General features: G+C 59.6%; 55 protein-coding genes and 1 pseudogene (2 of these 56 running past the window's edge). 39 read left to right on the forward strand and 17 right to left on the reverse strand.

The annotated features are described in order from the left end of the window. Positions 1 to 1,909 carry the 3' portion of an isoleucine--tRNA ligase gene (gene ileS / locus HBA49_RS03955; RefSeq protein ID WP_050773718.1) on the forward strand. Its footprint begins 1,193 nt before the window's first position, so 1,909 of the gene's 3,102 nt are visible here — the last part of the coding sequence; the start codon falls outside the window, past its left edge; it ends in the stop codon at positions 1,907 to 1,909. Positions 1,910 to 2,016: 107 nt separating this feature from the next. Here the strand turns inward: ileS and HBA49_RS03960 are convergent, their stop codons facing one another. Beyond that, positions 2,017 to 2,943 (reverse strand): SGNH/GDSL hydrolase family protein, encoded by a 927-nt coding sequence (locus tag HBA49_RS03960; protein WP_005525640.1) that lies wholly within the window; start codon positions 2,941 to 2,943, stop codon positions 2,017 to 2,019. A 55-nt stretch (positions 2,944 to 2,998) separates the two neighbouring features. Here HBA49_RS03960 and HBA49_RS03965 point away from each other — a divergent pair, with 55 nt between their 5' ends. Continuing rightward, a complete protein-coding gene (locus HBA49_RS03965; protein WP_005525891.1) occupies positions 2,999 to 4,393 on the forward strand; it encodes a DNA polymerase IV in 1,395 nt (464 codons plus the stop codon). A gap of 16 nt (positions 4,394 to 4,409) precedes the next feature. Further along, positions 4,410 to 4,934, forward strand: a complete 525-nt coding sequence (locus HBA49_RS03970; RefSeq protein ID WP_225866007.1) for a hypothetical protein — start codon at positions 4,410 to 4,412, stop codon at positions 4,932 to 4,934. Between the two features lie 18 nt (positions 4,935 to 4,952). Here HBA49_RS03970 and HBA49_RS03975 read toward each other — a convergent pair whose 3' ends face one another. Then, positions 4,953 to 5,903, reverse strand: coding sequence for an asparaginase (locus HBA49_RS03975; RefSeq protein ID WP_005526322.1), 951 nt, complete (start codon positions 5,901 to 5,903; stop codon positions 4,953 to 4,955). 140 nt (positions 5,904 to 6,043) lie between these two features. Between HBA49_RS03975 and HBA49_RS03980 the strand changes: the two are divergent. Continuing rightward, positions 6,044 to 6,634: pseudogene (locus tag HBA49_RS03980) on the forward strand (WKL family lipoprotein); the annotation flags it as partial. A gap of 258 nt (positions 6,635 to 6,892) precedes the next feature. After that, on the forward strand, positions 6,893 to 7,717 hold the full coding sequence (locus HBA49_RS03985) for a peptidylprolyl isomerase (RefSeq protein WP_225866008.1): 825 nt from the start codon (positions 6,893 to 6,895) through the stop codon (positions 7,715 to 7,717). Between the two features lie 6 nt (positions 7,718 to 7,723). Here the strand turns inward: HBA49_RS03985 and HBA49_RS03990 are convergent, their stop codons facing one another. Then, the gene (locus HBA49_RS03990; protein ID WP_040432056.1) at positions 7,724 to 8,677 is read right to left on the reverse strand and encodes a hypothetical protein; all 954 of its coding nucleotides are present in this window, start codon (positions 8,675 to 8,677) and stop codon (positions 7,724 to 7,726) included. Between the two features lie 59 nt (positions 8,678 to 8,736). Between HBA49_RS03990 and lspA the strand changes: the two genes are divergently transcribed. From lspA to HBA49_RS04010, 4 genes are read left to right on the forward strand one after another with little or no spacing between them, the layout of a single operon-like run. Next, positions 8,737 to 9,315: a signal peptidase II gene (gene lspA, locus HBA49_RS03995; protein ID WP_256588213.1), complete on the forward strand. Its 579-nt coding sequence runs from the start codon at positions 8,737 to 8,739 to the stop codon at positions 9,313 to 9,315. Continuing rightward, complete coding sequence (locus HBA49_RS04000; protein WP_005521847.1) at positions 9,312 to 10,244, forward strand: RluA family pseudouridine synthase; 933 nt, start codon at positions 9,312 to 9,314, stop codon at positions 10,242 to 10,244. Before lspA ends, HBA49_RS04000 begins: the two co-directional genes overlap by 4 nt. Positions 10,245 to 10,278: 34 nt before the next feature. Then, positions 10,279 to 10,836 (forward strand): hypothetical protein, encoded by a 558-nt coding sequence (locus tag HBA49_RS04005; protein WP_081455685.1) that lies wholly within the window; start codon positions 10,279 to 10,281, stop codon positions 10,834 to 10,836. Positions 10,837 to 10,849: 13 nt separating this feature from the next. Next, a complete protein-coding gene (locus tag HBA49_RS04010; RefSeq protein ID WP_005521849.1) occupies positions 10,850 to 11,095 on the forward strand; it encodes a YgaP family membrane protein in 246 nt (81 codons plus the stop codon). On the opposite strand, the gene rarD is transcribed toward HBA49_RS04010, so the two are convergent. Then, the gene (rarD, locus tag HBA49_RS04015) at positions 11,092 to 11,970 is read right to left on the reverse strand and encodes an EamA family transporter RarD (protein ID WP_005526103.1); all 879 of its coding nucleotides are present in this window, start codon (positions 11,968 to 11,970) and stop codon (positions 11,092 to 11,094) included. The genes HBA49_RS04010 and rarD overlap by 4 nt on opposite strands. A gap of 110 nt (positions 11,971 to 12,080) precedes the next feature. Here rarD and dnaE point away from each other — a divergent pair, with 110 nt between their 5' ends. The 4 genes from dnaE (at position 12,081) to HBA49_RS04035 (ending at position 20,021) form a co-directional block, all read left to right on the forward strand. Further along, positions 12,081 to 15,641 carry a DNA polymerase III subunit alpha gene (gene dnaE / locus HBA49_RS04020; protein ID WP_040431889.1) on the forward strand — a complete coding sequence of 1,187 codons (3,561 nt, stop codon included), beginning with the start codon at positions 12,081 to 12,083 and terminating at the stop codon, positions 15,639 to 15,641. A 141-nt stretch (positions 15,642 to 15,782) separates the two neighbouring features. Continuing rightward, the gene (locus HBA49_RS04025) at positions 15,783 to 17,597 is read left to right on the forward strand and encodes an ABC transporter ATP-binding protein (protein WP_005526031.1); all 1,815 of its coding nucleotides are present in this window, start codon (positions 15,783 to 15,785) and stop codon (positions 17,595 to 17,597) included. Between the two features lie 2 nt (positions 17,598 to 17,599). Continuing rightward, complete coding sequence (locus HBA49_RS04030) at positions 17,600 to 19,348, forward strand: ABC transporter ATP-binding protein (RefSeq protein WP_005525560.1); 1,749 nt, start codon at positions 17,600 to 17,602, stop codon at positions 19,346 to 19,348. A 7-nt stretch (positions 19,349 to 19,355) separates the two neighbouring features. Beyond that, positions 19,356 to 20,021, forward strand: coding sequence for a TetR/AcrR family transcriptional regulator (locus HBA49_RS04035; RefSeq protein ID WP_005526246.1), 666 nt, complete (start codon positions 19,356 to 19,358; stop codon positions 20,019 to 20,021). 43 nt (positions 20,022 to 20,064) lie between these two features. On the opposite strand, the gene HBA49_RS04040 is transcribed toward HBA49_RS04035, so the two are convergent. Next, complete coding sequence (locus tag HBA49_RS04040; protein WP_005526079.1) at positions 20,065 to 20,373, reverse strand: hypothetical protein; 309 nt, start codon at positions 20,371 to 20,373, stop codon at positions 20,065 to 20,067. 242 nt (positions 20,374 to 20,615) lie between these two features. Further along, positions 20,616 to 21,095 carry a hypothetical protein gene (locus HBA49_RS04045; RefSeq protein WP_005526521.1) on the reverse strand — a complete coding sequence of 160 codons (480 nt, stop codon included), beginning with the start codon at positions 21,093 to 21,095 and terminating at the stop codon, positions 20,616 to 20,618. A 203-nt stretch (positions 21,096 to 21,298) separates the two neighbouring features. Between HBA49_RS04045 and ilvA the strand changes: the two genes are divergently transcribed. The 4 genes from ilvA to HBA49_RS04065 are packed head-to-tail and all read left to right on the forward strand — an operon-like array spanning position 21,299 to position 23,924. After that, positions 21,299 to 22,579: a threonine ammonia-lyase IlvA gene (gene ilvA / locus HBA49_RS04050; protein ID WP_005521859.1), complete on the forward strand. Its 1,281-nt coding sequence runs from the start codon at positions 21,299 to 21,301 to the stop codon at positions 22,577 to 22,579. Between the two features lie 4 nt (positions 22,580 to 22,583). After that, positions 22,584 to 23,246, forward strand: a complete 663-nt coding sequence (locus tag HBA49_RS04055; protein ID WP_005525800.1) for a YigZ family protein — start codon at positions 22,584 to 22,586, stop codon at positions 23,244 to 23,246. A gap of 11 nt (positions 23,247 to 23,257) precedes the next feature. Beyond that, on the forward strand, positions 23,258 to 23,503 hold the full coding sequence (locus tag HBA49_RS04060; protein ID WP_005526478.1) for a hypothetical protein: 246 nt from the start codon (positions 23,258 to 23,260) through the stop codon (positions 23,501 to 23,503). Positions 23,504 to 23,531: 28 nt separating this feature from the next. Then, a complete protein-coding gene (locus HBA49_RS04065; protein WP_005526276.1) occupies positions 23,532 to 23,924 on the forward strand; it encodes an RNA-binding S4 domain-containing protein in 393 nt (130 codons plus the stop codon). Between the two features lie 69 nt (positions 23,925 to 23,993). Here the strand turns inward: HBA49_RS04065 and HBA49_RS04070 are convergent, their stop codons facing one another. The 5 genes from HBA49_RS04070 to HBA49_RS04090 all read right to left on the reverse strand — a co-directional run bounded on the left by HBA49_RS04070 (position 23,994) and on the right by HBA49_RS04090 (position 30,634). Next, positions 23,994 to 25,064: a GTP pyrophosphokinase gene (locus HBA49_RS04070; protein WP_005525894.1), complete on the reverse strand. Its 1,071-nt coding sequence runs from the start codon at positions 25,062 to 25,064 to the stop codon at positions 23,994 to 23,996. A gap of 32 nt (positions 25,065 to 25,096) precedes the next feature. Then, a complete protein-coding gene (locus tag HBA49_RS04075; RefSeq protein WP_146743659.1) occupies positions 25,097 to 25,942 on the reverse strand; it encodes a hypothetical protein in 846 nt (281 codons plus the stop codon). Positions 25,943 to 26,046: 104 nt separating this feature from the next. Further along, on the reverse strand, positions 26,047 to 27,381 hold the full coding sequence (locus tag HBA49_RS04080; RefSeq protein ID WP_005526200.1) for an exonuclease domain-containing protein: 1,335 nt from the start codon (positions 27,379 to 27,381) through the stop codon (positions 26,047 to 26,049). Between the two features lie 100 nt (positions 27,382 to 27,481). Continuing rightward, on the reverse strand, positions 27,482 to 30,049 hold the full coding sequence (glgX, locus tag HBA49_RS04085; RefSeq protein ID WP_005525688.1) for a glycogen debranching protein GlgX: 2,568 nt from the start codon (positions 30,047 to 30,049) through the stop codon (positions 27,482 to 27,484). Positions 30,050 to 30,058: 9 nt separating this feature from the next. Continuing rightward, on the reverse strand, positions 30,059 to 30,634 hold the full coding sequence (locus tag HBA49_RS04090; protein WP_005526380.1) for a TetR family transcriptional regulator: 576 nt from the start codon (positions 30,632 to 30,634) through the stop codon (positions 30,059 to 30,061). A gap of 210 nt (positions 30,635 to 30,844) precedes the next feature. Between HBA49_RS04090 and HBA49_RS04095 the strand changes: the two genes are divergently transcribed. Beyond that, entirely contained in the window at positions 30,845 to 31,531 is a 687-nt protein-coding gene (locus HBA49_RS04095; RefSeq protein WP_005525911.1) for a hypothetical protein, read from the forward strand. Positions 31,532 to 31,653: 122 nt separating this feature from the next. Beyond that, on the forward strand, positions 31,654 to 32,181 hold the full coding sequence (locus HBA49_RS04100) for a hypothetical protein (protein ID WP_005526017.1): 528 nt from the start codon (positions 31,654 to 31,656) through the stop codon (positions 32,179 to 32,181). Positions 32,182 to 32,197: 16 nt separating this feature from the next. On the opposite strand, the gene HBA49_RS04105 is transcribed toward HBA49_RS04100, so the two are convergent. Next, on the reverse strand, positions 32,198 to 33,160 hold the full coding sequence (locus HBA49_RS04105) for a YbjN domain-containing protein (RefSeq protein ID WP_005526301.1): 963 nt from the start codon (positions 33,158 to 33,160) through the stop codon (positions 32,198 to 32,200). 339 nt (positions 33,161 to 33,499) lie between these two features. Here HBA49_RS04105 and hisD point away from each other — a divergent pair, with 339 nt between their 5' ends. The 14 genes from hisD to pyk all read left to right on the forward strand — a co-directional run bounded on the left by hisD (position 33,500) and on the right by pyk (position 46,032). Next, entirely contained in the window at positions 33,500 to 34,807 is a 1,308-nt protein-coding gene (hisD, locus tag HBA49_RS04110) for a histidinol dehydrogenase (protein WP_005526028.1), read from the forward strand. Continuing rightward, positions 34,804 to 35,907 (forward strand): histidinol-phosphate transaminase, encoded by a 1,104-nt coding sequence (locus HBA49_RS04115; RefSeq protein ID WP_005526527.1) that lies wholly within the window; start codon positions 34,804 to 34,806, stop codon positions 35,905 to 35,907. The genes hisD and HBA49_RS04115 overlap by 4 nt, the downstream gene beginning before the upstream one ends. A gap of 4 nt (positions 35,908 to 35,911) precedes the next feature. Next, positions 35,912 to 36,547, forward strand: a complete 636-nt coding sequence (gene hisB / locus HBA49_RS04120; protein WP_005525535.1) for an imidazoleglycerol-phosphate dehydratase HisB — start codon at positions 35,912 to 35,914, stop codon at positions 36,545 to 36,547. 126 nt (positions 36,548 to 36,673) lie between these two features. After that, positions 36,674 to 36,871, forward strand: a complete 198-nt coding sequence (locus HBA49_RS04125; RefSeq protein WP_005521878.1) for a hypothetical protein — start codon at positions 36,674 to 36,676, stop codon at positions 36,869 to 36,871. Between the two features lie 80 nt (positions 36,872 to 36,951). Then, positions 36,952 to 38,196 (forward strand): MFS transporter, encoded by a 1,245-nt coding sequence (locus tag HBA49_RS04130; RefSeq protein WP_112767167.1) that lies wholly within the window; start codon positions 36,952 to 36,954, stop codon positions 38,194 to 38,196. Positions 38,197 to 38,291: 95 nt separating this feature from the next. Further along, positions 38,292 to 38,927 carry an imidazole glycerol phosphate synthase subunit HisH gene (gene hisH / locus HBA49_RS04135; RefSeq protein WP_005525705.1) on the forward strand — a complete coding sequence of 212 codons (636 nt, stop codon included), beginning with the start codon at positions 38,292 to 38,294 and terminating at the stop codon, positions 38,925 to 38,927. 33 nt (positions 38,928 to 38,960) lie between these two features. After that, the gene (priA, locus tag HBA49_RS04140) at positions 38,961 to 39,689 is read left to right on the forward strand and encodes a bifunctional 1-(5-phosphoribosyl)-5-((5-phosphoribosylamino)methylideneamino)imidazole-4-carboxamide isomerase/phosphoribosylanthranilate isomerase PriA (protein WP_005525563.1); all 729 of its coding nucleotides are present in this window, start codon (positions 38,961 to 38,963) and stop codon (positions 39,687 to 39,689) included. Further along, on the forward strand, positions 39,686 to 40,489 hold the full coding sequence (locus tag HBA49_RS04145) for an inositol monophosphatase family protein (protein ID WP_005525819.1): 804 nt from the start codon (positions 39,686 to 39,688) through the stop codon (positions 40,487 to 40,489). Before priA ends, HBA49_RS04145 begins: the two co-directional genes overlap by 4 nt. 5 nt (positions 40,490 to 40,494) lie before the next feature. Further along, on the forward strand, positions 40,495 to 41,259 hold the full coding sequence (hisF, locus tag HBA49_RS04150) for an imidazole glycerol phosphate synthase subunit HisF (protein WP_005526281.1): 765 nt from the start codon (positions 40,495 to 40,497) through the stop codon (positions 41,257 to 41,259). Beyond that, a complete protein-coding gene (hisI, locus tag HBA49_RS04155) occupies positions 41,256 to 41,627 on the forward strand; it encodes a phosphoribosyl-AMP cyclohydrolase (RefSeq protein WP_081455683.1) in 372 nt (123 codons plus the stop codon). The genes hisF and hisI overlap by 4 nt, the downstream gene beginning before the upstream one ends. Before the next feature lie 39 nt (positions 41,628 to 41,666). Next, a complete protein-coding gene (locus HBA49_RS04160; protein ID WP_005526543.1) occupies positions 41,667 to 42,380 on the forward strand; it encodes a TIGR02234 family membrane protein in 714 nt (237 codons plus the stop codon). A gap of 176 nt (positions 42,381 to 42,556) precedes the next feature. Beyond that, positions 42,557 to 43,363 carry an indole-3-glycerol phosphate synthase TrpC gene (locus HBA49_RS04165; RefSeq protein ID WP_005525784.1) on the forward strand — a complete coding sequence of 269 codons (807 nt, stop codon included), beginning with the start codon at positions 42,557 to 42,559 and terminating at the stop codon, positions 43,361 to 43,363. A gap of 68 nt (positions 43,364 to 43,431) precedes the next feature. Beyond that, entirely contained in the window at positions 43,432 to 44,331 is a 900-nt protein-coding gene (lgt, locus tag HBA49_RS04170) for a prolipoprotein diacylglyceryl transferase (RefSeq protein ID WP_225866009.1), read from the forward strand. Positions 44,332 to 44,508: 177 nt separating this feature from the next. Further along, complete coding sequence (pyk, locus tag HBA49_RS04175) at positions 44,509 to 46,032, forward strand: pyruvate kinase (RefSeq protein ID WP_005526356.1); 1,524 nt, start codon at positions 44,509 to 44,511, stop codon at positions 46,030 to 46,032. Between the two features lie 66 nt (positions 46,033 to 46,098). Here pyk and HBA49_RS04180 read toward each other — a convergent pair whose 3' ends face one another. Continuing rightward, positions 46,099 to 48,486: a glycogen/starch/alpha-glucan phosphorylase gene (locus tag HBA49_RS04180; protein WP_005526235.1), complete on the reverse strand. Its 2,388-nt coding sequence runs from the start codon at positions 48,484 to 48,486 to the stop codon at positions 46,099 to 46,101. A gap of 185 nt (positions 48,487 to 48,671) precedes the next feature. Here HBA49_RS04180 and HBA49_RS04185 point away from each other — a divergent pair, with 185 nt between their 5' ends. After that, positions 48,672 to 49,064: a hypothetical protein gene (locus HBA49_RS04185; RefSeq protein WP_005521891.1), complete on the forward strand. Its 393-nt coding sequence runs from the start codon at positions 48,672 to 48,674 to the stop codon at positions 49,062 to 49,064. A 13-nt stretch (positions 49,065 to 49,077) separates the two neighbouring features. On the opposite strand, the gene budA is transcribed toward HBA49_RS04185, so the two are convergent. From budA to HBA49_RS04200, 3 genes are read right to left on the reverse strand one after another with little or no spacing between them, the layout of a single operon-like run. Then, positions 49,078 to 49,827, reverse strand: coding sequence for an acetolactate decarboxylase (gene budA, locus HBA49_RS04190; protein WP_005526077.1), 750 nt, complete (start codon positions 49,825 to 49,827; stop codon positions 49,078 to 49,080). Next, the gene (locus tag HBA49_RS04195) at positions 49,824 to 51,077 is read right to left on the reverse strand and encodes an amidohydrolase (RefSeq protein ID WP_005525926.1); all 1,254 of its coding nucleotides are present in this window, start codon (positions 51,075 to 51,077) and stop codon (positions 49,824 to 49,826) included. The genes budA and HBA49_RS04195 overlap by 4 nt, the downstream gene beginning before the upstream one ends. A 5-nt stretch (positions 51,078 to 51,082) precedes the next feature. Then, a complete protein-coding gene (locus HBA49_RS04200; RefSeq protein ID WP_034995478.1) occupies positions 51,083 to 52,411 on the reverse strand; it encodes a DUF4921 family protein in 1,329 nt (442 codons plus the stop codon). Between the two features lie 59 nt (positions 52,412 to 52,470). Here HBA49_RS04200 and HBA49_RS04205 point away from each other — a divergent pair, with 59 nt between their 5' ends. Then, complete coding sequence (locus HBA49_RS04205; RefSeq protein WP_005526132.1) at positions 52,471 to 52,872, forward strand: hypothetical protein; 402 nt, start codon at positions 52,471 to 52,473, stop codon at positions 52,870 to 52,872. Positions 52,873 to 52,912: 40 nt separating this feature from the next. Here the strand turns inward: HBA49_RS04205 and HBA49_RS04210 are convergent, their stop codons facing one another. Next, the gene (locus tag HBA49_RS04210; protein WP_005526599.1) at positions 52,913 to 53,995 is read right to left on the reverse strand and encodes a glycerate kinase; all 1,083 of its coding nucleotides are present in this window, start codon (positions 53,993 to 53,995) and stop codon (positions 52,913 to 52,915) included. A gap of 353 nt (positions 53,996 to 54,348) precedes the next feature. On the opposite strand from HBA49_RS04210, the gene gdhA reads away from it, so the two are divergent. The 4 genes from gdhA to rnc all read left to right on the forward strand — a co-directional run. After that, positions 54,349 to 55,695, forward strand: a complete 1,347-nt coding sequence (gene gdhA, locus HBA49_RS04215; protein WP_005521898.1) for an NADP-specific glutamate dehydrogenase — start codon at positions 54,349 to 54,351, stop codon at positions 55,693 to 55,695. 146 nt (positions 55,696 to 55,841) lie between these two features. Beyond that, positions 55,842 to 56,600: an SPFH domain-containing protein gene (locus tag HBA49_RS04220; protein WP_050773700.1), complete on the forward strand. Its 759-nt coding sequence runs from the start codon at positions 55,842 to 55,844 to the stop codon at positions 56,598 to 56,600. A 125-nt stretch (positions 56,601 to 56,725) separates the two neighbouring features. Then, on the forward strand, positions 56,726 to 57,298 hold the full coding sequence (locus HBA49_RS04225) for a YceD family protein (RefSeq protein ID WP_005526098.1): 573 nt from the start codon (positions 56,726 to 56,728) through the stop codon (positions 57,296 to 57,298). Next, positions 57,295 to 57,671: the beginning of a ribonuclease III gene (rnc, locus tag HBA49_RS04230; protein ID WP_005526586.1), read on the forward strand. It continues 403 nt past the right edge of the window; 377 of the gene's 780 nt are visible here — the first part of the coding sequence; the start codon lies at positions 57,295 to 57,297; the stop codon falls past the right edge of the window. The genes HBA49_RS04225 and rnc overlap by 4 nt, the downstream gene beginning before the upstream one ends.

The raw sequence follows: 57,671 nt of genomic DNA on the forward strand, positions 1-57,671 counted from the left end.
GCACTCGTGGCGGTCCGGGCAGCCACTCATCTACATGGCGCTGCCCTCCTGGTTCGTGGCGGTCACCAAATTCCGGGACCGCATGGTCGAACTCAACCACGACCTGATCGAATGGATGCCCGAACACATCCGGGACGGCCAATTCGGCAAATGGCTCGAAGGCGCCCGCGACTGGAACATCTCCCGCAACCGCTACTGGGGCTCGCCCATCCCCGTGTGGGTGTCCGACTCCGAGGAATACCCGCGGGTCGACGTGTACGGCTCCCTGGACGAGCTCGAACGTGATTTCGGGGTGCGCCCCGCATCCCTGCACCGGCCATACATCGACGAACTCACCCGGCCCAACCCCGACGATCCCACCGGGAAATCCACCATGCGGCGGGTGCCGGAAGTCCTCGACTGCTGGTTCGAATCCGGCTCCATGCCGTTCGCCCAAAAACACTACCCGTTCGAAAACAAAGAATGGTTCGACGACCACTCCCCGGCGGATTTCATCGTGGAATACTCCGGCCAATCCCGTGGCTGGTTCTATACCCTGCACGTGCTCGCCACCGCCCTGTTCGACCGCCCGGCGTTCAAAAAGGTTGTGGCCCACGGCATCGTGCTTGGCGACGACGGGCTCAAAATGAGCAAGTCCAAGGGAAACTACCCCAACGTCAACGAGGTGTTTGACCGGGACGGATCCGACGCCATGCGCTGGTTCCTCATGTCCAGCCCCATCCTGCGCGGCGGCAACCTCATCGTCACCGAGCAGGGTATCAGGGAAGGCGTGCGGCAGGCCCTGCTGCCCATGTGGAACGCCTACAGCTTCCTCAAACTGTACTCCGCCACCCCGGCTCGCATTGCCACCGACTCCACCGACATCCTTGACCGGTACATCCTGGCTAAACTGCACAACCTGGTGGCGGGCGTCACCGACGCCCTCGACGACACCGACATCGCCAGGGCCTGCGACGAAGTGCGGTGGTTCTGCGACGTGCTCACCAACTGGTATGTGCGCCGCTCCCGCCAACGCTTCTGGGAAGGCGACGAAGCCCACCCCGAGGCCTTCAACACCCTCTACACGGTGCTAGAGGCCCTCACCCGGGTGACCGCGCCCCTGCTACCAATGCTGTCCGAAGTCATCTGGCGAGGCCTCACCGGCGAACGCTCCGTGCACCTGGCAGACTTCCCGGCGGCCGACGACTTCCCGGCCGACAACGACCTGGTGACCGCCATGGACTCCATGCGGGGCGTGTGCTCGGCCACCAATTCGATCCGGAAAGCCCACAAGCTGCGCAACCGGCTCCCGCTGCCCAAACTCACCGTCGCCATGGCCAACTCCCAACAATTGGCCACCTTTGCCGACATCATCCGCAGCGAAGTCAATGTGAAAGAACTCAGCCTCACCGACGACGTGGACAGCATCGGCACCTTCGAAGTCGTCGTCAACGCCAAGATTGCCGGCCCCCGACTGGGCAAAGACGTGCAGAAAGCCATCAAGGCGGTCAAGGCCGGCAACTATGAGCGCACCGACCACGGCACCGTCATCGCCGATGGGGTAGAGCTCCAGCCTGATGAATTCACGGAACGCCTCGTCGCCGCCGACCCGACCGCTACCGCCCAAATCGACGGCGTGGACGGCCTGGTGCTGCTCGACACCCACGTCACCGAGGAGCTAGAGGCCGAAGGGTGGGCCGCCGACGTGATCCGTGGGCTGCAAGACGCCCGTAAACTCATGGACCTGGAGGTATCCGACCGCATCACCGTCACCCTGGGTGTGCCGGCTGAAAAAGAACAGTGGGCGCTCCGCCACGCCGACACCATCGCCGGGGAAGTCCTGGCCACCAGCCTCGACATCATCGTGGGCGACATCCCCGACGGTTTGAGCATTGTATCCGACGTGACCGCGGCAATCACCAAGAACTAAGAGTGGTATAATTTAAACCGCCTTTCTACTTGAATTGCAGGCCAATGGCCTCAACCACACCCCGGTTGAGGCCATTGGTCATTTCCCCCCTTTGGGCGTCGACAAGCCTAGCGGCGATGCACCCGCTCCATAATCATGCTGGCCTGCGCCGCCACCCCGCGTTCGGTCAAATGCCACGCCATGATCTGATCCTGCGCCTGGTCATCAATGATGTTCTTCACCCACCGCTGCTCCAGTGGCTGACACGAACCATGCCCCTCAAAACCCGCGGCGATATCCACAAACTCGGTGTGCAACTCCGCACCCAACTCGCGCATCGACTCGTTTATCGTCCCCAGGTAATCAACCATCACCCGATCCGGCACCACAACCCGAACCGGAACGCCTATCCGCTCTTTCGGCATATTAATCGCACACAACCGCCGATCCGAATCCACCACATGCGGGTACCCCACCAATAGCACCCGCGCATTCGGTGCCAACTCATGAATCCGGCGCACCGACGGCCCAATCCGCCGCCCATACTCCGCCGGCGTAATCCGCCGCCACGATTGCAACACCCCATAGTCCCGAATGATCCCATCCCAGGCTTCGTTCGCACCTGCAGTGATCGTCACAATCTTCGTGCCCGGGCCCAACGCCCCGGCGCGCTCCGCATACCGCACCCGATCAATCAAATTCGACTTCTGTTCTGGGCCGGCATCCTTCTCAATCACCGAACCAGCGCAGGTGGCAATGAACGTCGACGAAAAATTCGGCTTCAACTGCACCGGATACGAATTCTTGCTCCACCGGCACAGCGCATTATCCTCCCGCGGCTCTACCTGGTCCCAATAGGTGGGATTCGCCGCAAACGAGTCCCCGAACGCCACATACTCCGACCCGCCATTTGGCACTGGATCGTACGCTCCTGGATTGCTCACGGTCTCCCGCAGTTTGCTCTGCGCCACCGCCGGTGTGGGCACCATAACAGCGGCCGTCGTCACGGTAAGCAATGCGACTATTTTTGCCGCTAAACTGCGGCTTTTCTTCAAGATTCTCCTCATGCGGTTAACAATATCTCACGACGTCTCGGTTAGGCTATGGGATATGTATCAACGTTGGGTTCTCCACATCGACATGGATGCGTTCTTCGCGTCGGTGGAACAACTCACCCGCCCCACACTCCGCGGCCGCCCCGTGCTCGTCGGCGGCACCTCCGGTCGCGGTGTGGTCGCCGGCGCCTCCTACGAGGCCCGCCGCTTTGGCGCCCATTCCGCCATGCCCATGCACCAAGCCCGGGCGCTCGTGGGGTTTTCGGCCATTACTGTCCAGCCCCGCATCGGCCTCTACCGGGTAGCTTCACGACGTGTCTTCGACCTGGTGGCCCGCAACGTTGGCACTATCGAACAAATCAGCGTCGACGAAGCTTTCCTCGAACCCATAGGCCTGCGCGGGGCTACGCCTGACGACGTAGCAACCTGGGCCAATAATCTTCGAACACAAATTCGCCAGGAGACCGGCTTGCCGTCTTCCATTGGTGCGGGCCCCGGCAAACAAAGCGCCAAAATCGCCTCCAGCATGGCCAAACCCAACGGGCTTTATATCATCCCCAAAGATCAGGAAGCCGACATCCTCGGCCCCCTGCCGGTGCGTAAACTCTGGGGAGTCGGCCCGGTCTCCGAAATCAAACTCCAGCGCATGGGCGTCAAAACCATCGCCGACCTCGCCAACCTGCCCCAAACCGAAGTCGAGGCCAGCCTCGGAAAAACCGTGGGCCTTGGCCTCTGGCACCGCGCCCGCGGCATCGACACCGCCCCCGTTGAACCCCGCGCCGAGGCGAAATCCGTTGGTGCCGAATATACCTACCCCCACGACCTCACCACCCGACCCGAAGTGGACGCCGCCATCGACCGGGCGTTCGAAGCCGCCCTCCGCCGGCTCCGCACCGATGGTCGCGGCGCCCGTACCGTGAACGTCAAACTCAAGCTCGCCGACTTTCACACCCTCACCCGCGCCCAATCCTTCCCCTACGCCATAGATGACCCTGCCATCCTCCGAAACGCCACCAACCTCCTCGTCCGCTACCCCCACGAGGTCGGACCTATCCGACTCGTCGGTGTCTCCTTCAGCAACCTTGACCACCCCAGCCAAGAAATGCTGTTCCCCGACCTGCACCCCGCCACACCCACCACCGCTCCTACCCACAGCGTTGACTGGGAGGCCGGGGTGCGGGGCAATAACCCGCCCGACGAAGACGCCACAAACCCTGCCGCCAATCTCATTACCACCGACGGCTGGTACCCCACCCAAGACGTCACCCACCCCGATCACGGCCACGGCTGGATTCAGGGCATCGGCCACGGCAAACTCACCGTCCGATTTGAAACCCGCACCACGCCCCGCGGCCACACCTGCACCTTTGCCACCACCAACCCCGACCTCCAACCGGCCGACCCCCTCACCAGCCTCGACTGGGATGATTGGCTGGCAGAACACCAATGACAAAGAAAAATACACTATGAAACCGCATTCCACCACGCGCCATATCACCACCATGCTGACCGCCCTCACAGCCCTCGCGCTGCTCACAGCATGCGGCAGCGAGACCACCGCTCCCACCGAACTCGGCTATCTTCGCCCCCGTGACTGGCACACCATCACCGACATAAAAGACACCATCCGCACCTTAACCGGTGGCTGCGCCGCCTACACCGATACCGAAGGCATTGGCAGCTGCGCCGAAGGCGACCAACAAACCTACCTCTTCACCATCGACCCGGCTGACCTGGACCCCGCAACCACCCAACCCCGGGCCGGCACCATCACCATGACCGCCCGCGCTCAAGCCGAAGAACGCAATGTTGCGGCCGCGGTCCTCATCGGCCCCCGGTGGCAAATCGCCTGCTACGGCGCCCACGCCCTGAGCAATTGCAGCGTTCTCCGCGGGGCCTTCGACATGAAAACCATAGACGTGTACAACCTGGAGCAGGCCGATAACGCCGACGATTTCCGCACCGACGTCACCGTAAGAATCCTTGACTAGCCGCCAGAACCCCCGCAGCTAGAACAGCGTGAACGGGCTTACCCCACTCGCAATCGCGGCCGCCAACAACACCCGGGCCTGACCGGCCCGAAAATACGTCGACCCCACCGCCCCCTTTGCTGCCAACGTGGCGCCCCCACCGGCGCCACCATATTTACCGGACACCTCACCCCGCGGCACCCGAGTCGTGATCACCACCGGAATCCCCCGATCCAATGCTGCCCCCAGGGTGCGACCCATCTCCACACCCACGTTTCCCGAACCCATGGCCTCCACCACCAGGCCCTGAACCCCGGCAGCTATCGCCGCCTCCACCAATGTGCCCGGCGCGCCGGGATAGGCGGAAATGATGGCGACCTGCGTGTCTTTGAGGGGCACCAGGGGGATGGGGTCGGCCCGGGTGGGTTCCTCGGGGGCGTTGGTGGCGAAGGCAAGCTCGTCGCTGGTGTGCCATTTGCACACGCCGCGGGCGGGGAGCACCGCATGCCCGAAGACGACGAGCACCCCAATGTCGCGGGCGGACGTGTCTGAGGCAATCATGACGGCTTCGAATAGATTAGCGAACCCATCGGATTCGGGATGGTCGTAGGGTTTTTGGGAGCCGGTGAGCACGATGGGGCGGGGGTCGGTGTGGAAGGTGTCGAGCGCGACGGCGGTTTCTTCCATGGAGTCGGTGCCGTGCGTGACGACGACCCCCACGACGGTGGGGTCGGTCAAGGCGTCGTGGCAGGCGGCAATGATGGTGTCCAGGTCGGCGAAGGTGAGGGAGGAGGAATCCAGGCGGGTGAGTTCCCGCACCTCGATGGTGAGGTTTCCGGCAAATCGGTCGGCGACGGGTTGCACGAGGGTGGTGCCTGCCACGGTGGGCACCAGCGCCCCGGTGGGGTCGGTGGTGCAGGAGATCGTGCCGCCAGTGGTGATGATGATTACTTTGGGCTGAGCTTTATTCGGGTGGTTTTGGTCAGTCATGGCTTAAACTGTGCCATATTTTCGGGTTTTCTGGGAGTTTCTGACTGGGGTTATGGTGGTGATGGTTTTCCCGAAACCGCGATTGGCGGGTTACCATTTTAGGTGTATTTAAGATGATGCACTTTTCGAAGGAGTTTTCTGTGAAGTTCTCTCGGCTGTCTGCGGTTTCGGTCATGGCTGTGGCGATGAGTTGCGCCCTTACCGCATGCTCCAGCGGTGATGATGCATCTACTGGCAAGTCGGCTTCCGCCACGAGCCAGGCGGGGTCTCAGGCGGCAAAAATCGCAATGCCGACCCCGGAGGACCTTAACGCAGTCTTAAATCTTGCTGCCGATCCCAATGCGCCGATCGAGCAGCGAACCCAGACGGTGCAGAATGGGGAGTCGGCGTCAGACCTGTTTCCGGTGATGACGAAGCTGCGGGATGAGTCGCACGCACAATTCCAGGTTGTGAACCCGATTTTGCCTGGCTATAGTCCTAATTCGGTTTTGGCTAAGGTGAATTTGGTGTTGCCGGATAAGGAGCCGCAGGCGGCCGACAATGTGGAGTTTGTGTATGAGAATGGAAAGTGGAAGCTGGCCCAGTCATGGGCGTGTACGTTGATTGAGTACACGGTGCCAGATCAGGCTCCGCCGATGTGTTCGAAGGATAAGGGGTCGGCAGCACCGGCCCCAGCACCGGCCGCCCCGGCACCGGCTGAGAGTAATGCTCCGGCCCCGGCAGCTCCGGCTGGTGGGAACAATAATAATGCGCCGGCTCCGGCAGCGCCCGCAGCCCCAGCGGCACCCGCCGCGAATAATAACGCCCCCGCCCCGGCAGCGCCCGCAGCTCCCGAGGCCCCGGCGAATAACGTTCAGAATCCGGCCCCGGACCAGGCGCTGGTTGGGAATAATAACAACAACAATGAGGGGCTCCTGATGCCGCAGGAGGGCCAAACTCACTAGTGATGGCTTTCGGGTGGCGAATCGTAAATGGGTACACTTGTGCCCATGAAACGTTTTGCCACTGGTTTGTTTTGTGCACTTGCGATACCACTTGTGGTGGGGGTGTCGGCGTGTAGCACCCAATCGTCCACGGAGGGTGCCGCCTCGACCGCGGCCACGACAACCATGGCGCAGGAAATCCCCGAATTTGTGGAAAAATGCCAGGTGAAGCCGATCTCGTCCGAGAAGGAGCAGGCCAAGAAGGAAGAGGGGAAGGCCGAGGGCGGCGCGAGCGAGCAGCCGAAAGCCTCCGGGAGTAAGACAGCAGCAAAGTCCTCCCAGGCCGATTCCGCGGCGAAGGATTCGGGGGAGACCGCCATGGTGCCAGAACAATTCCTCACCAAGGATGTGACGCTCACGCTCAAAACCACTGCCGGGGACATTCCCATGAAGCTCACGGCGTCAAAAACCCCCTGCGCCGCCTCCACCATCGCGTCCCTGGCCAAGCAGGGATTCTACAATAAAACCGTGTGCCACCGGATCACCACGGAAGAAATTTACGTGCTGCAATGCGGCGACCCGGATGGGACGGGAGAAGGCGGCCCAGGGTTCGTATTCAAAGACGAATACCCGGTGGGTACGGACCAGTCGAACCTGTACAAGCCCGGGGTGGTAGCGATGGCGAATGCCGGGCAGAACACGAATGGTTCCCAGTTTTTCGTCACCTATGCGGATTCGCCGCTGCCGGCCTACTACACCATTTTCGGCAGCGTTTCCGAGGCGGGGATGAAGACGGTGCAGGCGATCGCCAAGAAGGGCACGAAAGGGGGCGTGCCCGACGGCCAGCCGTCGACGGAGGTGCGCATCGATAAGGCCGTCGTGTCCGAATAACGGAAGCTATTGGGCATCGAACGCCACCTTAGTGGAGGTGTCCTGGATGACCCGGTGCTCGCTATCCTCCGTGCCGTAGACGATGCGGGTGGTGAGTGCCACCGACCCTGCCGTGGGGAGCGGCCGGGTCAGGTCCATGGTGAGGGAGCCCTCGCTGACGGTTTTGCTGCTGAGTACCGCAAGTTTCGCCCCGTCGTCCATGTCCAGGGACCCCAGCGTGGGCCGTTGTTCGACGGATGTTTTCAGGTCAACCTTGTCGCCTGCCATGCCGGTCACCGTGTAGGTGATGGTTTGCAGCAGGGGGGTTTGGCCGGTGATGCGGGACTCTACCGTCCAGGACCCGCCCACGCCCACCGGCTCGGTGGGGAACACGATCGGCAGCCCCACCATGGCGGTGAGGAATTGTTCGGTGAGGGCCCGGGTTTGGTCGTTTGCCGCTGTGGGGGCGGTGAAGTTCACGGAGGATATGGTGCCGGCATCGTTACCGAACCAGCCGAAGGCGAAACCGTGGGCGGACGCCAGGTCATCCTTGGCCCCATCACCGGTCAGTTTCGGGTGGTCCAATTCGGCGGTGACACTGCGGGAGGAGGTTTCGCTGTTTTCGGCCTTGCGGGTGCGGGTGACGAGGGCGGAGGTGAACGTGGTGGGGGATTGGGGTTCGAGTGCCGGGGTGTCATTGGTGTCGGCGGCGGTGCCGACCGTGGGGGTGAAGGCGTCGGTGATGGTGACGTTCACCTTGTGGTCGCCGGTGTCAATATCGCGGTAGCGCAGCGTGGTGTGTGGCGCGCTACCAGCGTCGACAAGCGTGACGCGGGGGGCTTCGATCTGCACCCCGACCGGCTTATCGACGGGCACAGCAGGGTCATTCGTTGTCGAACCGCAGGCGGCGAGAAGCAGCGACAGGCAGGCCACGGTGGCGAGCAAGAGACGGGTGGTGGGGGAGGCAATCACGGAGCACATTGTACTGGTAGGTATGGCCAGGTGGCGCATCGAGGCGGTTGTTTGAAAAGATAGACCATGTGATTGCAACGGATAGGGGAACCAGATTTGTCGCTTTTATGGTGACCATCATCGTCATTGTTGGCGTTATTGACCAAGTAACGAAGACGCTCATGGTGAACATGCTTGCCGATAATAAGATTATTTACATTATCGGCGACTGGTTTCGCTTCCGTCTCCTCTTCAACCCGGGTGCCGCCTTCAGCATGGGGCAGGGATCAACCTGGCTGTTTACCTGCTTCCAACTGGCGTTTCTCATTGGCGTGCTGTGGTACTCGCCGAAAGTGCGGGACCGGTGGATCGCCCTGGGGTTGGCGCTGATCGGCGGCGGGGCCCTAGGCAACCTGGGCGATCGACTGTTTCGTGCCCCCCAATTCTTCCTAGGTCATGTGGTGGATTTCATTTCCGTGGGGGATTTCGCCGTGTTCAACATCGCCGATTCCGCCATCACCTGCGGGGTTGCGGTATTCCTCATCGCCACGCTGCTGGAAGGCCGGGGACAAGGCCAAAAAACACCCCCTGAAAAATCCCTCGACGACGCCGCCAATAGCAGCCAGGGTGCGCAGCCGGCCACGCCGGTGGAGGAGCAGCAGCGATGAGTCGGGAAACTCGGTCGCTGCCGGTCCCGGAGGGACTCGCCGACATGCGCGTTGACGTGGCATTATCGAAACTGTTTGGGCTTTCGCGCACCGTTTCCGCCGACCTGGCCACCAAGGGTGACGTGCTCATTGATGGCAAACCCGCCACCAAATCCGACAAAATCACTGACGGGGCCTGGCTGGAGGTGCTGCTGCCCGAACCGCAGAAACCCCTGGTGCCCACGGAAGAACTGGTGGATGGGCTGGAAATCCTCTACGCCGACGAGGATCTCATCGCGGTGGACAAACCCGTCGGGGTTGCGGCGCACCCCACCGTGGGCTGGGACGGTCCCACCGTGGTGGGCGGGCTGGCCGCGGCCGGCTACCGCATCTCCACATCCGGCCCCCCAGAGCGCAACGGTATCGTGCAGCGGCTCGACGTGGGCACATCAGGCGTGATGGTGGTGGCCGCCTCCGAACGCGGCTATTCCGTGCTCAAGCGGGCGTTTAAGGAACGCACAGTGTCGAAAACTTACCATGCGCTGGTGCAGGGGCACATGGATCCGCTGGCCGGCACAATCGAGGCAAATATCGGCCGGCACCCGTCTTCCGGCTGGAAGTTTGCCGTGACCAGCGACGGCAAGCATGCGGTGACGCATTACGAAACCCTGGAGGCGTTTGTTGCCGCATCCCTGCTAGAGGTGCATTTAGAAACCGGCCGCACGCATCAGATTCGGGTGCACATGTCGGCGCTGCACCATCCGTGCTGCGGAGATCCCATGTATGGCGCGGACCCGCAACTATCCGCCCGGCTGGGCCTCAACCGGCAATGGCTGCACGCGGTGAAGCTGGGGTTTTACCACCCGGCGGACGGCCGGTGGCTAGAGATCGAATCACCATACCCGCCAGACCTGCGGCATGCCCTGGAAGTGCTGCGCGCCGAGCAATAAGAACCGGCAGGGAAACTGTCTTACAATTTTGTCTGTGTGGTTTTTTCGTGACTTGGATGTGATCGACCGGTGGCGGTTTATCATCGCGGCTATGAGCGTGGCGGCGCTGGTCGTGTTGATCACCGCCACTGCCGGGCAGCACCATACGCCACCGCCCAGGCTGGTGGGGGACGAGTTGGGGCGGGATAATGACGAAACCCTGACGGATTATGTGCAGCGGGCACAACACGGTTTTTCCGCCGCGGCGCCGGGCGATGAGGTGTATGCGTTGGTCACGTTTCGACAGCCATTGACGGCGCAGGCTGCGGGCGCGGTGGTGCAGAATATCGCAAGGGTCAATGCGTTCGAAGTGGGTTTCGCACCCGTGGTGGGGATTCCCGAACCGGTGAAGGGGGTAAATCGCGGTGATAGTTTGGTCCATCACATCACTTTGAAGCAGATGAATCCATTGGATGTGCGCGGGCTGGTGGTGCATGACAGCGTCGAAAAGCTGCACGTCCTAGCGAAAAATTCGAAAGTGTTAGCGATTGAGGTATTGCCGCCGGATGCCACGTGGGGCAGCTTCGCGGTGCGGCCAGTCAACGTGTCATAAAAATGATGGGGGTATGGCCGATATTTTGCGCCGGCTTTGGCTATTGTCGTTAGGTATGAAGAAAAACCTCAGTGATTCCAATCGTCTTACCCGTGTCGCCGCAGCCGTAGTGCTGTGGATTCTTTCGTTTATCGTCTCCAAGTCCCCGCTGAAGATTATCTTCCGGCTGCTGGGCACCGTTTTGGGTGTCTCCGGCGCCGTGGGTTTCTGCCCCGCCAAGTGCCTCCTTGGCGGCGACCAGTGCCCGACTAACTTCTAGCCGGTCGACGCTTTTCGACGCCCATTGGTGCTGCGAAACCGCAGGATATCGAGGAAATAGAGGGCCACTGCCACCCAAATAATCCCAAACGCAACCCAACGCAGTGGCGCGATCTCCTCCCGGGTGACAAACACCGCCCACAGCATTTGCATCGTGGGGGTTAAATATTGCAGCATGCCAATGGTGGATAATTGGATCCGCCGCGCCGCGATCCCAAACAACAACAGTGGCACGGCGGTGACCAGGCCCGCCGTCATGAGCAGCAGGCTATGCCCCACGCTGACGTGCCCGAACGTGCCGGTGCCGCGCGCCTCCAACACCAGCAGATAGCCGGCCGCAACCGGGGCCAAAATCAGGGTTTCCGCCGTCAACGATGCCATGGCCGACATGTCCACCCGCTTTTTCACCAGGCCATAAAACCCAAACGAAAACGCCAACATGAGGGCCTGCACCGGCGGCTGACCCGCAATAATCGTCAACATCACCACAGCAGTCGCTGCCACCGTGATACTAGTTTTCTGTAAAGGTCGGAGTCGCTCCGACAAAAACACCAGCCCAAGCAGCACATTCACCAGGGGATTAATGTAATAGCCCAGGGCGGCATCCGCCACATGATTCGAATTCACGGCAATCACATACACCAACCAGTTCGTGGCAACCAGCACCGACGCCAAACCCAACCACCCCCAGGTGCGCACCGACGCCCGCCGCAGCTCCAACCACCCGGTCTTGGTACAGCTCATAATGATCGACATCACCACCGCGGTCCACACGATACGATGCCCAATAATCTCCAGAGGGGCGGCCGGGGTGAGTAGTGGGAAAAACGCTGGAAATATCCCCCATAGCACGTAAGCAGCAATGGCAAAAGGCATGGGGGATATTCTATACCTTTACCGTATGCGGCCCGCTACCCGGGCGGGCGTCGAAAAGCATGCGCCGTGGGAATGGTCTTGCCCGCCCCAGCCTCGTTATGATGGCAAGCATGGCCAAAAAATCTTCGTTCGTACACCTGCATAATCACACGGAATACTCCATGCTGGACGGCATGGCGAAGATCGACATGTTGGCTGAAGAAGCAACCCGGCTAGGCATGTCCGCCGTGGGCATGACCGACCACGGCAATATGTTCGGATCCGACTCGTTCTACCGCGCCATGACCAAAGCCGGAATTAAACCCATCATCGGTATCGAAGCCTACCTGGCGCCCGGCTCCCGATTCGACATGAAGCGGCAACGCTGGGGCGACGAATCGCAAAAATCCGACGACGTGTCCGCCTCCGGCGCCTACCTGCACCAAACCATGATCGCCGAAACCGCCGAAGGCCTCCACAACCTGTTCTACCTTTCCTCCATGGCCAGCTACGAAGGCCAACTCGGCAAATGGCCCCGCATGGACGCCGAACTCATCGCCGAACACGCCACCGGCATCATCGGCACCACCGGCTGCCCCTCCGGGGACATCCAAACCCGACTCCGACTCGGCCAATTCGACAAAGCCCTCGAAACCGCCGCCATGTGGCAAGACATTTACGGCCGGGACAATTTCTTCCTCGAACTCATGGACCACGGCCTCAACATCGAAAACCGGGTCCGCAGCGAACTGCTAGAAATCGGCCGGAAACTCGACCTGCCACCCCTGGTCACCAACGACTGCCACTACGTGCTGGAATCCCAAGCCCACGCCCACGAAGTGATGCTCTGCGTCCAAACCGGCAAAACCATGAGCGACCCCGACCGGTTCAAATTCGACGGCACCGGCTACTTCGTCAAAAGCGCCGAACAAATGCGCGAACTCTGGGACGACCTGGTCCCCGACGCCTGCGACAACACCCTCTGGATTGCCGAGCGCGTCCAAGACTACTCCAGCATTTGGGAAGCCCACCCCTACGACCGCATGCCCATCGCCGACGTGCCCGAAGGCCACACCCCCACCACCTGGCTCCGCCACCAAGTCCTCGACGGGCTGCGCGACCGCTTCGACGGGGCGGAAGTGCCCGCCAACTACATCGAACGGGCCGAATACGAAATCGGCGTCATCGACATGAAAGGCTACCCCTCCTACTTCCTCATCGTGGCCGAACTCATCAAGCACGCCCGCTCCATCGGCATTCGGGTAGGCCCAGGCCGTGGCTCGGCGGCCGGCTCCCTCGTCGCCTACGCCCTCACCATCACCAACATCGACCCCATCCACCACGGGCTCCTCTTCGAACGGTTCCTCAACCCGGAACGCCCCTCCGCCCCCGACATCGATATCGACTTCGACGACCGGCGCCGCGGCGAAATGATCCGCTACGCCTCGGAACGCTGGGGCGAAGACAAAATCGCCCAGGTGATTACCTTCGGCACGGTGAAAACCAAACAAGCAATCAAAGACTCCGCCCGGGCCCTCTACGGCCAACCCGGCTACCAAATCGCCGACCGCATCACCAAAGTGCTGCCGCCCCCCATCATGGCCAAAGACATCTCCCTGGCCGGCATCATGGACCCCGAACACGACCGCTATACCGAAGCCGGCGAAGTGCGGCAACTCATCGAAACCGACCCCGATGTGCGGCAAATCTACGACACCGCCCGCGGGCTGGAAGGCGTGGTCCGCCAAGCCGGCGTGCACGCTTGCGCCGTCATCATGGCCTCCGTGCCGCTCCTCGACTGCATCCCCATGTGGAAACGCGCCGCCGACGGAGCACTCATCACCGGCTGGCCCTACCCAGCCTGCGAAGCCATCGGCCTGCTCAAAATGGACTTCCTGGGCCTGCGAAACCTCACCGTCATCGGCGACGCCCTGGAAAACATCAAAATCAACCGGGACGAAACCATCGACCTGGAAAACCTCGCCATCACCGACCCCAACGTGTACAAACTCCTGGCCCGGGGCGACACCCTCGGCGTGTTCCAGCTGGACTCCGGCGGCATGCAAGAACTCCTCAAACGCATGCAACCCACCGAATTCAACGACATCGTGGCCGCCCTCGCCCTCTACCGGCCCGGACCCATGGGCGTTAACGCCCACCTGGACTACGCGGACCGGAAAAACGGGCGCAAACCCATCACCCCCATCCACCCCGAACTGGAAGAAGCGCTCAAAGACATCCTGGACGAAACCTACGGCCTCATCGTCTACCAAGAGCAGATCATGGAAATCTCCCGGCGCGTCGCCAACTACACGGCCGGTGAAGCCGACGGGTTCCGCAAAGCCATGGGCAAGAAAAAACCCGAAGTACTGGCGGCCGAATACGAAAAATTCTCGGCCGGCATGTTCAGCAACGGGTACAGCAAAGACGCGGTGGACGCCCTGTGGGGCACGATCGAACCGTTCGCATCCTATGCGTTCAATAAGTCCCACGCGGCCGGCTACGGGCTGGTATCGTACTGGACGGCCTACCTGAAGGCCAACTACACCGCCGAATACATGGCGGCCCTGCTCACGTCGGTGTCCGACAAGAAGGACAAGTCGGCAATCTACCTGGCGAACTGCCGACACCTCGGCATCGCCGTGCTCTCCCCGGACGTGAACGAGTCGGCGTATAACTTCCTGCCGGTGGGCCAAGATATCCGATTTGGGTTGGGTGCGGTGCGCAACGTGGGCGAAGACGTCGTGGCGTCAATTGTGCGCGAGCGAAAAGCGAAGGGGTTGTATAAGGACTTCACCGACTACCTGGAAAAAATCGACCTCACGGCCTGCAATAAGCGGGTGACCGAATCCCTGATTAAGGCCGGCGCGTTCGACTCCATGGGGTATTCCCGCAAGGGGCTCATGATGGTTTTCGAAGACGCGGTGGATGCGGCGATCGGGCCGAAGAAAGCCATGGACAAGGGCCAGTTTGACCTGTTTTCGGCGCTGGGGGGCGAAAGCGAGGTGACCGAAAACGTGTTCAGCATTTCGGTGCCGGATGACACGTGGGATCGGAAACACCAGCTGGCGTTGGAGCGGGACATGCTGGGGCTATACGTGTCGGGCCACCCGCTGGACGGGTTCGAAGAGGCCCTGGATGCGCAGGTGGACACCTCCCTGTCGGTGGTGGCGTCGGAGGAGCTGAAAAACGGTGCGGAGGTGCAAATCGGCGGCATTATTTCGGCGGTGGATCGGCGCGTGTCCAAAAAGGACGGCTCGCCGTGGGCGATTGTTACCATCGAGGACCAGCATGGGGTGCAGGTGGAAATGTTGGTGTTCAATAAGGTGTATGCGCTGGTGGGTCCGCAGATTGTGGAGGACAACATTGTGGTGGCCAAGGCGCACGTGTCGATTCGGGACGACCGGTTTGGGGTGTTCTGCGACGACATGAAGGTGCCGGAGTTGGGGCCGGGCGGTGGCGCCGGGTTGCCGTTGCGGTTGACGTTGCGGACGGATCAGTGCACCATGGGCAATATTTCCCGGTTGAAGCAGGTGCTGGTGGCTAATAAGGGGGATTCGGACGTGTATCTGAACGTGGTGTGCGGCACGGAGTCGAAGATGATGATTTTGGGGGAGCATTTGCGGGTGAATCGGTCGGCGAGCCTGATGGGGGATTTAAAGGCGACCATGGGGCCGGGAATCCTCGGCTAGTTTGCTTTTCGACGCCCAAATGTGGGAATGGCCACCCCGAATAGGGGTGGCTATTGGTCGTTCTATTGTCCTTTGGGATTCGCCGCTTTAAATTATGAACGAGATTCATAATTAGGTTATCTCATCCTAAGGAGAACGTTTATGAGTGATTCGCTCACCACAGAAACCGCGGCCACCCAAGCGGCCCCCGACTACGTCAATGAGCGGGAGGAAGGCAGGAAGGCGCTCAAGGAGCTGCTGAAACCTGTCCAAGGCAGCCTCATGATCGGCCGAATATTAGCCGGCCTGTCCGGGGTGCTGGCGATCGCCCCCTACATTGCCTTGGTCCAGTTGGGTGGCCTGTTCGCCACGGCCTACGCCACCGGGCAACCCGTCGACGCCGACCGGGCCATGCTGATCGTGCAGATTCTGATTAGCACGTTCTGTCTGCGGATCCTCCTGCTTTTCATCGCACTGGGGGTAACCCACTTCGCCGATGCTCGATTCGTGTCGTATGTGCGGGCCCGCACTATCGAACGGGTGGGCAACGCGCCACTGGGGTGGTTTACCAGCACAAATTCCGGGCGGATCCGTAAGGCGCTGCATGACGACGTGGCCCAGATTCACACCATGGTGGCGCACCAGCCGGTGGAAATGACCCAGGCCATGATTATGCCGGTCACCCTCCTCATCTATGCCTTTTACGTGGATTGGCGCTTGGGACTACTGTCCATTGCCACACTCCCGCTCTATGGCCTGTTTATGGCCTGGATGATGAGCAATATGGGGCCGAAAACCGTGGAAATGGATGCCAAACTTGCCCGCGTGTCCGCCACCATGGTGGAGCTGGTCACCGGCATCACGGTGGTGAAGGCTTTCGGCAAGGTGGGGCAGGCACACGGAAACTACCAGCAGGCGGCCGACGAGTTCGCCGTCTTCTATAACGACTGGACCGGCTCGATGATTAAGGGCTCTGCCCTGGCCAATGTGTCCATTTCCGTGCCGGTGTTATTGCTGGTCAACGTGGGCGGTGGGTCGCTCATGGTGAACGCTGGTTGGGTGTCCGCCACCGACGTGCTTTCCACCACCCTGATCGCCCTAGCACTGCCCTACGGCATTGAGCTGCTCGGCAATTCCACCTGGGCCTACCAGATTGCCGGGGCGGCGGCGCTGCGGGTGACAACCACCCTGAAAACCCCCGTCCTGGAGCAGAAAACCGAGGCGGAGCAGGATATTCACGGTTCCCAGGTGGTGTTCGACAAGGTGTCCTTCGCTTACGACGACACCCAGGCGCTGCGGAACGTGTCGCTCACTCTTTCGGAAGGCACCGTGACCGCCCTGGTGGGGCCTTCCGGGTCGGGAAAGTCTACCCTCGCCACCCTGCTGGCCCGCTTCAACGACCCCGATTCCGGGTCGATCACGCTTGGGGGAGTTGATCTGCGGAACATTCCCACCGGGCAGCTGTACCGAAACATTGGGTTTGTGCTCCAGGACCCGCAGCTGCTGCGCATGTCGATCCGGGACAATATTGCCCTGGGCCGCCCCGACGCCACCAACGCGGAGGTGCGGGCCGCCGCGGTAGCCGCCTGCATCGCCGACCGAATCGACGCCCTCCCCGACGGTTTCGACACCATGTTCGGCAGCGGGATTAACCTGTCCGGCGGCGAACAGCAGCGCGTCGCTATCGCCCGCGCCCTGCTTGTGGACGCCCCCGTCCTCATCCTGGATGAGGCGACCGCTTTCACCGACCCCGAATCCGAGGCCGAAATCCAGAAAGCCCTCACCACCCTGGTTCGGGGCCGCACCGTTTTGGTGATCGCCCACCGGCCCGAATCCATCCTTGGGGTGGACCAAATCGCCGTCCTAGACCACGGCAACCTGGTTGCCTGCGGCGCCCCCAACGATGTGATCGACCACCCACTGTTTACCGGGCTCGCACGTATCAGCAGCGGGCACAACACGGAGGAACTCTCATGATAATGAACATGGCAGTAATGAACTTTATTCCCCGGTGTCGCCGGATGCTGGGGGACGGCACCATCCTCAACCGAGTGATCGTGTTCAGCACCATCTATGGATTATTCGAAGGCGTCTCCATCTTCGCCCTGCTCCCGGCCATCACCTCCCTGGTGACCGGTCAGCCGGTGCTGGGATTAGGGGTGACCGGCTGGATCGTGGTGCTGGCATGCCTAGCCGTCCTCGGCGGGGTGGCGAATTATTTCCAGCTCAGCCGGGGCTACTCCGTGGCCATGTTCTTCATTCGGGTTGCCCACGACATGATTGGCAACCGGGTGGCCACGCTTCCGCTCGGCTGGTTCAATAAGCCGTTGGCTGGGAAGCTATCCCGAATGGTGTCGACCGAACTCATGATGGCCGGAGAAATCATCGCTCACTTTGTGAGCCCCTTCATCAGTAACCTGGTGGTCAGCCTCGTCGTGCTCGTCCTCACCTACACGTGGGATGTGCGCCTCGGTATTACGCTGACCGTGGCTACCCCCTTCTTCCTGCTGTTTGTGGCGTTGTCGACGAAACTCAATAAGAAAGCGAAGGATATTTCCGAGCCCGCCGAAGTGGAATTAAGTAACCGCATTGTGGAATTCGCCCACTGCCAGGCGGCCCTGCGCTCCTGTGGCCGCAGCGCCAACTATTCGGAGCTAACTACCGCCAACCGGGAATGGTTGCGGGCAAAACGGAAAGAACTGTGGCTCAATCTTGCCGGCAATGTGGTGGGGAACTCCTTCTCCCAGGGCATCGTGGTCACTCTCATGTTCATGTCCGCCCAGTTTGCCGTGGGCGGCACCCTGCAGCCGGTGGAGGCCATTGCGTTTATCGGCCTGTGCCTCAGGTACACCCAGGTGCTGACCGGCATTACCGACACCGCCGCCGCCCTGGAGGATCGCCGCCCGGTGCTCGACGCCATCGATGAGGTTGTCACAGCCAAGCCGCTGCCGGAGCCGGACACGGCCACGCCTGAACCCACCCCGGGTACCATCAGCCTGGACCATGTGGCGTTCTCCTACGAGGACGGCACCCCGGTGCTGCGGGACATCACGTTTGCGGTGCCGGCGAAAACCATGGTGGCCCTGGTCGGTCCCTCCGGCTGCGGCAAAACCACCATCGCCCGGCTGATTAGCCGGTTCTACGATGTGACCGCCGGCTCGGTCAAGGTTGGTGGCGTGGACGTGCGGGAGCAAACCACGAAACAGCTCATGGCCAGCCTGTCCATGGTGTTCCAGGACGTGTACCTGTTCGATGACACCCTAGAAGCGAATATTCGTATCGGCCGGGAGGACGCCACCATGGCGGAATTCCACGAGGCGGCGCGGCTCGCCGGGGTGACGGAAATCGTCAATCGGCTGCCGCGCGGCTGGGACACCCCGGTGGGGGAGGGGGGTCGGGCGCTCTCCGGCGGGGAGCGGCAGCGTGTGGCCATCGCCCGCGCCCTGCTGAAGCAGGCCCCGATCGTGCTCCTGGACGAGGCCACCTCCGCCCTGGACCCAGAGAACGAGGAGAACGTGGTGGCGGCCGTCGATAAGCTGCGGGAAACCGCGACCATTCTTGTCATTGCGCACAAGCTGGACACCATTCGCAAGGCGGACGCCATCGTGCAGCTGCGGGCCGATGGCACGGTGGAGGACATCGGCACCCATGAGGAATTATTCGCCCGTGGCGGCACGTATCGGTCGTTCTGGGACCATCGGGCGGCCGCTCAGGGCTGGCAATTATAATAAGCTCATGAGCAGCACTCGAATCCGCCGCGCTGGCCGGAAAACCGGGCCGAAACCCCGATTTACCAGGGAAGATGTTATTAACGCTGCCGTGGAATTGGGGATCGACCGGTTCACTTTAGGTGCTGTTGCGGCCAAACTTGGCATCGCCACATCCGCCATGTACCGGCTCTTTGAGAGCCGCGATGCATTAGTCGATGCGTGCCTCGCCCAGGCCGCCGCGGAGATCAGCATGATCATGCTTGACGACGAGCTCCCCTGGCCGGAGCTCCTGCGCAATTGGGCGGAAACCACCTGGAATATTTGTGAAAAATACCCGGGTCTGGACATCACCATATTCCAATACACGCAATCGTTCTCCCACGTGCAGGGGTTCACTCAACATGCCATGGGCATCCTCATGGCGCAGGGTTTCGCCAGGTCAGAGGCGCTTTTTGCCCTGGATTTCATTGGTGACACCGTGCTCGCCACCCACATCGGCATGTCCGCCATGCAGCATTCCCCGGAGGGTATGGACATTGTCGCGCGAACCATCACCGAACTCAGTGCCGAAACCCTCCTGGATAATAGGGACCGTTGGAACCCCCAGCGGGGATTTTTGGATGCCAAGGTCGAATTCATTATCGCCGGACTGCGGCAACAGCTCGGGCAGCGAGCCACAGAAAAAACCTAAAAAGGCGTGGCCAAATATGCCACGCCTTTGAAACCTACAGCCCCTAAGAGCTGTGCAGATGCACCGGATCCCCGGAGTTAATGAACCGGATAAGGCCCTGCAACTCTGGCGGGAACGTGGCCGGATCCAGTCGCAGCGTCTGCAACCCCTTGACCACCAAGAGGCCCACAACCCCGCTAATCAGCAGTAAATCTATGGGGCTGCTGCCGGTCGGCGAGGAACCCTTCTTGTTCTTTGACGATGTGCCCTCGCTGGAATTCTTGCCATCCTGGCCGGCGCTGGACTTCATGCTGCCGTCCTGCTTATCCAGCAGATCCTGGGTGGATTTTTCCATCTTCTTAGAATCAATCACACCCGAAGACTTATCCTTCACATCGCCCGAAAGCTTATTGTCGGAAGGGGTCTGGGTCTCACTTGGCGAGTTTGGAACTCTTACATCCGCGTACACCGGGGATAGAGAGCCAGCCCCGACTGCTAGAGCGGTAGCAAGCGCAATAAAGGTTCGTTTCATGATTCTCCAAAGCTGAAAGTTCTTGAATAACCAACAGATTACGTCTTAAGGATAGATTCTGCTACCTAGGGGTAAAACTGGGCTTAAAGATGCCCACCCCGGGCTATGTTGTGAATCAGGTCTTTCACGGCCGGGAATGCCTTACCTAACAACACCATAAGACCGGCAACACCAGCTAAAACCTTGATGATTGCACCGATGAATTTAAGTGTATCAGTTGTGACTGAACCTACCGATTCAATGGCCCCCTTATCGTCGTAGGTGATCGACGAACCATCCTTGTCCTTATCCTTATTATTCGATAAGTCGTTAGATAGATCCTGGAGATCTTTGTTCGGATCCGACTTGCTATCTGAGTTCGGATCCTGCGCGTCGGGGGTTGAGATGGCGGTGGTGGCCTCTGTAGATTTTTCCGGGGTTTCCGTCGCGGTTTGCCCAGCGGAAGCCTCGGTAGAAGCCTCGGTGGTGGTGGTTTCCTGGGCGCCCGCGGTGGCGGGAACAAGCAGCGACGCCGATGTCATGACAATAGTCACGGCCACGCCCAAAGCTGTGCGGAAGTTCATCAAGGGAATTCTCCTTCTCCATAATCTGGTGAAAGCCCAGCGCAACAGGCTTTCAGCTCACGGATTGTAGCGTATCAGTTACAGGCTTTTATTATGTGATAATCCCCCAAGTCCACCCCTGAATGTGACCTATCTGGCGGTTCGGGCGTCGATAAGCAAGCTGGTTACCAATGCAGAAAACCAACGGGCTAAGCTGTATGCCTATGAATCAAACCGCAGTGACCACCGAAATCCACGCAGCTGACGTCCAACTAGCACAAGCGCGAATTTCCGCAACCATTGCCCCCACCCCACTGCAATACTGCCCCCGACTTTCGCACCTCACCGGCGCCGAAATCTATCTGAAACGCGAAGACCTCCAAGACGTCCGCTCCTATAAAATCCGGGGCGCCGTCAACGCTATATCGCAGCTTTCCGACGCCCAACGCGCAGCCGGTATTGTCGCCGCTTCCGCAGGCAACCACGCCCAAGGGGTGGCCTTCGCCTGCCGCAGCATGGGCATTCCCGGCCGCATCTACGTGCCCGCCGCCACCCCCAAACAGAAACGCGACCGCATCAAAGTCCACGGCGGAAACATGGTGGAACTCGTCGTGACCGGCGCCAACTTTGACGAGGCATCCGCCGCCGCCCACGACTATGCCGAGGAGACTGGCGCCACCATCATCGAGCCTTTTGCCGCCCGCGACACCATTGTCGGCCAGGGCACCGTTGCCGCAGAAATCCTCTCTCAGCTTTCCGCCATGGGCAAATCCCCCGACACCATTGTCGTGCCGGTCGGCGGGGGCGGGCTCATCTCCGGTATTCTCAGCTATCTTGCCGACATGTCCCCCCGCACCGCAGTCGTTGGAGTTGAGCCCGCCGGCGCGCCCAGTCTCAACGCCGCCCTGAAGGCGGAAAAACCCGTCACCCTCGACGCAGTAGACCCCTTCGTCGATGGTGCCGCCGTGAAACGCATCGGCGACATCAACTATCAGATCATCGAGAAAAACCTGGGCCGGCTTCACCCCCTCGTCGTATCTGAGGGGGCCGTCTGCACCGAAATGATTGAGCTATACCAAAACGAGGGCATCATCGCCGAGCCCGCCGGTGCCCTCTCCGTCACCGCCCTGTCCGAGCTGAAACTCGGCACCGATGACATTGTGGTTTGTATCATCTCCGGCGGCAATAACGATCTCCTCCGCTACGCCGAGGTGGTGGAACGCTCTCTCGTCCACCGCGGCCTGAAGCACTACTTCCTCGTCAATTTCCCCCAGGAACCCGGCCAGCTCCGGTCTTTTCTCAGCGACATTCTCGGCCCCGACGACGACATCACCCTCTTCGAATACCTCAAGCGCAACAACCGGGAAACCGGCACCGCCCTCATCGGCCTGCAGCTCGGCCGCGCCAGCGACTTCGACGGGCTCGTCGAACGCATGAACGCATCCCGCATTGACTGTCGCCACCTCAAGCCCGGCACCCCCGAATACGAATTCGTCGTGAGTTAGTCTCATGCCCACCGATGCGACCAACCCCGCGAATAGTTACCGGCGGCCGGCGGCCCGCCACGAAACCACCCACACCTTGGAAATCAAACGCTCAAAATTCATCACCTTCATCACCCGCATCGAAACCGAAGCCCAGGCCCGTGACTTCATAAGCGACCTCAAAAACCGCTACCCGGATGCCCGTCACCACTGCTCCGCCTACATTTATCACGTCGATGGCGCCAACCCGGTCGAACGCTCCAGCGACGACGGGGAACCCTCCGGTACCGCCGGCACCCCCATGCTCGATGCCCTCCGCGGATCCGGGCTGCTCGATATCGCGGCCGTTACCGTCCGCTATTTCGGCGGCATTAAACTCGGCGCTGGCGGTCTCGTCCACGCCTACTCCGATTCCGTGCTCACCTGCCTCACCCACGTGCCCACCGTCACCCGCAGTCGTAAAGAACTCTATCTTGTCGAACTCCCATTCGATATCGCTGGCCGGGTGGAGGCGACCCTCCGCACTACCACCGACATCACCGTCATTGCCGCCGACTACACCGCCGCCGGCGTCACCCTCACCCTCGCCACCGACCCCGAAACATCAGAGCAGCTCAATGGCACCATGAGCGCGCTCACCGCCGGGCAGGCCACACTCGTCGCGGCGGGCACCGATTGGGTCGAATAGAATAGGGGCTTATGACGTTACAACCACGACCAAGAAACCCTATAGAACAGCGGAAACTCGAAGTTCGCCGCCACGCCCGCCGGGGCGTCATCTCCGTCGTCGGCGGGGTTGGTGGTGGCCTGGTTCTCGGGGTGCTCGGCGGTTCCATTACCACCTTTTTGACCACCCTCATATTCTTCTCTGCCCTCGGCATCCTGCTCGGCTATTTCGAATACCGCAAGATCCAAGAAATCATCAACCACAAAGATAATTACTAATCAGCATTTACCAGCAACGAAAGGCGTCATGGCAGAGTTCGATACCTCACTGTTTACCCAACCAGTACGCATCGACTCCTGGGTGTGGGCGGTGCGACTGATAAAAACCCGGTCCCAATCCGCCGCCGAATGCAAAGCCGGGCATGTGAAACTCAACGGCACCACCGTGAAACCCTCCCAGCAGGTAGTTCCCGGCGACATCATCACCCTGTGGCACGATCACCGGAACATGAAGGTGGAAGTCGTGGCCACCATCTCCAAACGTGTTGGCGCCCCCATTGCCCGCACCTGCTACATTGACCATTCCCCGCCGCCACCGCCGAAGGAACTCCTCATGTCCATGCCGCGCCGCGACCGGGGTGCCGGCCGGCCCACAAAGAAGGAACGGCGCGAACTCGACCGGCTGCGGGGTCGCAGGTAACCGGGTAGCCGGGTAGTTGGGGGTGGCCCGACCACGCATGCCCACATGGCGGGGGGTGTATTCACAAGCTCACTTGAACCGGCCCTCGCCGGCCTGGGCAGCGTTGATGAGCGCGAGCCGATGCCGGAGCCGGGCTGGCCGCTGCGCCGGAAAATTACCGGTCGTTCCCGTCTTGGCGATATGCTCCTCCCCGAAAGCGGCAAGCAGCAGGTCGTCGATGATCCGTACCTGCCCGGGCTGGAACGTGTAGTGGAGGGCCGTTTTCACCCGCTCAAGATTGGCCGGGCTCATGAGCTCCGTCAACTGCGCCACAGTGGTGAGCCCGTGGGCGTGCAGCAGCTCCTCAAGCCAATGGTAATGCTCCAGGCGTGACTGGGGGATGGTATTGCCGTGAAGCAGCGCAATAATGCCCGGGAGGGTTTCGGCGGTGAACTTCACATCAAGATCAATGGGTGCCGTGGTGTCGGTAGCGCTTTGTTGCGCGGCAATCAGGTCAAACTGTTGATCCGCCAGCTCGATCAGGCCCGCCGCCAGCGTAAACGCCCGGTCCACCTCCGGGGCGAGCTTTCCGGTGTTGCCGTGGCGCTTATACCTGATGTCGTGTTCGAATTCGGCCCAGGCGTGTTGCAGCACGGTGCGGATCTGCACCTCGAATTCCCGCCCCGCATACGCCTGAAGCACCGGGGCAACCCGGGCAGGGGGCACCCGCAAAATGAGATGATGCGAGCCGTAACCAAACGAACCAGACACGCGGGTTTGGGCGGTCTTGTCCACGCTACGCCGTACCTCAAACACCTCGGTGAGGGCCTCAATGATTCGGGGAATCTCAGTGGAATGGTAGGTGGTCACCCGCACCCCAATGAGATCGTGAATGTCCTGCCACGGGTGCGGATACATGGGTGTGCCATCGGGCCGGCGCTTCCGGGACTTGCTGCGCAAGGATCGCCATTCCTTCACCCTGGCGGTCACATGATCGTAGGTGAGGCCAGCATCGGAAAGCACATCCTCGATGGCGCCTAAGAAATCCGCCGCGGCATTCGGATACCTGGTGCAAAACTCCTGATATCGCTGGTGTAGCTGCTGTAAATTAGTCACCGGTGACAATCCTTGGTATAAATCCGTCGATAACTCAAACACCATACAAAAACACGCTGCACCTCATGAACCCATCATCATGCCGCGTGTTGGTGATCCTGCCCATCATAATCCGCCTGGATGACATACTCCCCACAGGTGCCGTCACCAGCATAAACATCCCACCTGGTGCGGCGGTGGGCGCGCCGCCGATCACGCAGTTCCGCCAGGTAATCGGAACTGAGCAGCCCCTCGTGTGGCAGACCACCGCTGCCGCCACGGGTGGTGGGAAACCCACGTCGATAGTAGATCCGACACGCAAGCCGGGGCTGTAGCTCCTCAACCAGCCAGGATTCCACCCCGATCCGGTCGTCGCTCAGGCCTGCGGCAATGAGCAGCCCATCGCTGGGGGCATAGAAACAAGCTTCCTCCCCAAGAACCCGACTGAGGTGATGAAACAAGGTGGCGAACAGTTGGGGATGGGCCAGCCAGGCGGTGGGGGAGGAGTGGGCAAACCTGATTTGGATACCAGGCAGGTGCCTACCGGTCAGGCAGCTCAGCGGCCGGGTTTGCACGGCAACACCCTGATGGTCGGACTCTGCGTCCAGCATGTTCGCGGCGGCACGGTTCCAGGCGTCCCGAATCCCCAACTCCAGGCCGCCCAAAAACTCGTGGCTGAGCACATGATTGCCGCAGCAAAACCCGGCACGAAGATTCCCGGAAAGCGCCACCTCGGCCGGGGCGGCATAAAACCCATCGTTGGTGCGTCGAACCGGGGTGGCGGGGGAGGCGACCAGCAGCCTCAGCCGAAGTTCGGGAAGCGCGGCCGGCCCCAGCAGCGGCGACGAGGCATCCGGGAGCGTCGGACCCGTTGGGGATGTTGAGTGGGTGGGGGAATAGGTATCGTTGTGGCGGCGGGATCTGGTGCGGAAGGTGGTTGTCATGGTGAACTCCCCTAAAGACGAGGTGATATGTAGGTCGTGAAATAGGACTACAATCCCCGCGGTTTTGGCCACCAATCACCAAAAACCCCACGAACGAGCTGAGTCTAGAATGGCGGCTCGTCATCGTCGGCAGCATCATCCGCGGTGGGGTCCAACCCCAGGGCGGTGAACAGCCGCATCGACTGCCACATTTCTATATTCTGGCCTTTGCTTATAAGTTCTTCCGCACGTTTCTGTTTCGAAGTGACACTATCCCACGGCCCCATGACCAACATGGTTGTTTTCTTCGTCACATTCTTGGCGACGGTGGCGCCCACCGCCGCCATTTTTTCCCACAACTCACCCTTGTCGTAGGGTTCGAAATCGCCAGTGAGGGTAATAACATGCCCAAACAGCGGATGGTTGGGGTCCGCGTCGGGGTTAGGGTCCGGAATCGTGGTGGGGGTGGCGGCTTTGGCCCACCGGGCGGATTTCGGCGCCGACCTCGCCGGGGTCGGCGCGGCCGCACCGTCGGCATGGCCCCGGCCACCAGCAACCGTAACGGTTGGTGGGTTGCTCAAAACCGGGTAGATACGCTCGGTATTCAAATCTCCCAGGCTAAACCCCAAGGTGGTGAACACGGTTTCGATATCGCCGGTGGCGTGGGCCCGCAACGCCAACTGCACGAAAATCCCAGCGCACGCCCGCGCATCCGCCACCGCATCATGGTGGTTATCCAATTCCACGCCTAAATGCTGGGCAACTACCGGCAGCCGATGGCTGGTGATCCCTAGTTTTGCCGCCCGTGACGCCGCCAGGGAGCAGGCGAACTTCCAGTGGGGAACCGGGGTGCCCGTCGCATGGCAGGCTCGGGAAAACGCCGTCAAATCGAATTGGGCGTTATGTGCCACCAACACCTGGTCCGCAACATAGGCAACCACCTCGGGAAACACAGCCGCAAAGTCGGGGGCGTCGGTCACCATGTCCGGGGTAATCCCATGGATCCTTATGTTCCCCTCATCAAAATGGTCAATGCCGGCCGGGGGTCGGCACAGCCACTCGTGAGAGTCCACCTGCATGCCATCTGTAACCCGCACCACCCCAATCTGGCAGATCGACCCCCAATCCGCGTTGGCGGTCTCCACATCCACCCCCACGAAATGCAGGCCCGGCACCAGGGCGGGGGCATTGCCCTGCACCGCGTCGGTTACGGCGTCGATAAGCGTCGTCATGTTCGCCGCCTGCCCCGGCGCGAATCGAATAACCTCGGTTGTTCCGGTGAGCTCTACCTCGCCCAGACTGTAGGCGGTGGGTGGGGACAGTTCGGTGGCGCCCGTGATGCGGTCGATGGGAACCAGGTGGGGGACGTGCTCCAACGCTTGGGCCAACCGGGATGGAGTAATATACACGCCTGCCTGCGTTACCTCGATGGTGGCACCGTACGCGCTGATAGAAGACATGGGCTTAAAGTCCTTCCAAAATTTAGTTGGCCGCATATGAGCTTACACATAAACCCCGACACGCAATCATTTGACGTGCCGGGGCGGAAGATGTTATCTGTTAGGACTCGTCGCCGTAATTATTCTTGGCGGAATAATCGTCGGGTTTGTCGACGGTGGTGGCCGGGTCCGGGGTTTCCTGCTTGTCGACGGCTGGCTCAGTGGCAGGTTCCGTGGGCTTAGCAGGCTTCGCCGGTTTTGCCGATTTCGTCGATTTTGCTGGTTTCGCCGGTTTCGCAGGCTTGGGTTCCTCCGACTCCGGTTGTTGCGGTGCTGCCTCTGTTTCTGCTTCCGCTTTCACTTCCGGCTCCGCCTCTGCCTTGGGCTCTTGCTGCTCTTCCGTATCCACGGCCGGCTCCGGCTCTGCCACGGGCTCCTGAGTTGGCTGCATGACCGTGAGGTTGAGCGGTGCCGACACCTCGCCCACGGATTTCTGATCCACGGTGCCGTGATCTTCCGCATCCGCTTCCGCGGTGGGCAGTTCGATCTGCTGCAGAATAATGATGGACCGGGCGGGTACCGTGATCGACCCGTTAGCGGACACATGCTTCGCCTCGGCGGGATAGCCGGTGGCCTCGGTGGTGTCAACAATAAGCTTCCAACTCACCCCGAACTGTTTCCCGGGGATGGTGAAGTCAATGCTGTCGTAGTGGGCGTTGAACATCAACAGGAATGAGTCGTCTTCAACCTTTTGGCCCCGCCGGTCGGGCTCAACAATGCTGCGCCCATTCAAATACACCATGAGGGACTTGCCGAAGGCGAATTCCCAGTCGCCTTGGGTCATGAGCCTGCCGGAGGGCACCAGCCAGGCAATATCCCGGTCGGCAGCATCAAAACCAAATGGGTCGCCGGCGAGGAATCGACGCCGTCTAAACACTGGGTGGTTTTTCCGAATCCGAATGAGCCGCTTGGTGAATTCCAGCAGGTCCGCGTTGGTGTTCACGAAATCCCAGTTGATCCAGGACAGTTCATTGTCCTGACAGTAAACATTATTATTGCCCTGCTGGGTGCGGGCTATTTCGTCACCGTGGGCAATCATGGGGGTGCCCTGCGACAACAGGAGGGTGGTGAGGAAGTTGCGGCGCTGCTGGTCCCGCAGCTGGTTGATGGCCGGGTCATCAGTGGGGCCTTCCACGCCACAGTTCCACGACCGGTTATGGGATTCCCCATCCCGATCGTCTTCCCCATTGGCCAGGTTATGCTTGGAATTGTAGCTGACCAGGTCGTTGAGGGTGAACCCGTCGTGGGCGGTCACAAAGTTAATGGAGGCCGTGGGTCGGCGCCCATTATGGGCGTACAGGTCGGAGGACCCGGTGAGTCGGGAGGCGAATTCGCCCAGGGTGGAGGGTTCGCCCCGCCAAAAGTCTCGCACCGTGTCCCGGTATTTACCGTTCCATTCCGCCCACAAGGTGGGGAAGTTACCAACCTGATAACCACCTTCGCCCACATCCCACGGCTCGGCAATGAGCTTCACGCGGGACACCACTGGGTCTTGTTGCACCAGGTCGAAGAAGGTGGCCAGCCGGTCCACATCGTGCAGCTCCCGGGCCAGGGTGGAGGCCAGGTCGAAGCGGAACCCATCCACATGCATTTCCTCCACCCAGTAGCGCAGCGAATCCATAATCATCTGCAACGAGTGAGGGTCCCGCACATTGAGAGAGTTGCCGGTGCCCGTGTAGTCCATGTAGTGGGCTTTCGAATCGTCGACAAGCCGGTAGTAGGAGTCGTTGTCGATGCCGCGGAACGCAATGGTAGGGCCCAGATGGTTGCCTTCGGCAGTGTGGTTGTACACCACATCCAAAATCACCTCAAGGCCGGCCTCATGGAACGTCCGCACCATGCTCTTGAATTCGTTGACGGCGCCACCCACCTCAATGCTGGCCGCATAATCCTGGTGGGGGGCGAAGAACCCGAAGGTGTTATACCCCCAATAGTTCCGTAATCCTAATTCCCGAAGCCTATCATCTTGCAGGAATTGGTGAACCGGCATGAGCTCAATCGTGGTGACGCCTAGTTCTTTGAAATATTTTATGACCTCCGGATGGGCCATGCCGGCGTAGGTGCCGCGTAAATCCTCCGGCACCTCCGGGTGGGTCATGGTCATGCCCTTTACATGGGCCTCATAAATGATTGTTTCGTGGTAGGGGACGTTTGGGGGTTTTTCGCCACCCCAGTCAAAAAATGGGTTGACCACCACGGATAGCATGGTGTGTCCAAGGGAGTCCTCCGTGTTACGGGAGTACATGTCGTATGGTTTGGTGATGTCATAGCTGAACAGTGACGGGTGACCATCGAATTCCCCATCAAACGCACGGGCGTAGGGGTCCACTAGCAGTTTACTCGCATCGCACCTGTGCCCATTGGCGGGATCGTAGGGGCCATGTACCCGGTAACCGTATCGTTGCCCGTGGGAAACCCCAGGCAGATAGCAGTGCCAGGTGTGGTTGTCTACCTCTTCGAGGTTGATGCGTTCTTCGTTGCCATCGTCGTCAATTAAACACAGTTCGACCTTTTCCGCGATGTCGGAAAATATCGCAAAATTGGTTCCAGCACCATCATATTTCGATCCCAACGGGTAAGCATCGCCGGGCCAAATCTTACGGGGCTCAGATGTCGGTGCAGAAGTCATGCCGCCATTTTAGCGCTGATTTTCATTCAAGCCCCGAGTTATGATTCCTAAACCTTCTTGAAATTGATTATCGGCTTGAATACGTGCAGCTTGACGGGCATTTTCTAACCCCAGAATTGGGTCCGACACGCCGGAAGAATTTGACTGTGAACCGCCCGATCCCGTAGTTTCCAGTCGCAAATATTCGGATTGTTCCAACACAGTTGCGCCCATGACAAAATGCAGTGCGGTCACTGCCCCCGACTCCGGCACCGCCACAGACAGCACCTTGGTAACCTCCGCCCGCAGGGTTGGGTCTATCAATGCCGCACTGATTAACTCGGCACCATCCCGGGTGGCGAGCATGGCATTCCGCAGCGCCCGGCAGGCCGTGGGAAAATCGTCGTAGCGTGAGGTGAGAAAATCGGCTAAGAGCGTGCGCGCGGTGGCATCAATAAGTGCTTGTTTATTCTTAAAATGCCAATAGAGCGCGCCGGGTGCCACCCCAAGCGATGCGGCAACCCGCCGCATGGTCATGTCGGCCAGACCAAACGTTCCTAAAATGGTAAGACTGGCAGCAATGATGGAATCCTTGCTTAACTGCACGACCAATAGTGTAGCTTGCTTTACGACGAAAGAAACCTCACGGTTCCCTGTGAGACCTAGTTCTTTCGTTCGAGATTTCGAAAAAAACTGGGAGGTTTCTGCCAATAGGCTGTGAACTGGCAAAAATCCTAAAAGTGTTTGTTAGGGTGGGAATCGCAATCCAATGCTGTGGTTTGACTACAGCTCATTTGTTTAAGGAGAACTTTCAAAGTGCAGAATCGTATTCGAGTGAGCAACATGAAAAAGGTGGCTGTGGCCGCCATTGCTGCTAGTGCTCTAGTACTCGCATCGTGTAGTGATTCCGGCGATTCCGGCAACACCGCAAGCGGCGGTACCTCCGCGGCATCAAGCGATAAGTCCGCCTCCTCCAAGGGCAGCAGCGGCGGGGCATCGACCTCCGCTAGCGGCGCCGCAGCCTCTGGTGCTGCCACATCCTCTGGCGAAGCAAAGCCCGCCGAAGGTGCTTCTTCCGACGCCCCGCCACTACCCGAGAACGTCACTCCGCCTGCACTGCCCACCACCACTCACCAGCCGGTGGAGGGTGGCCAGCCTGCCTCGCCTGAAGACGCCAAGAGCATCGAAGGTGTGGTGCGTGGTATCACCGCCGAAACCACCCTCCGCAGCTACATGGGCTACATCCCGCAGCACACCTGCAAGAAGGTGCTGGACGAAAACGGTGGCGAGAAGTCACTCGACCTCGGCCAAATCCCGGATGTGCCGCTGGACTCCTACCCGGACTTCAAGAAGGCTAAGCCCACCATTGATTCTGTGACCGACATCAAGGTTGCTGGTGAGACCGCATCCGCACAGGTTACCGCAAGCACCGAAGCCGACGGCCAGACCGTTGCTACCCAGCGTTTCGCTAAGGAAAACGGCAAGTGGGTGTTCTGTAACTAGTCTGTCGTGACATACCGTCTCGCCTAGGCAAGAGAAGCCATAAGTGGGCTATCGCTAGATTTCTTTAGCGATAGCCCTTTCGGCGTTTCCACATAACCTATAGCAGTCATAGAAAGATAACGATGCCCACCATCGAGTCCCGGGCCCGCAATGGTGCCTATGCCGGCGTGGTCTTAGCCATCCTCGGTAGCTTCACCGCGGCCAGTATTATCTGGGGGCTTTTGCGGCCCCGCTATCAAGCAACCATCATCGACGACCAGGGTGGTCTGGAACTCAACATGGTCGACAATGTGGAATTCACCGGATTCTTCTGGTTCGTCTTCACCACGGGCATCCTTGCTATTATCCTCAGCGCCCGCATCCACCAGAAAACCCTCGCCTACCGGGGGCTCAGTATGCTCCTGTGGGTCACCCTCTGGTCGCTCGTGGGCTCGATACTCTTTGCCAAGCTTGGGGATCTCACCACCATCACCGTCTATCACATTCCTACCGCCACCAGCGATTTCAACGTCGGCGATGTGGTGCCGTTCGTGCCGCTCATGAACGCCGGCATTTCCGGGTATGCGGTCGCCCCCTGCCTGGCCGCCGCCTACTATTGGATCCTGGAATTCTTCGTCCCCTATCCACTGGCGGACCCCGACCCCGACTAGCTGGGGCTGGGTTACGCTAGTTGGTGTCCTCCGGCCACGCCACCGCGCAATGACCCTGAATTTCCGTGCTGATGCGATCAATGGCCGACAAAATGAAATGAATCGCCATCTGCACGTTCAGTATCAACTGGGACGTGTTTAAGCCGGCGCCGGAATCCGCCACGAACTCCACCCGTACTTGCAACCCGTCCTCATCGGTCACGCAAAACGCCTTCGTGGTGGGATTATCCTCATTCCACTTATTGCACACCAAGGCGGCCTTCATATACTCCCGGTCGGGATCCAAGCCCGGATCCCAATGTCCCTTTACCAGCAGACTTGGGCCGGACTCCAAGAAAAACCCCACCAAAATATCGTTGATCCACGCCAACACCATGGCGTCGTCACCATGGGTTTTCTCTATACCCAAATCCCGCAACACCGACCGAACCCTCGGTATCGACAGCTCCGTCGGCAACTGGGAATCGTCGGTAAGCGAAAAATCCAAATCCCCAAAACTATTCGACGCCTGCCCGGAGCGCTGCCCCAACTCGGGGAACTGCTCCACAAACGTTTCACACGCCACCACCGTGGATTCCGCGGCCACCCGAATAAACGCCTTTATCTGGTCCAGCGACGCGCGCCTAGCAATCGCCAACCCCGTGCGGAAAAACACATTAATACGGGCATCGTCCGCTATGGATAAATATGCCGCCGGACTCACCCGCTCCGAATTCCACGCATCGACCGCATGAGAAATCTCATTAATCCGCGACAAGCTGGAACTCCCAGTAAACGACACCTCCGCATATAACATGCGGAATTGGTCGTCGCTAAACTCCAACTGCAATGTGTGATACGGCCAATGCAGTGTGGCGATGGCCAGCTCGGAACCGGTTTCGGCAATAAAACGGTAGCCCAATTCCTCGATGGCTTCTAACACGAGCTCATCGTTAACCACAAGCGGTTGAACGTTGAAGTCTGCTTTATAATCTGTCATGGCTACCCTATATATCGTGATGTAATGTTGTGATAAGTGAGCGATACGCTTGCATTATGCGTCTCATCAGGAAGTACGTCACATAATACCCTCCGACTAAGAGCTGAACAGCTAACTTTCGCCGACAAACGGTGTGAAATTTCTTTCGTTTTTTATAACGGCGCCAACAGGGCTTTTCCCATTTTTCCACCAAACCACCAACCAGTTCATATAATTCAAACCGGTACATTATTTACAAACGGTGGATATTGTCCCTACCACCACAATATGCCTAAACTAGCTAACGAACTGCTAAATTTATGCCCCATGCGGCCCCAAACATCCACGGGAAGGTCACCAGTGCTCAACCTCATCAACCTCCAACAAAAACCCCTCACCACCAGTGAATTACGCCGTACCCTACCCCGAGGCGGGGTAGACGTGGACGCGGTCCTACCCACAGTCACCCCCGTGGTCACCGCCATTCGGGACCACGGCGTGTCGGCGGCACTCGACTACGGGGAACAATTCGACCACGTACGACCCGAGAGCCTCCAGGTTCCCAGCACCGTTATCGACCAAGCCGTCGCCGATCTCGACCCCGACCTGCGGGCCGCCTTGGAAGAATCCATCGCCCGCGTTCGCGCCGTCCACGCTGACCAAAAACCCCAACCCCACACCACCGAACTCACCGCCGGCGGCACCGTCACCGAAATCTTCCAACCCATCGCCCGCGTCGGCCTCTACGTTCCCGGCGGCAATGCCGTCTACCCATCCTCCGTCATCATGAACGTGGTGCCCGCCCAAGAAGCCGGCGTCACCTCCCTCGTCGTGGCATCCCCACCCCAGGCCGACCACAACGGTTGGCCCCACCCCACCATCCTCGCCGCCTGCGGCCTCCTCGGCGTCACCGAGGTGTGGGCCATCGGCGGCGCCCAAGCCGTCGCGCTCATGGCCTATGGTGACACCAACCTCGAACCCGTCGACATGATTACCGGCCCCGGCAATATCTACGTCACCGCCGCGAAACGCCTCGTCCGTGGCGTGGTCGGCATCGACTCCGAAGCCGGCCCCACCGAAATCGCCATCCTCGCCGACGACACCGCCGACCCAGTCTGGGTCGCCTACGACCTCATCAGCCAGGCCGAACACGATATCATGGCCGCCAGCGTGCTCATCACCCCCTCCGCCACGCTCGCCGAGGCCGTCAACCGCGAGGTCGCCGCCCGCTACCGCGTCACCCGCAACGCCGACCGGGTAGCCCAAGCCCTCACCGGACCCCAATCCGGCATTGTGCTCGTCGACGACCTCAACGCCGCCATCACCGTGGCCAACGCCTACGCCGCCGAACACCTAGAAATTCACACCATCAACGCCCGCGCCGTCGCCGCCCACATCACCAACGCTGGTGCCATCTTCGTCGGCGGCTTCAGCCCCGTGCCACTCGGCGACTACTCCGCCGGCTCCAACCATGTGCTCCCCACCAGTGGCACCGCCCGGTTCAGTGCCGGCCTGTCCACCCACACCTTCCTCCGGCCCGTCAACCTCATCGAATATGACGAACCCGCCCTCAAGGAAATCTCCACCACCGTCATCACCTTCGCCGACGCGGAAGACCTCCCCGCCCATGGCGAAGCCATCCGCGCCCGCTTCGAGGACCTCGCATGAACTATCTCAACCTCCCCATCCGACCCGAATTCCGCACCGAAACCCCCTACGGCGCGCCCCAACTAAACGTACCCGTCCGACTCAACACCAACGAAAACCCCTATTCACCCTCCCCAGCGCTCATCGCCGACCTGCTCCGCCACGTCGAAACGCACGCCGCCGACCTCAACCGCTACCCCGACCGGGACTGCACCGCGCTGCGCACCGACCTCGCTGCCTACATCACCGACCGCACCGGTGTCACCGTCACCTGCGCTAACCTGTGGGCCGCCAACGGCTCCAACGAGGTCCTCCAGCAGCTCCTGCAAATCTTCGGTGGGCCAGGTCGCACCGCCTTGGGCTTCCAACCCAGCTACTCCATGCACCCCATATTGGCGCACGGCACCGGCACCACCTTCGTCGACTGCCCCCGCGGCGCCGACTTCCGCATCGACCCCCAGGCGGCCCTGACGGCCATCGCCGACCATCAACCCGACATCGTTTTCATCGCCACCCCCAACAATCCCACCGGAGACGTTACTCCCCTCGACACCATCACCCGGATTCTCGACGCCGCGCCGGGCATTGTGATTGTAGACGAGGCGTATGCGGAGTTTTCCGACTCGCCGTCCGCGGTCACGCTCCTGGCGGATTACCCCGCTAAGCTGGTGGTATCGCGCACAATGAGTAAGGCGTTCGATTTCGCCGGCGGCCGATTGGGCTATTTCGTGGCCGACCCCGCGTTCGTGGATGCGGTCATGCTGGTGCGGTTGCCATACCACCTGTCCACGCTGTCGCAGGCGGTTGCCCGGGTGGCACTACGGCACAGCGCCGACACCCTGGCCACAGTTGCCGCGCTTATCGACGAACGCAAGCGCGTGCAGGCCGCACTGCAGGATCTAGGGTTTTTCGTGGTGCCGAGCGAATCAAACTTCCTGTTCTTTGGCACGTTCGCCGACCAACACGTCGTGTGGCAGCAGTTCCTGGATCAGGGCGTGCTCATCCGTGACGTGGGCGTGCCCGGCTACCTGCGGGTAACGATCGGCCTGCCCAACGAAAACGATGCGTTCCTCGCCGCCGCACGCAATGCCGCAACACATCTCCTACCGAAAGGACACTAACACCATGACAGACACCACGACACTCACCGGCCCCACCCCGGCCGCCCGCACGGCCACCGTGTCCCGAACCACCAGCGAATCCGACATCACCGTCACCATTAACCTGGATGGTTCCGGGAAAAGCAACATTAACACAGGTGTTCCCTTCTTCGACCACATGCTCACGGCATTCTGTGTCCACGGCGCCTTCGATCTGAAGGTGCACGCCCAGGGGGACACGCACATTGATGCGCATCACACGGTGGAGGATGTTGCCATTGTCTTAGGGCAGGCGCTCGCCGAGGCTGTTGGGGATAAACAGGGGATTCGCCGTTTCGGGTCGTTTAGCGTCCCCATGGATGAGGCCCTGTGTGAGGCCGTGGTGGATTTTTCCGGCCGCCCCTATTATGTGATGCGCGGCGAGCCGGAGCACATGCTCACCTCCGTGATCGGCGGCCACTACGCCACCGTTATCAACGAACATTTTTTCGAATCATTGGCGACGAATGCGCGCGTCACCCTGCATGTGATCTGCCATTATGGTCGTGACCCGCACCATATCACCGAGGCGGAGTTCAAGGCGGTGGCCCGGGCCATTCGGGCGGCGGTCGATATAGACCCGCAGGTGACCGGCATTCCCTCCACCAAGGGTGCCCTATAGCAATAATCGACTAGCGTAATCGGCCGGAAACCCTGGTGAAAACCGGTGGTTTCGTGGGGTTTTCCGGTTTGGGAACGCCGTTAGGTATTTCCGGGGAAATGTGTCACAGTTGAAACCGTGACGATTATGTATGTAGCGCAAGCCGCTTCGGGGAATAACTATTGGTTGGTGTACCTCATGTTCCTCATCGCCGGTGTGTTGGCGGGCGGCACTTGGTCCGTGTATAAGAACGGCTCTCGGGGGTTTGCCGTGGTGTTGGGTGTGTTGGCCGGGATCGCGGCCGCCGCCGGCATCTTGTGGATGGTGGGGGAAATGCGTGCCTGATGACGGTCGAGAATAATACCAAGAAAACCGTCGCTACCACTGATGGCCTAGCTGGTACCGCTGATCCAGTGACCTCGACGATGCAGCTGTTTACCGAGGTTCCCGGGTTCACCGCCTTGAGTTTCGCCACCGCCGCTGCGTTTGGGGCATTCTCGCTCATGCTGCCGGTGATCCCCCTGGCTGTGATCCTGACTACCGGCAGCGACACCTTGGCTGGCGCCACCACCATGGTGTTCATGGCTGTGACCGTGGCCACCCAATTGGTGACCAATCGCATCATTCGGCGCTACGGTTATCGGCGTGTCATGTTGGCGGCCGCGTTTTTGCTGGGAGTGCCGACCCTGTGGTATCTGGTCAGCATGGACACCGCGTCGTTATTGCTGGTGGCGGCGGTGCGGGGCATGGGGTTCGGTTCCCTCTGCGTGGCGCAGTTTGCCCTGGTGGCGCACATCGCCCCGCCGGGAGCCCTGGGGAAGGCGTCGGGAATCATCGGGTTGTTTACCGGTGCCGCCCAAATGGTGGGGCTGCCGGCCGGCCTGTGGCTGTCCGAACATGTGGGCAATTCGGTGGTGTTTATCGCCGGAGCCTTGGTGGCCTTGGTGGCCGCCGGGCTGGCGGTGCTCATCCATAACCCCGCCCCGGAACCCGTGATTTCCCGCCCCGAACCACCGCTAGAACATGGTCGAAAACAATTGCGGATGAGGGAGAAACTGCGGGGCGGGACAGTATGGGTGCTGGCAGCCCCCGCCGTCGCCATGACCACGGTTGCGATGGGGTATGGGGCACTGTCGTCATTTTTGCCAGCAACAGTAAAGGATGTAGATCCCGTGCAGGGAGCCTCATTTGCGGGTCTGCTGCTCGCGGTGGTTGGCGGCGCGCAAATGATTGCGCGCTATGTGTGTGGGGTGTGGGCCGATCGGGTGGGAAAACCCGGGTCGCTCATGTTCGTGGGCCAAGGGTTAGTCATAGCATCGCTCGTGGGAATGGTGGGGATTATATCGGGGGGATTACCGCTCGGCTGGCTGCTTGTTTTCGCAACTTTGTTCGGGTGTGGTTTCGGGTTTGTGTCTACCGAGGCAATGCTGGAAATGTTCATGCGAGTACCGCGGGGCCGAATCGGCCAGGCCTCCACCGTGTGGAACGCCGCCTTCGACACCGGCACGGGTAGCGGCGCGATCCTCTTGGGGCTGGTTGCCGCATGGCAGGGCTATACCGCGATTTTCCTGGTGTCCGCGCTTGTGGTCATCGTTGGGGTTATCGCCGAGATCGGTGACCGCCGGGGACGCCGGCGGGCGTTGTCACGCGGCGGGAAAAGTGTGTTTTGACCTTGGTCCTTTGGTAATGGTTATGTGGATAACGTCCCGCGCCCATGTTGCGGCGTCGACAAGCAAACCTACAAATTACCCAGGAAACTCCGTCTATGCCCACCACAGTAGCCATCCTCGATTACGGCTTCGGTAATCTCCGATCCGCCCACCGCGCCCTCGCCCGCGTCGGCGCCGATGCCACCATCACCAACGACCCCCGCGAAGTCCTCGCCGCCGACGGGCTCCTCGTCCCCGGTGTGGGCGCATTCGCTGCCTGCATGCGGGGCCTTACGGCCATCAACGGCCCCAGGCTTATTGGCGAACGCCTCGCCGGCTCCAGGCCGGTCATGGGGATTTGCGTCGGAATGCAAATACTTTTCGAACACGGGGTCGAGCATGGGGAGGACGCTGCCGGCTGCGGCGAATGGCCGGGCGTGGTCGAACGCCTCGACGCCGACATTCTGCCCCACATGGGATGGAACACCATTGACGCCGCCCCCGGCTCCGCCATGTTTGCGGGCATAGATGAAAGCACCCGCTTTTACTTCGTGCACTCCTACGGCGTTCAACGCTGGGAGTTTCCCGAGGAAGGCATCACCACGCCGCCGCTCGTCAGCTGGGCCACCCATCAAACCGCCCGGTTTGTCGCCGCGGTCGAAAACGGTCCATTGTGGGCAACCCAATTTCATCCCGAGAAATCCGGTGATGCCGGCGCCGAACTGCTCAAAAATTGGTTAGCGCAACTCTGACCCAGCGGTTCCCACCCGCTACACTTTAAAGCTATGACTTTTACTCTCCTCCCCGCTGTTGATGTAGTTGACGGTCAAGCGGTGCGACTCAACCAAGGAGCGGCGGGTACCGAAAAGTCCTACGGTTCCCCCCTCGACGCCGCAAAAACCTGGCAAAATGCCGGCGCGACCTGGCTTCATTTCGTTGACCTTGATGCCGCCTTCGGCCGCGGATCCAACCACGAACTCATGGCGGACATCATCGCCCAACTCGACATTCATGTGGAACTCACCGGCGGAATCCGCGACGACGCCACCTTGGAGCGCGCCCTCGCCACCGGCGCCCGGCGGGTCAACATTGGCACCGCCGCCCTGGAAAACCCCGAATGGATCGCCCAAGCAATAGCCACCCACGGTGACAAAATCGCGGTCGATATCGCCGCACTGCTTGTCGACGGCGAATGGCGGGCCCGCAGCCGCGGCTGGGTGGGCGACGGCGGCGACCTGTGGGAAATACTGGAACGCCTTGACTCCCAAGGATGCCAACGCTTCGTCGTCACCGACGTGTCTAAAGACGGCACCCTGGCCGGCCCCAACATCGACCTACTTCGGGAAGTGGCCCAGGCCACTGACGCGAAAATCGTCGCATCCGGGGGCATCGCCCAACTCTCGGACATCACCGAACTGGCGAAATACGAAGACGAAGGCATCGACTCCGCCATCATTGGCAAAGCCCTCTACGAAGGCCGGTTCACCCTCCCCGAGGCGTTGGCGCTACTATGACCGATGCCAGGGAGCTCTACCGCATCGCGCTCACCATCCTCACCGACATCGAACGCATGTTCATTGATGGGTTGGGGGCCGACCCCACCCACATGAAGGCCGCCGGCCAGTTCGCCACGGATGTCGACCTTGCCATCGAACAATACCTCCGCCGCCGACTCATCCACGAAACCGGCATACCAGTGCTGGGGGAGGAATACGGCGGTGACTGCGGGAAACTCACCTGGGTGGTCGACCCCATTGACGGGACCGCTAATTTCGCCGCCGGCAACCCCATGAGCTGCATCCTCATCAGCCTGCTTGCCGACGGCATGCCGGTGCTCGCCATCACCAGCGTGCCCATGATCAACCAACGATTCGGCGCCTACGCCGGATCACCACTCTTCCAGAACGGGGTGCCGCAGCCGCCCCTCACGGAGCGCCCCGAGGTCGCCGCCCACGTGGGATTCTCCTCCATCTCTGGGTCGTCAGAAAGCAACGAAGCCCAATTCCCCGACCTCATGCGCCACGGACTCCTCGTCGAATTAACCCGAACATATTTACGCCCACGCATCACCGGGTCCGTCGGCATCGACCTGGCCTACACCGCCGCCGGCATCTTCGGCGGCGCCGTGAGCTTCAGCCCCAACATTTGGGACAACGCCGCCGGCATCTTCCTCTGCCAGGCCGCCGGCGCCACCGTCACCGACCTCTACGGCAACCCCTGGGACCACACCAGCCGCGGCGCAATCGTGGGAACCGCCCGGGCGCATGAAACGATTTTGACCACACTCACCACAATCCGAACCGGAGGACACTAACCACCATGGCGGTAGCAATCAGAGTCATTCCCTGCCTCGACGTCGATAACGGGCGCGTGGTCAAGGGAGTCAATTTCACCGGCCTGAAAGACGCCGGCGACCCAGTGGAGCTCGCCGCCCGCTACGACCGGGAGGGGGCCGACGAACTCACCTTCCTCGACGTGTCCGCCTCCGTCGCCGGCCGCGGCACCATGCTTGATGTGGTGCGCCGCACCGCCGAACAGGTCTTCATCCCACTCACCGTCGGCGGGGGAGTGCGCAGCGTCGACGATGTCGACCAGCTGCTTCGCGCCGGTGCCGACAAAGTAAGCATCAATACCTCCGCCATCGCCCGCCCCGAACTTTTGCGGGAACTCGCCGCCCGATTCGGCTCCCAATGCATTGTGCTCAGCGTCGACGCCCGCCGCGCCCAAGGCCAACCATCCGGCTTCGAAGTCACCACCCACGGTGGCAGCAAATCGGCAGGCATTGACGCCATCGACTGGGCGCGCCGCGGCGCCGAATTAGGGGCGGGCGAAATCCTGTTGAACTCCATGGACGGCGACGGCACCAAAGCCGGCTTCGACCTGGAACTCATCGCAAAAGTCCGGGACGCGGTCACTATCCCCATCATCGCCTCGGGGGGCGCCGGCCGACCCGACCACTTCCCACCAGCCATCAATGCCGGGGCCGACGCTGTCCTCGCCGCATCCATTTTCCACTTCGGCGAAGTAACCATCGAGGACGTCAAAACCTCCCTCGCCCAGGCCGGATACGAGGTGCGTCGATGAACCCGTCTATGAACCAAAACAGCCCAGAAACCTACCAGCTCGATCCCGCCATCGCCGCCCGCGTGCGCTTCAACGACCAGGGACTCGTGCCGGCCATCGCTCAGGCTGCCGACACCGGCGAGGTACTCATGCTCGCCTGGATGGATGACCACGCGCTGGCCTACACCCTCGCCACCAGGCGCGGCACCTACTATTCGCGCTCCCGCCAAGAATATTGGATCAAGGGTGCCACTAGTGGCCACACCCAACAAGTAGAGTCCGTATCGCTCGACTGTGATGGCGATACCGTCCTGTTGCGGGTGTACCAACGAGGCGGCGCATGCCATACCGGGGACCGCACTTGTTTTGATGCAGACCGACTCGCATGACCCCAGTCGGAAACAGCACACAGAGACACTAAGGTAAATATGAAAAAATCAGTATTAGCAAGTCTGATGTTAGCGGGCGGTGCGGTGGTGCTCTGGGTATCGTCCCGTCTGGCATGGCTGACCGTAACCGCCGACGACGATAAAGCTGGGACGAAAACCGTCACCATCCATGGCGCATCGTGGTCCACCGAGCTCATTGCCGCCGCCATTATGCTTGCTGCCGCCGCGATTGCCGGGCTCATCCTCCGCAAGGCAGGCCGTCGCATCGTCGGCGGGCTTGCGGCGGTCGTAGCGGCTGCTGGTGGCTGGTTTATCCTCCAAGTCCTCGTGGGTGGAACCCCTGACGCGCAGCGGGCCCTGGCGATCCTCAGTACTAACAACACCACCAGCGCCACCAAGGGGGCACAACTCACCTCCTGGGCACAGATCACCGCGATCGACGTGAACACGCCCCCCGTCGTCCTGGCGCTCATTGGTGCGGCCATCGGGCTGGTCGGCGGGATAATCCTCGCAGCGTATCCCGGTGTCGACGGCCCCAAACGCACGCAATACGAGCGCAAACAGCGCCGGACCGCACATATCGCCGCGGAACTGGCGGCGGAGCCGGATTCCGGTCGGGTGCTCTGGGACGCCATCGACGCCGACATCGACCCCACCGACGATGCCGCCACAGCCGACCCTAACAACGACCCCGGCGACGATCCCACCGACGAATCTGCCAATAAGTCACAAATGCATCACAAGCCACAATAACAATCACTCACCACCTGGGTAAACACCCAAATGCACGACAAGATTACTATTTTCTTCCATCTTTCATTGGTTCTTGAGGTGCACCCACCGAATTTTAGAACTGGCACTTTGACGCGTTAGCCTAAAACTGTTGGAACACCAGACACAGCCGACAAACAAGATTGGTGGGTTCTTTCGTGACTACGGTTTTCGATGCCATCATCGCGGGCGTGCGGGAAAACGTTGCCGCACGAGAATCAGTTGTGCCTTTCCGCGCCATCAAGGCACAATCCCACGACTGTGAGCCGCCCCGCGATGCGCGTTCCGCGCTACTGCAACCCGGGTGCAAACTCATAGCCGAGGTCAAACATCCCACGCCCGAACTCCATATACACACCACCCCCCTCGATCCCGTGCGTCTCGCACAGGCCTTTGAACAAAGTGGCGCTGCACTCATCGCCTGCCACACCGAACAGTTACGGTTCCACAGTTCACTTGCCGAAATGGCCGCCGTGAGACACGCGGTAGGTGTTCCCATACTCTGTCGGGATCTCATCGTCGAACCCTACCAAATCCACGAGGCCCGCTATTTCGGCGCCGACATGATTCCCCTCCGGGTAGACACCCTAGGCCAGGCCCAATTGGAATCCCTACTCGACAGGGTGGAATCTCTAGGAATGCAGGCCCTGGTCGAGATTCGCAACCCCGAGGAGGCGGATCGGGCCATGCAGGCCGGCGCCACCATCATTGGGGTCAACTCCCGGGATTTTCAGACCGTTGCCCAGGGCAGGATCGCGTTTTCGGAAATCGCGCCGGGGCTGCCGGCCACCGTCGTCAAGATCGCACTTTCGGGGGTGCGATATGCGTCGGAGCTGTACGAGTTTGCCGCCCGTGGGGCTGATGCGGTGGTGGTTGGGCAACCATTGATGACCGGCGAATCCGTGCGATCTGTCACACGGTCGTTGGCTGCCGCAGCACAGCACCCCGCCTGTCCTCGGCGTTAGCGGCGGTTTTTCAGTTTTTGGGCACTTGTTACCATCATTGTGGTTGTTAACAAGTGAAGGAGCTGTTTGTGACTGAAACAATTCTTGCCCTCATTCCCTCGCCGCCACAAGGCGTGTGGCACCTCGGCCCGGTTCCCATTCGTGCCTATGCGCTGTGCATCATTGCGGGCATTATCGTGGCGTTGTGGATCGGCCAGAAACGATATGCGGCCCGCGGTGGGGAGCGGGAAATCGTGTTGGATGCGGCCATTGTGGCGGTACCCACGGGCATTATTGGTGGCCGACTCTACCATGTGATGACCGATTACGATAAATATTTTTGCAGCACCTGTGATCCGGTAGATGCGTTGAAGATCACCAACGGCGGTTTGGGTATTTGGGGTGCGGTGGTGTTGGGTACCGTGAGCGTGTATGCCTACCTGCGGTTTAAGAAGATTCCCTTTGCCCCGTTTGCAGACGCGCTGGCGCCGGCCGTGGTGTTGGCGCAGGCGATCGGCCGGTTGGGTAACTGGTTTAACCAAGAGTTATTCGGTGCGGAAACCACGGTTCCGTGGGGGCTGAAGATTTTCAATCGGGTGGATGAGCTGGGGAATTACGCCCCGGTGACTGGGCACTCGACCGGCGAGGTATTGCAGGTGGTGCACCCCACATTCTTATATGAGTTGCTGTGGAATGTGCTGGTTTTTGGGTTCCTGATTCTTGTAGATCGCAAGTTTACTTTGGGTCACGGTCGGGTATTTGCCCTGTATGTGGCCGGTTACACGCTGGGGCGTACGGTCATCGAGTCGATGCGGACCGACCCGGCGACCATGGTGTTTGGGCTGCGCATTAACTTCATTGTGTCGATTGTGGTGTTTATCATTGCGGTTGTGGTGTTTTTCCTGCTGAAGCGCGGCCGAGAAACGCAAGATGAGGTGCGTGGCGTGAGCTTGTCGACGAGCTCAGAGCCGGAATCGGCCGAAAAATAGCGAGAGTGTGACACAAATCGCGTTCAACTGATTATGTTGGGATATGCCTGGTCATGTCTGTTTGGTTGGCCTGTTTCGTGCAGCTCGATTGTTTAACAGTGTGAAACACAACAAAAAACCCGGGTTTTTCCCTAGTTGTACTCGCAGAACTGCGAGTAGAAGATTACTGTTTAAGGCATGGAACGTCGCACAAAAATTGTTTGTACATTGGGGCCGGCCGTCGCCAGCCAGGAAGGCATTCTGCGCCTGGTGCAAGATGGCATGGATGTTGCCCGAATGAATTTCTCCCACGGGGATCACGCCGATCACGAGCAGAACTATCGATGGGTGCGGGAAGCAACCGATGCCACTGGCCGCGCCGTGGGTGTGTTGGGCGACCTACAAGGCCCCAAGATTCGCCTCGGCCGGTTCGTCGAGGGCGCTACCTTCTGGGCCGATGGAGAAGAGGTCCGTATCACCGTCGATGATGTTGAAGGCACCCATGATCGTGTGTCTACCACCTACAAGCATCTTGCCAAGGATGCCAAGCCCGGCGACCGGTTGCTGGTTGACGATGGCAAGGTGGCGCTCGTCTGCAAAGAAGTCGACGGCAACGATGTGGTGTGTGAAGTTGTGGAGGGCGGCCCGGTTTCTAACAACAAGGGTGTGTCCCTGCCCGGCATGGATATTTCCGTGCCAGCCCTGAGCGAAAAAGACATCGAAGACCTACGCTTCGGTCTGAAACTAGGTGTGGACTTCATCGCCCTGTCTTTCGTCCGCTCCCCGCAGGACGTGGAGCTGGTGCACCAGATCATGGATGAGGAGGGTCGCCGGGTTCCGGTGATCGCCAAGCTGGAAAAGCCGGAGGCTGTCGAGGCCCTGGAATCCATCATTCTTGCCTTCGACGGCATCATGGTGGCCCGCGGTGACCTGGGTGTGGAATGCCCATTGGAGCAGGTGCCGTTGGTGCAAAAACGCGCCATCCAAATCGCCCGGGAAAACGCCAAGCCGGTGATTGTGGCCACCCAAATGCTGGATTCCATGATCGAAAATTCCCGTCCCACCCGGGCCGAGGCTTCCGACGTGGCCAACGCCGTCCTCGACGGTGCGGACGCGGTCATGCTGTCCGGGGAAACTTCCGTCGGTGTGGACCCGCATAACGTGGTGCGCACCATGTCCCGCATTGTGACCTTCGCCGAAACCGACGGTAAGGTCCCAGAGCTGGCGCATATTCCGCGCACCAAGCGGGGCGTGATCTCCTATTCCGCCCGTGACATTGCTGAGCGGCTCAATGCCAAGGCTCTGGTGGCCTTCACCTCCTCCGGCGACACCGCCAAGCGGGTGGCCCGCCTGCGTTCTCGGCTGCCACTCTTGGTGTTCACCCCCTACCAGGCGGTTCGTAGCCAGCTTGCATTGACGTGGGGCGCCCAAACCTTCCTCACCCCGACCATGCCATCCACCGACGATATGCTCGCCGAGATTGACGATCAACTATTGGCTATGGAGCAATACAATCGGGAGGACATGATGGTGGTTGTGGCCGGTACCCCGCCCGGAATCTCCGGCAACACCAACATGATTCACGTTCACCTCTTGGGTGAAGAAACCACCGCCCCGCCGGAGGTGCTGGCTGCTGCGGAACACGCCAAGAGCCTGGAAGAGGCCGAGGCCAACCTGCAACGCGCCAGGGCGGAGGCAGAAAAAGCCGAAGAAGAGAAGTAACCACTAGCTAGGCCAGATACAAATAATCCCCCTCATGGTTTCATGAGGGGGATTCGTCATTGACCGCTAGATTTTGGTGGGGCTAATCTTCCACACCTCACGGGCATAGTCGCTGATCGTCCGGTCGGAGGAGAACCGGCCGGATTCACAAATATTCACCCAGCACATGCGGGCCCAATGCAGCCGATCTGCATAATAGTCGGCGGCCATCTTGTCCCGGGCCTCCCGGTAGGCGGCGAAATCGCCCAACACATAGTACATGTCGGGGGATTCCCAACCACCCCGGTCCAGCAGGGATACCCGCAGGTCGTGGAACCAGCCGGAGTTATTATCCGAGAGGTGACCGTCGATAAGCGAATCGAGGGCACGCTTTAAACCGGGCACCGAACCGTACGCATCCCACGGATTATAAGTGGTGCGCAGCTCGGGTAGTTCCTCCACCTTGGCGCCAAAAATGTAGGCGTTCTCATCGCCCACGGCCTCCAGGATTTCCACATTGGCGCCATCAAGCGTGCCCAGGGTTACCGCACCGTTCATCATGAACTTCATGTTTGAGGTGCCGGATGCTTCCTTGCCGGCGGTGGAAATCTGCTCGGAAACATCCGCGGCCGGAATGATGTGCTCGGCGGGGGAAACGTTATAGTTTTCCACGAACACCACCCGCAGGATCTGGTTGACATCTGGGTCGTTATTGACCAGGTTAGCGATCTCATTAATCAGCTTGATGATCGCCTTGGCCCGCACATAGCCGGGGGCGGCCTTGGCACCGAAAATGATGGTGCGCGGCGGCACGTCGCGTTCCCCATCCTCCTTGATGCGGAAATACAGGTCCAGCACATAAAGCGCATTCATGAGCTGCCGCTTGTACTCGTGGAGGCGTTTGATTTGCACGTCGAAGATGGAGGAATGATCCACTTCAATGCCCTGGCGGTCCTTGATCCAGGCGGCGAAGTCCACCTTATTGGCGTCCTTGATATCCAACAGTTCCTGCATGACGGCATCATCGTCGCTGTAGTGGCGCAGCTTGTGTAGCTCATCCAGGTTCGTTACCCACGCATCCGAACCCAGCAGGCGGGTGAGCAGGTTGGAAAGCCGCGGGTTGCACATCTTCAACCACCGGCGCGGGGTCACACCATTGGTTTTGTTATTGAACTTTTCTGGCCAAATGGCGTGCCACTCCTTGAGTGTGTCCGCCTTAATGATATCGGTGTGTAGCGCCGCCACGCCGTTGATGGAATAGGAGGCATAGCAGGCCAACCAGGCCATGTGCACTACACCGTTGCTGATCGGCGCCATGTAGTTGATCTGTGCCTCATCCAGGCCCATGGCCCACATTTCTTGCCGGAAGCGGCGGTCGATTTCCACGGTGATTTCGTACACGCGGTGGAACAGCTGCTGGAAAATGGAGCAATTCCACTGCTCCAGGGCCTCGGCCAGCACCGTGTGGTTGGTGTAGGCGAAGGTTTGCGTGACCACGTTCCAGGCATCCTCCCAACCCATGTGGTGCTCGTCGAGCAGCAGGCGCATGAGCTCCGGGATGGCCAACACCGGGTGGGTGTCGTTTAATTGGATACAATTATATTTGCCGAAGTCGCGCAGATCATCACCGTGCTGTTCGACATAGTTGGCAATCATTGCCTGCAATGAGGCGGACACGAAGAAGTATTGTTGCCGCACCCGCAGCACCTTGCCGGCGTAGGTGGTGTCGTTGGGGTAGAGCACGCGACACAGGTCCATGACGGCTTCGCGTTCGACGATGGCGTCGGTGAACCGTTGCGAGTTAAAGGCGTCGTAGTCGAATTCGGCCAGGGGCTCAGCCTTCCACAGCCGCAGCGTGCCCACATTGTCGGTGCCGTAGCCGGTGATGGGCATGTCGTAGGGGGTGGCGCGCACCACCATGTCGTCGAAGGTGACGATGCGCTGCTGGTGTTCGCGGCGCACCACGAACGGGTAGCCGTTTTCCCGCCAGGCGTCGGGCTGCTCCGTCTGGAACCCATTATCGAAAATTTGTTTGAAGAGGCCGTAGCGGTAGAGGATGCCATAGCCGGTGACCGGATAGTCCTGGGTGACGGCAGAATCCAAGAAGCATGCTGCCAGGCGGCCCAAGCCACCATTGCCCAGAGCAGCGTCATTTTCGGCGTCAAGAACATCGGATAGCTCATGCCCATTGTCACGCACCGCCTGCTCGGCCTGCTCCACCAATCCAAGATTGGTGAGGTTATTGAGCAATGCCCGGCCCATCAAAAACTCGGCAGAGAAATAATGCTGTTGCCGGGTTGCGTTATAGGCCTTGGTGGTTGCCTCCCATTTGTCGGCCAATTGCTCCATGACCGCGTCGGAAAGCCCATACCAGAATTTCCAATTAGTGGCGGATGTGGGGCTCATGCCGGCCACCGCGCGCACGTGGCTGCGGACGGCATCTTTGAGCTCAGGAAGATGATGCGAATCGCTCATGAAAAATTGCTCCTGTAGAACGGAATCGGGAAGTGTCTGCACCATAGCTTAACGCTTATGAATAAAAAAGCTGCATTGGAATGTCAGTTTACCTACAAAAAACCCGGGGAAATGTGATTATACTGACAATTTTAGAACCTACTATGGTCGCTTAACGACGCCTACCGGAAAGGAAACTTTACGCGATGGACACCACAGCAACGGATATTTTTTACTACAACCAAGACAGTCAAGTCAGCAAAGTCAGCACCCAATTCCTTAAAACCCTTGTCGCCAACGGGCTCACCATTGAAGGCGCCACCACAAGCAGCCCACTACCCAAACAGGTCACGGACGACATTGCCAACCAGGTGGTGGCCCGAATCGCCGGCCGCTATAGCTACGGGGTGCCGGCCGTAGGCAATGCGCTACGTGTGTATGGCAGAAACACCCTGCTGCGGTTGGCCGGCAAACTGTTGGCCACCCGCGCCTTAGAACCGGTATTCCTCCGCGCCTACTATTACGTGATCGACAACAAAGGCCGGCTAGGTGGCATGCTCAAAAATCTGGCGTTGAAAAAACTCAAACGCCAAAAATAGTCCGGGCGCATAGTTACTCCTTGACCTCGGTGGCGTGGATCTGCTGATCCAAGTCCTCCGGGGCTAACCGTGCCGTGCTGAACTCATGATTCAACGGTAGCCGCAGCTGCAAATCCGTGCCCGGACACACCTCAATCAACCCACTCGATAATGTGAAATCCAACACATGGCCGCCGTGGGTGCGGGCATTATCTATGAAATGCACATGGCACCCCGGGATGCCAATGCCCTTCTCATAGATCGGGGTGCGGAACCCCGCAATGATCCCCGCGGTGTGGGAAAACACTAACTCCGCATCATCGCCGGTGGCCTCCAACATGGGGCGATAGGGGCGCTGCTGCTTCGTCACCGTCCGCACCCGCACCGACTCAAACATACCCGTGATCCGCACCGCATACATGTAGTTCTCGCTGGGCAATATGCCCGAAATGAACTCGCTCAACTCTTTACGGCACATGCCTGGCGGCGCCTCCCGCACAATCCGCGGCACAAAATTCGTGGCCACCGCAAACGGGCTATGCTGCTCCAAATCAGCCACCGTGGCCGACCCATCACCCCGCACCTGGTAGCAAACCCCATCGACAATAATCATCTCCCCATCGAGGGCATCAAACGTGCCAATACCAAAATTGCCGTGGCCTAATAACTCCCCAATGGTGAGCTCTCCATCATAGATTCCATCCAATAACGCGGTCATGAGCGATGACTGGAAAATCGTATGCCGCTGCACCGGAATATCCCGGCTCCGATCTGGAACGGTCATGAGCCCTCCGTTCCCACATACGCAAACACCGCACTCGCGGCCGCTATGGTGCAGGCCCGCACGGTGGGGGAGAAGTCCGGCAGAAACTCGCCCGAATGATTCACTGGGATTGTGCGCTCCAGCGTGCCGGCCGCAGCCGCGGCCTCCCACTGATCCACCGGCGTGCACCCCACAAACCAATACAGGGAAGAATCCCGACCCGCATCACCATAGGCGCGGGGAATATTCGTGAAATCCTCCGACGCCGTCCACTCCCGCGCATCCTGCGAGCCCGCCCCAAACACTGAATCAAACTCGGGACGCACCCTGGCGAAAACCTCGGCCGAATTATTTGTGATCGGTGTGTGGGCGAAATACCGAATCGTCGGCTCGGCCGTCACCCCAGATGCCGCGCACTCGGCTCGCACCACCCGCTCAATCGCCGCATTCAGCCGCTCCCGAACCGACTCATCATAGGTCCGACAATTCACCACAATCCGGGCCTCACCAGGAATAATATTATTCGAATGGCCCGCCTCCAAGGTGCCCACCGACGCCACAGCGAACTCGCTCGGCGGGATCTCCCGGCCCACAATCCCCTGAAGCCGCACCACAATCATCGCCGCCACATAGGTGGGATCAATCGCGGTATGCGGCATCGAACCATGAGCCGACCGACCATGCACAATAATCTCAATGGAATCACTACCGGCCAGGGTGGGCCCCTCCTTACTGAACACCGTGCCGGCCGGCCCCGGGATAATATGCTGAGCCAAGAACACATCCGGGCGGGGGATACGCCCCACAAGCCCGTCGTCAAGCATTGCAAGCGCACCGGAACCGTTTTCCTCCGCCGGCTGGAACAACGCGATAACCGTCCCCCGCCACTTATCCCGATTCGCATCTAAAATTGCACACAACCCAAGCAGGGCGGTGGCGTGCATATCATGCCCACACGCATGCATATTCCCATTCTTCGACGCATAATCCGCCCCCGTGGTCTCAACCACCGGCAATGCATCAATATCCGCTCGCAGTAACACCGTCGCGTCGGAATCTTTCGGATCCCCATTGGTGAAAATCGCCACAATGCCATGCCCACCAATGTGATCTATCACGGTCGCATCATATGCAGCCAACTGGGCGACAATCTGCGCCGCAGTCCATTCTTCCTGCCCTGACAGCTCGGGATGCCCATGCAACCCGCGGTAAAAATCCCACTGCCAGGACAAATCAGTGGAATCGACAATAGCCTCAATACTGGTACTCACCCCACCTATTTAAGCACCGGATTATATTTCAGGCTATTGCGCTTCATATCACACTCCGTTGCTATGTTCATGGTCTTAGCGATCTTCCCCTCATCCCGAAGCCGATACATGGCACTGACCACCTTATCCCGCAAATCCCACGGCGAAATCGTATTCAGATAAATCTTCGTGCCCCCCTCAAACCCAGCCAACGTTGACACCCGCCACTTAATCGACACCCGCCACGGCATAGCAATATCCAAATCAATCGGCTTATAATGCCACTCCTCATTACATGGCACATTATGACCCGCCGCCGCATGACATGCATGCAACAAATCACTCATATCCTGGATCTCCGCGTCCGTTTGCAACCACGGCTCCGGCGTCGCCGACTTTGAAAACACCTCCAAGGTGGGGTAGCGGTGGCCAAACCCGGCGAAACAAATCGCATGAGTGTTCTCCGCAATCACCAGATTCTGCGACGCCGCATAATCTACTGCCCACTCGTTATACATATTGGGGTGACTCCGCAGCTTCTCAATCTCCTGCTGGGCGCTCAACCCCCGCTCATCAATAGACACCAATTGCTTATGCAAATGATCGAAAGACGCCCCGGCCGGCTTCAACCAGTTCTGGAACACCGCCACATACTTCGCATACCGATTCCGCTCATACAAATCCTTGATGGTTTCCACCGTGAACTTAATAAACCCGAAATGCTCCGTTATGCTCAAATCGCCCGAAGCCGCAAAATCCGACCGATTCGTCGCCGAATCCGTGAAATGCCGCCGCCCAATAATCAGGTCATGCCCCCCAGCAAAGAAACACTCCGCCTGCTTCAACAACTCCTCATCCGACATATCCTCCGAGCTCAGCCCAGCCGCGGTTCGCTTCGTGCGAATAGTGCGCAGCACATGCTCCCGGCCCAAATCCGTGGAAATATAGTTATCCATGCGCTCCCGGGTCATGGCATCCATCTCAAAACCATAGTTGGCTTTCCAATACTCATAGGTGACAATCTCAAACAGGTTCGGCACCCGCCGAAACACGGCCTCATTGCTGCTGAGCGCCTCCGCCTCCAGGCCGGAAACTATCTCATAGCCACTTTTACCGGCCACCAGCCGCGACTTTTCCGGCGGGGTATCCAACTGACGATTCTGACAAAACGCACAAAAATCATTCCGATCCCCTGGCGTTAAGGGAGTCGTATCGGCCGGTGGTGTGGTCAGCGGCCGATTCCCCCGGCCAACAACCGTCCACACCTCCGTGCCAGAGAAGGGATTGATTTGTTTGACAGTCCCGTCGGCCATAACTTGAATGGGCGAGATCCGGGCAGCTAATGGTGAGCTCATGCTTCCCAATCTAATAGCCCCAAGCCACTCAGACTAAATAAGGTTATCCTTAAGATACTATGGCTATTATTCAATTCGACTGCTTAATGCCGGATAGCGACACCGAGGCACTCGCCCAGCGATTCACCCAGCTATCCCATCTCATTACCCGCGATGGCAAGGCCGAAACCGCCCAGGTTACTCACAATGCCAACCCCACCGTTCCCACCGAAATCATCACCCAACTACGTGCCCAACTACACCAAGAACACCACCCACCAACACACGTCACCATGCATCGATATGTGGTGCATCTTACGGTAGTAACCGGATCCCTTAACCAGGTGGCTATGCTCTATGCCCGGCTCCTCACACCCCCAGCGAACCTCCCCCATAATGCCGTAGCGGCAGAAAACGAAAACGAATGCGAAATCCCCGCCCGCTATCCCTGGACGGTCCAGATCATCCCCTCAAGCTGGTAGCAAACTTTACGACGACTTTTCCGTGCGGATTTTCATGTTCTTAGTCTCGGATAAGTTGCTCCGCAATCTTGTTTCCGGCTCGCACCAACTGTTTCTTAACATCGTTAGAATTGATAAGTGTGATTCCCCGCACACCCTCGGGGAGGGGGCCATCAATCCGGCCGGCAACCACAAACTGCTTCGCCTGTGGGTTCAGCCCCAACACCACGCTCACGACCTTACCCATGTCGGTGTCGCTGTCGTAGCAGCCCTCGCCGGTGATAACAACATCGGCATCAGCAATCTCATCTTTTAATCCGGTGACATCAACAATGACACGCGCGCCGGGAACGAGCCGGATATTATCGGTGCCACCGTGCAGGGTGGTGGAAATCCATGTGAGGCAAATTGGGACGCCACCGGCGGCACCCATGCCGGGAATTTCCGGATTAACATTGAGCACCTTACATAATTGGGAAATGCCGGCTTCAAGTTCATTCACATCCTCCGCAGACGCACCCTTTCGGGGGGCGTACACGGCAGAGGTGCCGTCGGGTCCGGTAGCAGGGGTGACAACGTCGGCAAGCATGAGCATGTCCATGGCGGCAGCTTGAAGATTGAGTCGGGAAATATCAACGCTGGCCAGGCGTTTTAATGCTGCGCCACCAGGTGGGAGTGAGTGGCCATTGGCGTCGAGGAAGTTGGCGCCTAAGGCGGTGAGAATGCCGGTGCCACCATCTGTGGTGGCGGAACCCCCGAGCCCCAAAATGAGGCGTTTCGCGCCTCGACTCGCGGCGTCGGCAATGAGCGCACCTGTTCCAAAAGTATCAGCGGTGAGTGGGGAAAGATGATCGCCCACTTCTTTTAGGCCGGATGCTGCGGCGACATCAATATAGGCAATTTCATTCCGAGCGTCGTAAGTATAGGTGGCTTCGGTAATGCGCCCTAATGCGTCTGTGGTGGGAAGCGTAATGCGTTCACCAGCAAATAACGCGGAGGTTCCTTCGCCACCATCCGACATGGGATGGAGGATGATTTCCGTGTCGTTACTGAGAACTTCGCGGATTCCGGTGGCGATATGGTGGGCAACATCGTGGGCGGATGCTGAGGTTTTAAATGAGTCGGGGGCTATCACTATTCGCATGTGGGTAAGTCTAGCGTGCATTTTTAAGCTTGGATAAGGTGAAGAAACGTACTAACGGTAGTACAGAAAGCTGTTGGAATCAGCCATTAAAAACCTAACCGATTTTTGGCTGAAGGTGGGGGTGACACATAGGAATGTGCGCCAAAATTGTATTTAGCGCCTTAAAAATCGGCAAAAATCTAGCACACTATAGAAATTATTGGGATGAATATAACCGACGCGAACTGCAAAAGTTGTGATATCTACCGCGAAATTCTGTCAATGAATAGGTAATATTTCTATCAATGTGTAGAATTACGTGCTGTAGTCACCACAACGTGGCAGACCAAGCACATCCTATTGGGAGGATTACTATGACAACTGCTGAAGAGCGGGTTTCGGAATACTATGAACTGCTGGTACGTCGTAATGCCGGTGAACCAGAATTCCATCAGGCGGTGGCCGAAGTTCTGGCTTCCCTGAAGATTGTTTTAGACAAGGATCCCCACTACGCGGACTATGGTCTCATTCAGCGGCTGTGCGAACCAGAGCGACAGTTTATGTTCCGTGTTCCCTGGGTGGACGATCAAGGTGTTGTTCAGGTTAACCGCGGCTTCCGGGTGCAGTTCAACTCTGCGCTTGGCCCCTATAAGGGTGGGCTCCGCTTCCACCCTTCCGTCAACCTTGGCATCATCAAATTCCTTGGTTTCGAACAAATCTTCAAGAACTCTCTTACCGGTTTGCCCATCGGCGGCGGCAAGGGCGGCGCTGACTTCGACCCCAAAGGCAAGTCCGATGCCGAAATCATGCGGTTCTGTCAGTCCTTCATGACCGAACTCCACCACCATATTGGTGAATATCGGGACGTTCCCGCCGGCGATATTGGCGTCGGCGGCCGGGAAATCGGCTACCTGTTCGGTATGTATCGCCGCCTTTCCAACCAACACGAAGCCGGCGTGCTCACCGGTAAGGGGCTCACCTGGGGTGGTTCCCTGGTGCGCACCGAAGCCACCGGGTATGGCTGTGTCTATTTCACCCAAGAAATGATGAAGTCCCATGGTGACTCGTTTGATGGCGCCAAGGTAGCAGTTTCCGGCTCCGGTAATGTGGCTATCTACGCCATCGAAAAAGCCCAAGAGCTGGGCGCCACCGTCATCGGGTTCTCTGATTCCTCCGGTTGGGTTCACACCCCGGACGGCGTGGATGTGGCCAAGCTCAAGGAAATCAAGGAAGTCCGTCGCGGTCGGGTCTCCGACTATGCCAAGGAAGTGGACGGCGCTACCTTCCACGATGAGGGTTCCCTCTGGTTCCTCCCGTGCGACGTGGCCCTGCCCTGCGCCACCCAAAACGAACTCCATGGTGAGCACGCCCGCGCCCTGGCCGAAAACGGCTGCAAATACGTGGCGGAAGGTGCCAACATGCCGTCCACCGCCGAGGCCATCGAGGTGTTCCGCGAGAAGAAGATCAACTTCGGTCCTGGCAAGGCTGCTAACGCCGGTGGTGTCGCCACCTCCGCACTGGAAATGCAGCAGAACGCCTGTCGTGACTCTTGGTCGTTTGAATACACCGACCAGCGCCTGCACGAAATCATGCGCAATATCTTCCGTAACTGTGAAGAAACCGCCCGGGAATATGGTCACGAGCACGACTATGTTATTGGTGCTAACATTGCCGGCTTTAAGAAGGTTGCCGACGCCATGCTGGCCCAAGGCATTATCTAACGCCTATTCGGCCTAACCGATACCCCGCATTATCATTCCCCGATAGTGCGGGGTTTTCGCTGCATAAGGCGTCGATAAGCAAAAAATGCCACGCCGTAACCAGGCACTACCACCGCTATTACCTAATTCTCATTATGCTTAACGTCATGTATCGCGTATTTGAGTGCCTAGACGAATTAGTCCGCAATGTAGAACAAGCATATGGGGTGCCCATGACCTCGAATTGCATGGTGCCCCGCAATGAAATGCTGGCGTTGCTTGACGATTTACGCAACGCGCTTCCCGTCGAGATAGATGATGCGCAAGACGTCCTCGACCAGCAAGAACATATTTTAAGTGAAGCCCAGGATCGTGCCACCCAGCTTGTCGACGACGCAACGAACGAAGCGAACTCTACCGTCAGCCAGGCCCGACACGACGCGGAAAACATGATCTCCGATGCGGAAACCCGGGCCAAAACCACCGTGGCCAAAGCCCAAGACGAGGCTGATCGCATTGTTGATAACGCCCAGCGGGACGCCGACGATCATCTAGCCCGGGCCCAATCTGAGGCCCAACGCATGATCGATTCGGGTAATGAACAATACCAGCGCAGCATCGACGAAGGCCTTGCCGAGCAGCACCGGTTGGTCAGTGAAGCCGAGGTGGTGCGGCGGGCCAATGAGGAAGCCCACCGCATTGTCGACGCCGCCCATGCCGATTCCAACCGGCTGCGGAACGAGTGCGACGAATTTGTCGACGCGAAACTTGCCGAGTTTGAGGAAGTGCTTTCCACCACCCTGCGTGCGGTTTCCCGCGACCGCAGTGCCCTCCGCAAAGGCGCCGGTGTTGGTGGACGCAGGGACGAAACTGGGCGAGGCCGAACCAGCGATCGCTCCACCAGTTACAGCAGCGACCGCGGCTAATTTCCGGCGACCTCTATGTTGGTGACCCCTCGGCCGGGCTCGGTAGCCTATGTGTGGCCTGCCGGTCGGTTTCCACCACACCGGGTGGATATAGCACAACTGCTTAAGTAGTATGCTTAACCACGATGAAAAACACCTCAAACTCCCCGTTTGTATTTGATGTCTCTGACCCCATGCGCAGCGGCATGGTGGAGCATCGCACCCAAACCGGCCCGAGCCCTACCCGCATCGGGCCCGAAATGATTGCCATACCCGAAGGTTACGACGTTACCGTCGATGCCACCCTCACCCCCCTCGGTGAGGCCATTATGGTTGACGCCACTATTCAGGCCCGCCTTCAGGGCGAGTGTGTGCGCTGCCTGAAAACTATTACCCCCGACACCACCCTCACCGTCTCCCAGGTGTTTGCCACCACCCCCGATTTTGTGGTGGGCGACCCCGATGATGAGGAGGAAACCGAGGCGGTGCCGCTGATCCAACACGACATGGTTGACCTATTGCAAAGCGTCATCGACGAGGCCGGCATCACCTTACCGTTCAACCCGGTATGCCCCGACGGGTGTGCCGACGACGCGGAGGTACCCGGCCTCGACCACCTCGATGACGGGTCCGCCGATTCCGACGACTCCGACGATTCCGATAGTGGGGCGGCTCGCTCCATTGATCCACGTTGGTCGGGTTTGGAGAAATTCCTATGAGCCGTAAACGCAGCCGTCTCACCGGCATCGAAGCCCTCGAACAAGAATTTGCCAAGGTGGACCATGCCCCCCTGCTGGCCGCCCTGGGAGTCGACCTGCCCCACGACATACTCACCCTGGCGCTCACCCACCGATCGTTCGCTAACGAAAACGGTATGCTCCCCAATAATGAGCGCCTGGAATTCCTAGGCGACGCGGTGCTAGGGCTGTCGGTGGCGGGAAAACTATTCGAGCAATACCCCACCCGACCCGAATCCGATATATCGAAAATGCGTGCGAGTATCGTGTCCCGGTATGGGCTTGCCGATATCGCCCGCGAAATCGGGCTTGGCCAATACATTCTCCTGGGCAAGGGTGAACTGTTGACCGACGG

This window comes from Corynebacterium matruchotii, from assembly GCF_011612265.2.
GTDB lineage: Bacteria > Actinomycetota > Actinomycetes > Mycobacteriales > Mycobacteriaceae > Corynebacterium > Corynebacterium matruchotii.

Excerpts from the sequence above, each read along its gene's own strand:
- HBA49_RS03965 (WP_005525891.1), top strand. The coding sequence starts at position 2,999 with ATGTATCAACGTTGGGTTCTCCACATCGACATGGATGCGTTCTTCGCG.
- HBA49_RS03970 (WP_225866007.1), top strand. The coding sequence starts at position 4,410 with ATGAAACCGCATTCCACCACGCGCCATATCACCACCATGCTGACCGCC.
- HBA49_RS03975 (WP_005526322.1), bottom strand. The coding sequence starts at position 5,903 with ATGACTGACCAAAACCACCCGAATAAAGCTCAGCCCAAAGTAATCATC.
- HBA49_RS03985 (WP_225866008.1), top strand. The coding sequence starts at position 6,893 with ATGAAACGTTTTGCCACTGGTTTGTTTTGTGCACTTGCGATACCACTT.
- HBA49_RS03990 (WP_040432056.1), bottom strand. The coding sequence starts at position 8,677 with ATGTGCTCCGTGATTGCCTCCCCCACCACCCGTCTCTTGCTCGCCACC.
- HBA49_RS04000 (WP_005521847.1), top strand. The coding sequence starts at position 9,312 with ATGAGTCGGGAAACTCGGTCGCTGCCGGTCCCGGAGGGACTCGCCGAC.
- HBA49_RS04010 (WP_005521849.1), top strand. The coding sequence starts at position 10,850 with ATGGCCGATATTTTGCGCCGGCTTTGGCTATTGTCGTTAGGTATGAAG.
- rarD (WP_005526103.1), bottom strand. The coding sequence starts at position 11,970 with ATGCCTTTTGCCATTGCTGCTTACGTGCTATGGGGGATATTTCCAGCG.
- dnaE (WP_040431889.1), top strand. The coding sequence starts at position 12,081 with ATGGCCAAAAAATCTTCGTTCGTACACCTGCATAATCACACGGAATAC.
- HBA49_RS04025 (WP_005526031.1), top strand. The coding sequence starts at position 15,783 with ATGAGTGATTCGCTCACCACAGAAACCGCGGCCACCCAAGCGGCCCCC.
- HBA49_RS04030 (WP_005525560.1), top strand. The coding sequence starts at position 17,600 with ATGAACATGGCAGTAATGAACTTTATTCCCCGGTGTCGCCGGATGCTG.
- HBA49_RS04035 (WP_005526246.1), top strand. The coding sequence starts at position 19,356 with ATGAGCAGCACTCGAATCCGCCGCGCTGGCCGGAAAACCGGGCCGAAA.
- HBA49_RS04045 (WP_005526521.1), bottom strand. The coding sequence starts at position 21,095 with ATGAACTTCCGCACAGCTTTGGGCGTGGCCGTGACTATTGTCATGACA.
- ilvA (WP_005521859.1), top strand. The coding sequence starts at position 21,299 with ATGAATCAAACCGCAGTGACCACCGAAATCCACGCAGCTGACGTCCAA.
- HBA49_RS04055 (WP_005525800.1), top strand. The coding sequence starts at position 22,584 with ATGCCCACCGATGCGACCAACCCCGCGAATAGTTACCGGCGGCCGGCG.
- HBA49_RS04060 (WP_005526478.1), top strand. The coding sequence starts at position 23,258 with ATGACGTTACAACCACGACCAAGAAACCCTATAGAACAGCGGAAACTC.
- HBA49_RS04065 (WP_005526276.1), top strand. The coding sequence starts at position 23,532 with ATGGCAGAGTTCGATACCTCACTGTTTACCCAACCAGTACGCATCGAC.
- HBA49_RS04070 (WP_005525894.1), bottom strand. The coding sequence starts at position 25,064 with ATGGTGTTTGAGTTATCGACGGATTTATACCAAGGATTGTCACCGGTG.
- HBA49_RS04075 (WP_146743659.1), bottom strand. The coding sequence starts at position 25,942 with ATGACAACCACCTTCCGCACCAGATCCCGCCGCCACAACGATACCTAT.
- HBA49_RS04080 (WP_005526200.1), bottom strand. The coding sequence starts at position 27,381 with ATGTCTTCTATCAGCGCGTACGGTGCCACCATCGAGGTAACGCAGGCA.
- glgX (WP_005525688.1), bottom strand. The coding sequence starts at position 30,049 with ATGACTTCTGCACCGACATCTGAGCCCCGTAAGATTTGGCCCGGCGAT.
- HBA49_RS04100 (WP_005526017.1), top strand. The coding sequence starts at position 31,654 with ATGCCCACCATCGAGTCCCGGGCCCGCAATGGTGCCTATGCCGGCGTG.
- HBA49_RS04105 (WP_005526301.1), bottom strand. The coding sequence starts at position 33,160 with ATGACAGATTATAAAGCAGACTTCAACGTTCAACCGCTTGTGGTTAAC.
- HBA49_RS04115 (WP_005526527.1), top strand. The coding sequence starts at position 34,804 with ATGAACTATCTCAACCTCCCCATCCGACCCGAATTCCGCACCGAAACC.
- hisB (WP_005525535.1), top strand. The coding sequence starts at position 35,912 with ATGACAGACACCACGACACTCACCGGCCCCACCCCGGCCGCCCGCACG.
- HBA49_RS04125 (WP_005521878.1), top strand. The coding sequence starts at position 36,674 with ATGTATGTAGCGCAAGCCGCTTCGGGGAATAACTATTGGTTGGTGTAC.
- HBA49_RS04130 (WP_112767167.1), top strand. The coding sequence starts at position 36,952 with ATGCAGCTGTTTACCGAGGTTCCCGGGTTCACCGCCTTGAGTTTCGCC.
- hisH (WP_005525705.1), top strand. The coding sequence starts at position 38,292 with ATGCCCACCACAGTAGCCATCCTCGATTACGGCTTCGGTAATCTCCGA.
- priA (WP_005525563.1), top strand. The coding sequence starts at position 38,961 with ATGACTTTTACTCTCCTCCCCGCTGTTGATGTAGTTGACGGTCAAGCG.
- HBA49_RS04145 (WP_005525819.1), top strand. The coding sequence starts at position 39,686 with ATGACCGATGCCAGGGAGCTCTACCGCATCGCGCTCACCATCCTCACC.
- hisF (WP_005526281.1), top strand. The coding sequence starts at position 40,495 with ATGGCGGTAGCAATCAGAGTCATTCCCTGCCTCGACGTCGATAACGGG.
- hisI (WP_081455683.1), top strand. The coding sequence starts at position 41,256 with ATGAACCCGTCTATGAACCAAAACAGCCCAGAAACCTACCAGCTCGAT.
- HBA49_RS04160 (WP_005526543.1), top strand. The coding sequence starts at position 41,667 with ATGAAAAAATCAGTATTAGCAAGTCTGATGTTAGCGGGCGGTGCGGTG.
- pyk (WP_005526356.1), top strand. The coding sequence starts at position 44,509 with ATGGAACGTCGCACAAAAATTGTTTGTACATTGGGGCCGGCCGTCGCC.
- HBA49_RS04180 (WP_005526235.1), bottom strand. The coding sequence starts at position 48,486 with ATGAGCGATTCGCATCATCTTCCTGAGCTCAAAGATGCCGTCCGCAGC.
- HBA49_RS04185 (WP_005521891.1), top strand. The coding sequence starts at position 48,672 with ATGGACACCACAGCAACGGATATTTTTTACTACAACCAAGACAGTCAA.
- budA (WP_005526077.1), bottom strand. The coding sequence starts at position 49,827 with ATGACCGTTCCAGATCGGAGCCGGGATATTCCGGTGCAGCGGCATACG.
- HBA49_RS04200 (WP_034995478.1), bottom strand. The coding sequence starts at position 52,411 with ATGAGCTCACCATTAGCTGCCCGGATCTCGCCCATTCAAGTTATGGCC.
- HBA49_RS04205 (WP_005526132.1), top strand. The coding sequence starts at position 52,471 with ATGGCTATTATTCAATTCGACTGCTTAATGCCGGATAGCGACACCGAG.
- HBA49_RS04210 (WP_005526599.1), bottom strand. The coding sequence starts at position 53,995 with ATGCGAATAGTGATAGCCCCCGACTCATTTAAAACCTCAGCATCCGCC.
- gdhA (WP_005521898.1), top strand. The coding sequence starts at position 54,349 with ATGACAACTGCTGAAGAGCGGGTTTCGGAATACTATGAACTGCTGGTA.
- HBA49_RS04220 (WP_050773700.1), top strand. The coding sequence starts at position 55,842 with ATGTATCGCGTATTTGAGTGCCTAGACGAATTAGTCCGCAATGTAGAA.
- HBA49_RS04225 (WP_005526098.1), top strand. The coding sequence starts at position 56,726 with ATGAAAAACACCTCAAACTCCCCGTTTGTATTTGATGTCTCTGACCCC.